Annotated in this window: 51 protein-coding genes and 7 pseudogenes (2 of these 58 only partly in view); 26 read left to right on the top strand and 32 right to left on the bottom strand. The window is 63.5% G+C overall.

Features of this window, described 5'->3' with window-relative positions:
• A protein-coding gene (locus tag Sa4125_RS24045) for an IS66 family transposase (RefSeq protein WP_224008407.1) crosses the window boundary here: on the bottom strand, positions 1-720 show its 5' portion. It extends 564 nt beyond the left edge of the window; only the first 720 of its 1,284 coding nucleotides appear in the window; it begins with the start codon at positions 718-720; its stop codon lies off the left edge, out of view.
• 349 nt (positions 721-1,069) lie between these two features.
• Between Sa4125_RS24045 and Sa4125_RS24040 the strand changes: the two genes are divergently transcribed.
• Complete coding sequence (locus Sa4125_RS24040) at positions 1,070-1,309, top strand: WGR domain-containing protein (RefSeq protein ID WP_224008405.1); 240 nt, start codon at positions 1,070-1,072, stop codon at positions 1,307-1,309.
• 74 nt (positions 1,310-1,383) lie between these two features.
• Here the strand turns inward: Sa4125_RS24040 and Sa4125_RS24035 are convergent, their stop codons facing one another.
• The 3 genes from Sa4125_RS24035 to Sa4125_RS24025 all read right to left on the bottom strand — a co-directional run bounded on the left by Sa4125_RS24035 (position 1,384) and on the right by Sa4125_RS24025 (position 3,686).
• The gene (locus Sa4125_RS24035) at positions 1,384-1,521 is read right to left on the bottom strand and encodes a hypothetical protein (protein WP_224008403.1); all 138 of its coding nucleotides are present in this window, start codon (positions 1,519-1,521) and stop codon (positions 1,384-1,386) included.
• Between the two features lie 375 nt (positions 1,522-1,896).
• Positions 1,897-2,208 (bottom strand): DUF736 domain-containing protein, encoded by a 312-nt coding sequence (locus tag Sa4125_RS24030; protein ID WP_224008401.1) that lies wholly within the window; start codon positions 2,206-2,208, stop codon positions 1,897-1,899.
• A gap of 551 nt (positions 2,209-2,759) precedes the next feature.
• Positions 2,760-3,686, bottom strand: a complete 927-nt coding sequence (locus Sa4125_RS24025) for a zincin-like metallopeptidase domain-containing protein (protein WP_224008399.1) — start codon at positions 3,684-3,686, stop codon at positions 2,760-2,762.
• A 318-nt stretch (positions 3,687-4,004) separates the two neighbouring features.
• On the opposite strand from Sa4125_RS24025, the gene Sa4125_RS24020 reads away from it, so the two are divergent.
• Both Sa4125_RS24020 and Sa4125_RS24015 read left to right on the top strand, forming a co-directional pair.
• On the top strand, positions 4,005-4,262 hold the full coding sequence (locus tag Sa4125_RS24020) for an antitoxin (protein ID WP_224008395.1): 258 nt from the start codon (positions 4,005-4,007) through the stop codon (positions 4,260-4,262).
• Positions 4,259-4,585 carry a type II toxin-antitoxin system PemK/MazF family toxin gene (locus tag Sa4125_RS24015; RefSeq protein WP_224008392.1) on the top strand — a complete coding sequence of 109 codons (327 nt, stop codon included), beginning with the start codon at positions 4,259-4,261 and terminating at the stop codon, positions 4,583-4,585. Before Sa4125_RS24020 ends, Sa4125_RS24015 begins: the two co-directional genes overlap by 4 nt.
• 216 nt (positions 4,586-4,801) lie before the next feature.
• Here the strand turns inward: Sa4125_RS24015 and Sa4125_RS24010 are convergent, their stop codons facing one another.
• The 3 genes and pseudogenes from Sa4125_RS24010 to Sa4125_RS24000 form a co-directional block, all read right to left on the bottom strand.
• Positions 4,802-5,059, bottom strand: a complete 258-nt coding sequence (locus Sa4125_RS24010; RefSeq protein WP_224008389.1) for a type II toxin-antitoxin system VapC family toxin — start codon at positions 5,057-5,059, stop codon at positions 4,802-4,804.
• Positions 5,059-5,304 carry a type II toxin-antitoxin system VapB family antitoxin gene (locus Sa4125_RS24005; RefSeq protein ID WP_224008386.1) on the bottom strand — a complete coding sequence of 82 codons (246 nt, stop codon included), beginning with the start codon at positions 5,302-5,304 and terminating at the stop codon, positions 5,059-5,061. Before Sa4125_RS24005 ends, Sa4125_RS24010 begins: the two co-directional genes overlap by 1 nt.
• A gap of 141 nt (positions 5,305-5,445) precedes the next feature.
• A pseudogene (locus tag Sa4125_RS24000) lies at positions 5,446-5,868 on the bottom strand (hypothetical protein); the annotation flags it as partial.
• A 492-nt stretch (positions 5,869-6,360) separates the two neighbouring features.
• On the opposite strand from Sa4125_RS24000, the gene Sa4125_RS23995 reads away from it, so the two are divergent.
• Complete coding sequence (locus Sa4125_RS23995) at positions 6,361-6,711, top strand: antitoxin Xre/MbcA/ParS toxin-binding domain-containing protein (protein ID WP_224008383.1); 351 nt, start codon at positions 6,361-6,363, stop codon at positions 6,709-6,711.
• Positions 6,712-6,792: 81 nt separating this feature from the next.
• Here Sa4125_RS23995 and Sa4125_RS23990 read toward each other — a convergent pair whose 3' ends face one another.
• Complete coding sequence (locus Sa4125_RS23990) at positions 6,793-7,245, bottom strand: nuclear transport factor 2 family protein (protein WP_224008590.1); 453 nt, start codon at positions 7,243-7,245, stop codon at positions 6,793-6,795.
• Positions 7,246-7,895: 650 nt separating this feature from the next.
• Here Sa4125_RS23990 and Sa4125_RS23985 point away from each other — a divergent pair.
• Complete coding sequence (locus Sa4125_RS23985; protein ID WP_224008381.1) at positions 7,896-9,824, top strand: methyl-accepting chemotaxis protein; 1,929 nt, start codon at positions 7,896-7,898, stop codon at positions 9,822-9,824.
• Here the strand turns inward: Sa4125_RS23985 and Sa4125_RS23980 are convergent.
• A pseudogene (locus Sa4125_RS23980) lies at positions 9,821-9,976 on the bottom strand (IS630 family transposase); the annotation flags it as partial. The gene Sa4125_RS23985 and the pseudogene Sa4125_RS23980 overlap by 4 nt on opposite strands.
• A gap of 92 nt (positions 9,977-10,068) precedes the next feature.
• Here Sa4125_RS23980 and Sa4125_RS23975 point away from each other — a divergent pair.
• On the top strand, positions 10,069-10,875 hold the full coding sequence (locus Sa4125_RS23975; RefSeq protein WP_224008377.1) for a GAF domain-containing protein: 807 nt from the start codon (positions 10,069-10,071) through the stop codon (positions 10,873-10,875).
• Here Sa4125_RS23975 and Sa4125_RS23970 read toward each other — a convergent pair.
• Positions 10,866-11,926, bottom strand: a protein-coding gene (locus tag Sa4125_RS23970) for an IS630 family transposase (protein ID WP_224008374.1) whose coding sequence is annotated in 2 segments (ribosomal slippage) — positions 10,866-11,446 and positions 11,446-11,926 — 1,062 coding nt in all. Because the reading frame shifts where the segments join, the coding sequence is not laid out codon by codon here. The two genes, Sa4125_RS23975 and Sa4125_RS23970, sit on opposite strands and share 10 nt — an antisense overlap.
• Positions 11,927-11,947: 21 nt before the next feature.
• Between Sa4125_RS23970 and Sa4125_RS23965 the strand changes: the two genes are divergently transcribed.
• The gene (locus tag Sa4125_RS23965; protein WP_224008371.1) at positions 11,948-12,289 is read left to right on the top strand and encodes a PAS domain S-box protein; all 342 of its coding nucleotides are present in this window, start codon (positions 11,948-11,950) and stop codon (positions 12,287-12,289) included.
• Between the two features lie 32 nt (positions 12,290-12,321).
• Here the strand turns inward: Sa4125_RS23965 and Sa4125_RS23960 are convergent, their stop codons facing one another.
• The 3 genes from Sa4125_RS23960 to Sa4125_RS23950 are packed head-to-tail and all read right to left on the bottom strand — an operon-like array spanning position 12,322 to position 14,699.
• Positions 12,322-13,854, bottom strand: a complete 1,533-nt coding sequence (locus Sa4125_RS23960; RefSeq protein WP_224000747.1) for an IS66 family transposase — start codon at positions 13,852-13,854, stop codon at positions 12,322-12,324.
• Between the two features lie 57 nt (positions 13,855-13,911).
• On the bottom strand, positions 13,912-14,268 hold the full coding sequence (gene tnpB / locus Sa4125_RS23955) for an IS66 family insertion sequence element accessory protein TnpB (protein WP_224000737.1): 357 nt from the start codon (positions 14,266-14,268) through the stop codon (positions 13,912-13,914).
• Positions 14,265-14,699: a transposase gene (locus tag Sa4125_RS23950; protein WP_224000735.1), complete on the bottom strand. Its 435-nt coding sequence runs from the start codon at positions 14,697-14,699 to the stop codon at positions 14,265-14,267. Before Sa4125_RS23950 ends, tnpB begins: the two co-directional genes overlap by 4 nt.
• Between Sa4125_RS23950 and Sa4125_RS23945 the strand changes: the two genes are divergently transcribed.
• The 7 genes and pseudogenes from Sa4125_RS23945 (at position 14,683) to Sa4125_RS23915 (ending at position 23,457) form a co-directional block, all read left to right on the top strand.
• On the top strand, positions 14,683-16,146 hold the full coding sequence (locus Sa4125_RS23945; RefSeq protein WP_224008368.1) for a GGDEF domain-containing phosphodiesterase: 1,464 nt from the start codon (positions 14,683-14,685) through the stop codon (positions 16,144-16,146). The genes Sa4125_RS23950 and Sa4125_RS23945 overlap by 17 nt on opposite strands.
• A gap of 15 nt (positions 16,147-16,161) precedes the next feature.
• A protein-coding gene (locus Sa4125_RS23940; RefSeq protein ID WP_223999062.1) for an IS3 family transposase occupies positions 16,162-17,315 on the top strand; the annotation gives its coding sequence in 2 pieces (ribosomal slippage) (positions 16,162-16,426 and positions 16,426-17,315; 1,155 coding nt in all).
• Between the two features lie 34 nt (positions 17,316-17,349).
• Positions 17,350-17,949 (top strand): annotated as a pseudogene (locus tag Sa4125_RS23935) (EAL domain-containing protein); the annotation flags it as partial.
• A 91-nt stretch (positions 17,950-18,040) separates the two neighbouring features.
• Positions 18,041-20,149 carry a diguanylate cyclase gene (locus tag Sa4125_RS23930; RefSeq protein WP_224008364.1) on the top strand — a complete coding sequence of 703 codons (2,109 nt, stop codon included), beginning with the start codon at positions 18,041-18,043 and terminating at the stop codon, positions 20,147-20,149.
• Between the two features lie 271 nt (positions 20,150-20,420).
• Positions 20,421-20,531 (top strand): annotated as a pseudogene (locus Sa4125_RS23925) (type II toxin-antitoxin system MqsR family toxin); the annotation flags it as partial.
• Positions 20,532-20,805: 274 nt separating this feature from the next.
• Positions 20,806-21,941 (top strand): IS3 family transposase gene (locus tag Sa4125_RS23920; RefSeq protein ID WP_223998800.1). Its coding sequence is split into 2 segments (ribosomal slippage): positions 20,806-21,073 and positions 21,073-21,941, totalling 1,137 coding nucleotides; the frame shifts between segments, so codons are not numbered across the junction.
• A gap of 177 nt (positions 21,942-22,118) precedes the next feature.
• A pseudogene (locus Sa4125_RS23915) lies at positions 22,119-23,457 on the top strand (IS1380 family transposase).
• 328 nt (positions 23,458-23,785) lie between these two features.
• On the opposite strand, the gene Sa4125_RS23910 reads toward Sa4125_RS23915, so the two are convergent.
• Entirely contained in the window at positions 23,786-24,712 is a 927-nt protein-coding gene (locus Sa4125_RS23910; protein ID WP_224008361.1) for a zincin-like metallopeptidase domain-containing protein, read from the bottom strand.
• A gap of 337 nt (positions 24,713-25,049) precedes the next feature.
• Here Sa4125_RS23910 and Sa4125_RS23905 point away from each other — a divergent pair, with 337 nt between their 5' ends.
• The 3 genes from Sa4125_RS23905 to Sa4125_RS23895 are packed head-to-tail and all read left to right on the top strand — an operon-like array spanning position 25,050 to position 26,057.
• A complete protein-coding gene (locus Sa4125_RS23905) occupies positions 25,050-25,373 on the top strand; it encodes a type II toxin-antitoxin system RelE/ParE family toxin (protein ID WP_224008358.1) in 324 nt (107 codons plus the stop codon).
• Between the two features lie 13 nt (positions 25,374-25,386).
• A complete protein-coding gene (locus Sa4125_RS23900) occupies positions 25,387-25,698 on the top strand; it encodes an addiction module antidote protein (RefSeq protein ID WP_224008355.1) in 312 nt (103 codons plus the stop codon).
• On the top strand, positions 25,698-26,057 hold the full coding sequence (locus Sa4125_RS23895; protein WP_224008352.1) for a type II toxin-antitoxin system PemK/MazF family toxin: 360 nt from the start codon (positions 25,698-25,700) through the stop codon (positions 26,055-26,057). The genes Sa4125_RS23900 and Sa4125_RS23895 overlap by 1 nt, the downstream gene beginning before the upstream one ends.
• A gap of 160 nt (positions 26,058-26,217) precedes the next feature.
• On the opposite strand, the gene Sa4125_RS23890 is transcribed toward Sa4125_RS23895, so the two are convergent.
• From Sa4125_RS23890 to Sa4125_RS23885, 3 genes are all read right to left on the bottom strand, one after another.
• Entirely contained in the window at positions 26,218-26,805 is a 588-nt protein-coding gene (locus Sa4125_RS23890; protein WP_224008350.1) for a hypothetical protein, read from the bottom strand.
• Between the two features lie 435 nt (positions 26,806-27,240).
• Positions 27,241-27,363 (bottom strand): hypothetical protein, encoded by a 123-nt coding sequence (locus Sa4125_RS24275; protein WP_267461384.1) that lies wholly within the window; start codon positions 27,361-27,363, stop codon positions 27,241-27,243.
• 133 nt (positions 27,364-27,496) lie between these two features.
• A complete protein-coding gene (locus Sa4125_RS23885; protein ID WP_224008348.1) occupies positions 27,497-28,066 on the bottom strand; it encodes a recombinase family protein in 570 nt (189 codons plus the stop codon).
• A gap of 201 nt (positions 28,067-28,267) precedes the next feature.
• Here Sa4125_RS23885 and Sa4125_RS23880 point away from each other — a divergent pair, with 201 nt between their 5' ends.
• Entirely contained in the window at positions 28,268-31,234 is a 2,967-nt protein-coding gene (locus tag Sa4125_RS23880; RefSeq protein WP_224008345.1) for a Tn3 family transposase, read from the top strand.
• Between the two features lie 416 nt (positions 31,235-31,650).
• On the opposite strand, the gene Sa4125_RS23875 is transcribed toward Sa4125_RS23880, so the two are convergent.
• From Sa4125_RS23875 to Sa4125_RS23865, 3 genes are all read right to left on the bottom strand, one after another.
• Positions 31,651-32,121, bottom strand: coding sequence for a hypothetical protein (locus Sa4125_RS23875; protein ID WP_224008342.1), 471 nt, complete (start codon positions 32,119-32,121; stop codon positions 31,651-31,653).
• On the bottom strand, positions 32,118-32,594 hold the full coding sequence (locus Sa4125_RS23870; protein ID WP_224008339.1) for a hypothetical protein: 477 nt from the start codon (positions 32,592-32,594) through the stop codon (positions 32,118-32,120). Before Sa4125_RS23870 ends, Sa4125_RS23875 begins: the two co-directional genes overlap by 4 nt.
• 92 nt (positions 32,595-32,686) lie before the next feature.
• The gene (locus tag Sa4125_RS23865; RefSeq protein ID WP_224008336.1) at positions 32,687-34,459 is read right to left on the bottom strand and encodes a ParB/RepB/Spo0J family partition protein; all 1,773 of its coding nucleotides are present in this window, start codon (positions 34,457-34,459) and stop codon (positions 32,687-32,689) included.
• Between the two features lie 301 nt (positions 34,460-34,760).
• Between Sa4125_RS23865 and Sa4125_RS23860 the strand changes: the two genes are divergently transcribed.
• Positions 34,761-35,066 carry a type II toxin-antitoxin system MqsR family toxin gene (locus Sa4125_RS23860; RefSeq protein ID WP_224008588.1) on the top strand — a complete coding sequence of 102 codons (306 nt, stop codon included), beginning with the start codon at positions 34,761-34,763 and terminating at the stop codon, positions 35,064-35,066.
• Between the two features lie 2 nt (positions 35,067-35,068).
• Complete coding sequence (locus Sa4125_RS23855) at positions 35,069-35,488, top strand: type II toxin-antitoxin system MqsA family antitoxin (RefSeq protein WP_224008333.1); 420 nt, start codon at positions 35,069-35,071, stop codon at positions 35,486-35,488.
• Positions 35,489-35,513: 25 nt separating this feature from the next.
• Here the strand turns inward: Sa4125_RS23855 and Sa4125_RS23850 are convergent, their stop codons facing one another.
• The 5 genes and pseudogenes from Sa4125_RS23850 to Sa4125_RS23830 all read right to left on the bottom strand — a co-directional run bounded on the left by Sa4125_RS23850 (position 35,514) and on the right by Sa4125_RS23830 (position 43,026).
• Positions 35,514-40,640: a DEAD/DEAH box helicase family protein gene (locus Sa4125_RS23850; RefSeq protein ID WP_224008330.1), complete on the bottom strand. Its 5,127-nt coding sequence runs from the start codon at positions 40,638-40,640 to the stop codon at positions 35,514-35,516.
• Between the two features lie 164 nt (positions 40,641-40,804).
• A pseudogene (locus Sa4125_RS23845) lies at positions 40,805-41,128 on the bottom strand (hypothetical protein); the annotation flags it as partial.
• A gap of 34 nt (positions 41,129-41,162) precedes the next feature.
• Positions 41,163-42,316 (bottom strand): IS3 family transposase gene (locus Sa4125_RS23840; protein WP_223999062.1). Its coding sequence is split into 2 segments (ribosomal slippage): positions 41,163-42,052 and positions 42,052-42,316, totalling 1,155 coding nucleotides; the frame shifts between segments, so codons are not numbered across the junction.
• A gap of 48 nt (positions 42,317-42,364) precedes the next feature.
• Positions 42,365-42,652: pseudogene (locus Sa4125_RS23835) on the bottom strand (DUF1419 domain-containing protein); the annotation flags it as partial.
• A 62-nt stretch (positions 42,653-42,714) separates the two neighbouring features.
• Positions 42,715-43,026: a toprim domain-containing protein gene (locus Sa4125_RS23830; protein ID WP_224008327.1), complete on the bottom strand. Its 312-nt coding sequence runs from the start codon at positions 43,024-43,026 to the stop codon at positions 42,715-42,717.
• A gap of 79 nt (positions 43,027-43,105) precedes the next feature.
• On the opposite strand from Sa4125_RS23830, the gene Sa4125_RS23825 reads away from it, so the two are divergent.
• Entirely contained in the window at positions 43,106-44,314 is a 1,209-nt protein-coding gene (locus Sa4125_RS23825; protein WP_223998301.1) for an IS256 family transposase, read from the top strand.
• Here the strand turns inward: Sa4125_RS23825 and Sa4125_RS23820 are convergent.
• The 7 genes from Sa4125_RS23820 to repA form a co-directional block, all read right to left on the bottom strand.
• Complete coding sequence (locus tag Sa4125_RS23820) at positions 44,230-45,147, bottom strand: DUF3991 and TOPRIM domain-containing protein (protein WP_224008324.1); 918 nt, start codon at positions 45,145-45,147, stop codon at positions 44,230-44,232. The two genes, Sa4125_RS23825 and Sa4125_RS23820, sit on opposite strands and share 85 nt — an antisense overlap.
• A gap of 220 nt (positions 45,148-45,367) precedes the next feature.
• A complete protein-coding gene (locus Sa4125_RS23815; RefSeq protein ID WP_224008321.1) occupies positions 45,368-45,550 on the bottom strand; it encodes a hypothetical protein in 183 nt (60 codons plus the stop codon).
• A 273-nt stretch (positions 45,551-45,823) separates the two neighbouring features.
• On the bottom strand, positions 45,824-47,059 hold the full coding sequence (locus Sa4125_RS23810) for a HipA domain-containing protein (protein WP_224008317.1): 1,236 nt from the start codon (positions 47,057-47,059) through the stop codon (positions 45,824-45,826).
• A 34-nt stretch (positions 47,060-47,093) separates the two neighbouring features.
• Positions 47,094-47,432, bottom strand: a complete 339-nt coding sequence (locus Sa4125_RS23805; RefSeq protein WP_224008570.1) for a helix-turn-helix transcriptional regulator — start codon at positions 47,430-47,432, stop codon at positions 47,094-47,096.
• 142 nt (positions 47,433-47,574) lie between these two features.
• Positions 47,575-48,813 carry a plasmid replication protein RepC gene (repC, locus tag Sa4125_RS23800; RefSeq protein ID WP_224008567.1) on the bottom strand — a complete coding sequence of 413 codons (1,239 nt, stop codon included), beginning with the start codon at positions 48,811-48,813 and terminating at the stop codon, positions 47,575-47,577.
• Between the two features lie 150 nt (positions 48,814-48,963).
• Positions 48,964-49,959 (bottom strand): plasmid partitioning protein RepB, encoded by a 996-nt coding sequence (gene repB, locus Sa4125_RS23795; RefSeq protein ID WP_224008564.1) that lies wholly within the window; start codon positions 49,957-49,959, stop codon positions 48,964-48,966.
• Between the two features lie 67 nt (positions 49,960-50,026).
• Positions 50,027-51,214, bottom strand: coding sequence for a plasmid partitioning protein RepA (repA, locus tag Sa4125_RS23790; protein WP_224008585.1), 1,188 nt, complete (start codon positions 51,212-51,214; stop codon positions 50,027-50,029).
• A 395-nt stretch (positions 51,215-51,609) separates the two neighbouring features.
• Between repA and traI the strand changes: the two genes are divergently transcribed.
• The 5 genes in view from traI to Sa4125_RS23765 are tightly spaced (at most 19 nt apart) and all read left to right on the top strand, a layout consistent with a single transcriptional unit that may run on beyond the window.
• A complete protein-coding gene (gene traI, locus Sa4125_RS23785; protein ID WP_224008561.1) occupies positions 51,610-52,233 on the top strand; it encodes an acyl-homoserine-lactone synthase TraI in 624 nt (207 codons plus the stop codon).
• A 19-nt stretch (positions 52,234-52,252) separates the two neighbouring features.
• Positions 52,253-53,221, top strand: coding sequence for a P-type conjugative transfer ATPase TrbB (trbB, locus tag Sa4125_RS23780; protein ID WP_224008558.1), 969 nt, complete (start codon positions 52,253-52,255; stop codon positions 53,219-53,221).
• Positions 53,222-53,240: 19 nt separating this feature from the next.
• Positions 53,241-53,582 carry a TrbC/VirB2 family protein gene (locus tag Sa4125_RS23775; protein WP_267461386.1) on the top strand — a complete coding sequence of 114 codons (342 nt, stop codon included), beginning with the start codon at positions 53,241-53,243 and terminating at the stop codon, positions 53,580-53,582.
• Entirely contained in the window at positions 53,575-53,874 is a 300-nt protein-coding gene (locus Sa4125_RS23770) for a conjugal transfer protein TrbD (protein WP_224008551.1), read from the top strand. The genes Sa4125_RS23775 and Sa4125_RS23770 overlap by 8 nt, the downstream gene beginning before the upstream one ends.
• Before the next feature lie 10 nt (positions 53,875-53,884).
• Positions 53,885-56,196, top strand: the 5' portion of a protein-coding gene (locus tag Sa4125_RS23765; RefSeq protein WP_224008548.1) for a conjugal transfer protein TrbE. 154 nt of this gene lie beyond the right edge of the window; the window shows 2,312 of its 2,466 coding nt (coding positions 1-2,312); it begins with the start codon at positions 53,885-53,887; its stop codon lies beyond the right edge, outside the window.

The following is a 56,196-nucleotide window of genomic DNA, read 5'->3' as shown; positions in this document are numbered from 1 at the left end:
CGCCCCGCGTGTCGTGGCGGCTTGGTGGACGACGGCCTCGTCGCAGCGGAACACCCACTGATAGGAATTGCTGCCCTCGATCCGCACCCCGGTTTCGTCGGACGCCACGACCCTGGCCCGGCGAAGGGCGGCGATGGCGCTGTCGCGCTCCGGCACAAAAGCGCCTTGCGCCCGGCGCAGCATATTCATCAAGCCGCCCTGGCTGATGGTGAGACCGAAGAGGTCGGCAAAGGCGCTCTGAAGCCGCTCGTAGGACAGGGCTTGGAAGGTCTTGAGATAGGTCGCCACCGCATGAAGGCGCGGTCCGAAAGGCGTGCCCCTGGCCGCATCCGGCACCGGCGCGGCATTGACCATGCCGCAGGACGGACAGGTGACGGCCAGCCGCCGATGCCGCTCGACCATGGGCTTGATGTCGGGCAATTCGATCGCCTCGTGCTCGCTGACGAGCGCCGCGGCAAGATCGCTCGCCAAGACCGTTCCGCAGCAGGAACATTGGCCGGGACGATGATCAACGACGCGGTCAAAATTCTCGGCCATCGCCCGGCTATGCCCTTCATGGCCAGGCTTGGCGCCGCCGGGCTTCGATCGCTCGCGCTGCGCCTTGCGGTCCGTCGACGGAGGCTTCGAGGACGTACGCGACGTCTTCTCCGGACGCTGAATCTTCAGCACCAGTTCGATCAGCTCTTCCTTCGTCAGACGCTGCAAATCACCCCGTTCCATACCGACATGGATTCAGCCTTTGCATGCTCTGACAAGGGGGTGGGTAATTGCGAACCGGCGGTCTATCGCAGTGTCGATCATATGCCCAACGTGGATTTTCGAAGTAGTGGTCGCTGGAAGAGTTGCAGCTGTCGCACATTCCTGCCTCAAATCTGCCCGCCTTCTTTCAGCCCGTGGCGGCGGATCTGCTTCAATCCCAGTATAGCGGCGGTTCCGTCTGCGACATGGTGAATTGCTCTTTTGGGGCATGATTTCGGCGGTTGTTTCATAACCACGCTGAATCGATCGGGGCGGATCGATTCACCAAAATCATTGGATCTGTAGCGAGCACAAAGCGAGACTCGTCCCCATGACCGAGGACGACGACACGCCGCTGCACCTGACCCGCATCGATCCCGCTCGCAACATGGCGCGGTTCTATGTGCTCGCGCTTCAGCCGACGCTGTTCGGCGGCGTTTCCGTCATTCGAAACTGGGGCCGGATCGGCACGAATGGGCGAGAGAAGGTCGAAACCTATGACGATGTCGACGACGCAGGCGCCGCCTGTCGCCGCCTCGAGCGAACCAAACGCAGGCGCGGATACCGCTGACCGGCATCTTCACGGCGGCATCGCCGCAGGCCGGAAACGCGGAAGCATCGGTCCCGACAAAGGAAGTGGGAGGCTTACGCCTCCGCCTCCTTCGCCTGCTCGATGAGGAACGCGAGGCGCTTATGCGTCGCGGCACGCTCACGCTTCGTCAGATAGCATGCAGCCAGCTCAGCGCGCATCTCGGCGATGTCGAGAAAGATGTCGTAGGTCATGGGAAGCTCCTTCGTTGATAAGGAGGTCCGGCGACGGGTGAGAAGGAAGCGGGTCAAGGATCGCGGCACGCGACCGGCGGAGCCGGCGCATGGGGGAGCCGAAATGCGCCAGCATTTTGGGGGGACCGTTGCGTCCTTGAGGCGTAACGCCGAGCCGTACACTGCCGCTCTATCAGGGGGGGGGGAAAGGTCCAGCCTGGCACCCGTTGGCACCCCCGCGACGCATCGCGGCGCCACAATGAACGGACACCGAGATTGGGCAAGACGACGCGACGCTTCCCGCCGTGCATCCATTGGCCAAGAGGACTGACACGGCCGACAGTCTCTTCGTGCTGGGTCGGCCCCACGGTTTCCCGCGGGGCTGATGGTCTGGCCTCAGTCCCGGGCGGGCCGGGACCAGATGAGCTGGAGTTCGCTCTCGCCCTCGACCTCGATGAGGTTGGCGTAGATCGGAGCGGGGAAGCTCGGGTCGTCCAGTTTGACCGAGAGGTATTCGCGGCCCGTTTCTTGCGCCACCTTCTTCCAGGCCGCACCGAGCTCGATTCCAGCTGCGACGATGCGGAAGTGTGGTCCCCTGTCGGAGGGGTTCTCGACCGGGGTGAATGTCGCCTTGATCTTGAGCGCGAGGGTGCGGACCGTGCCGGTGTAGCCGTTGCCGTTTGCGATAAAGGTGCCGATGGTTGCCATTGTCGTGATCCTCTGCGGTGTTCCGAGCCGCGCCCATCGCGGCCTCGATGGCAATCGAAAGACCAGAGGCGATCGACCCGCACCTCGGAGAGGCCGGAACAGCGTGGAGGGCGGCCGGGAGCGGCTTTGTTGCTTCGCGAGGAATGGGCGCCAAGCGCACAGGGGAAGAAAGTCGCGATGGCCGTTGCGGGGACAAGATCGAGACGATGCGAAGCGGCGGCGGCCTTTGGTCAGACATGCGCATCGAGGACGAAGTGGGAACGGCTGTGTGAGCGACCCGCCGCATCACGACAATGGCGACCATCACCCCCAAGCTCGATGGCAACTTGCCCCGGCACAATGTCGCCGGGGTCGCAGGTGAATGATGCCGAAATCGCTGGTCGACCGCCCCCCGCCGACAGTTTGCTAGAGCTCCCGCCCTCGCCGGTCGAAACTCAAGGTGGCGTTGGCGCATCGGGACATGGACCGCCCTCTCCACTCGTGCCAGCTATCGACCATCGGCAACGGCGCGGCGCAGTCCCATCGCGATGGTGAGATCGACGGTTGTGGCATCATGCGGCCTCCCGTTTCTCAACCGCGGCCGGTTGCAGGCTGTGCAGGAAAGCGACGGCCCGCTGCGCATGGGCGGCGGCCGCGAAGATCGCTCGTCTGTCGCCTGACAGCACCTTTAGCCAGGAGTCGAGATAGCTCGCATGATCCTCGCGCGGCTCGAGCTCCGGCACGATGCCGAGATCGGCGCAGAGGAAGCAGCTGCCGAGCTCGGCGACGAGTTCCTCGCGGGCGCGCTCGCTGCGGTCCCTGTGGTAGCGGGAGAGATCGCGCCCGACACGGTGGGACGGCGCCGTCCAGTGGGTTGCCTCGTGGCTGAGAACGGCGACATGGGAGGCCGCGTCGCGGAACGCCTCGAAGGGCGGCATCTGGATATGATCCGAGGCCGGCACATAGAACGCTTTCGTTCCCCCATGCCGAATGACCGCCCCAGTGTTGGCGAAGAACCGGTCAGCCTCGACGATGCGAGCGACGGGATCGAGGACCGGCATGGCGGGCGCGCGATAGCGCTCTGGCAGCCCGTCGATCTGGTCGACGTTAAAGACAGTGTAGGCGCGCATGAACGAGATGTCCCGTTCCACTTCGCCGCCGGCGCCGTCGCCCTTGGTCTTTTTGAAGCGGCTGGCGAAGACGACGGTCGAGCCGCTTTCGCCCTTGCGGACATGGGCGCCGAGCTCGGCCGCCTGCTTGAAGGTCATCCACGTCGGCGAGGCAAAGCCTCGCGCGACGGACTCGGACCAGAGAAGCAAGACGTTCATGCCGGAATAGGGCTCACCGTTGTGGCGGAGCGGCCGGGTGATGCGGCCAGATGCGTTCGCCGCGCTCCACGGCTGCATCCAGGGTTTCACGCCTTTTTCGAGATCCGCGACGATCCGGTCGGTGATCCGTGTGTAGATGTCGACGCGCGACTTTTCCTGTTTGCTGCTCATTTCCTGAACCTCCGTCTGGAGGCCGCGCCGATCGCGGCCCCGTCACGGAGGTCCGTCAGCCGGGGCGTTCAGGGAGACGGCGCACCCGCGCGCGGACGAGCGAAGCGACAGACGCGAAGGGCCGGAACGAAGAGGAGGACGGCGAAGCCGTTGCGCCAGCGCCCGACCCCGGCAGGACCGCCCGCCGGGACAGGGCCGCAGATCGCGCCTTGCCTTTCTCGGCTCAGCCATCAATTCCGGCGCAATCCATCTGCGTTGAAGACAAGATCCCGATGTGTTATACTCCCGTATAACTCTCAGGGCGTATTGGAGACGCAGATGCACACCACAAACCTTCGCAAGGTCGGCGGTTCGATCATGCTGGCCGTCCCGCCCGCACTGCTTGACGTTCTGCACCTGTCCGCCGGCGCGAAGGTCGGGCTTGCCATCGATAACGGCCGTCTCGTGGTCGAGCCGCAGGCGCGGCCGCGCTATACGATGGCGGAGCTTCTGGCCGCGTCCGATTATCCCCAGCCGCAGCCTGCCGAAGAACGCGAATGGGTGGACGCACCAGCCGTGGGCAACGAACTCCTATGAAGCGCGGCGACGTTTACATCGTCGATCTGGAACCGACCCACGGCCGTGAACAGCGCGGGCATCGCCCAGTCGTGATTGTCTCCCCCGACGATTTCAACCAGGCCACCAACCTGCCGGTCATCGCGCCGATCACGAACGGCGGCGACTTCGCTCACCGCATCGGCTTTGCCGTCCCGCTCGACGGGACCCAAACTACCGGGGTGGTGCGCTGCGATCAGCCCCGCGTTCTCGACATCAAAGCCCGCAACGGCCGCAAAGTGGAAACCCTTCCGGCGGCGATCATGGACGAGGTCTTGGCCAGGATTGCGACCATCTTCTACTGAGGCGTGCGCCTCATAGAAGGATGACTACGTCGCAAACTCAGAGATCGCTAGGCTGCGTGTCGAAAGCCGTCAAGTCACAACATCCAGATCGGTCTGCCGAAACTCGTCTGCCGTCGCGAGGATTGGAACGCGATAGTATTTGGCACAGGCGTAGTGCAGGCAGGCGCCGAGGTTGAGCCCGTGGTGCCCGGCGCGGTAGCGGTGTGCGGCCGAAAGCTAGAGGACCACGGTGCGCTTTGCCGGCGGCAGATCGGGGACCTCGATGCCGCGCTCATCAAGGAACTCGAGAACGATGGGCTCCACAACCTCGACGCTCAGGCCAAACTTGTCCGGCCGCGCGAGACCGGGAGCGGCTTCGAGAATGGCGACCGGCGAGGTGATCTGCTTCGTCGCGTCGGCGAGAGCGTCCGAGACCCGTTCCGCCTCAGGCTCGTCGGAAAGGAGGGCGATGATCGCAGAGGCGTCGACGAACATCAGTGGTCCTCCCACATCTCGTGGAAGGCTTGGGCGGGGAGCAGCTCGCGCGCCTCGTCGGCAAGGGCGATGCCATGCTTCTCGCGAAGCCGAGCCGCCGTCTGCCGAGGCGTTTCGCTGTTGCGCCGATGCTCGATCGCCTCTTTCATGGCGATGACGATCGCATCGGTGATGCTGAGGCCTGCCATTGCAGCGAACTTGCGCGTGAGGGCATCGGCCTCGGGATTGTTGACGTTTATCGGCATGGCGGCCTCAGTGTAGATGGGTTTTGAATGTAATGTAGATGGCGCATTCTACATTGCCAATAGCTTTAGAGTGTATGCGCAGCGCTCTCGCGTGAGCGCCTGCGGAAGACAGGCGGGGCCGAAGCCCCGCCATCCGGCGCCTCAGCCGAGTGCCGCCATCTGCATGTCGGCCGCCTTGCGGTCGACGGTGGCACCGGGGTTCTCAACCTGGCGTTCGAAGGGCTTCCAGCGCTCTCCGACGATTTGCTCGTAGGCCGTAACCGCCCCTTCGGCGGCCATGCGCAACGCGTGGGACTGAAGACCCATGTCGGCGGCGAATTCGCGCTTGCGCTGCGCGGAACTCTGGAAGCCGACCGGCCCGTCGAGGTCCTCGTCGCGAATGTCATTGGCGAGCTTAGCCGTGAGATCGCGTGCCTCGGTTACCGCTCTGGAGTAGAACTGTCCGGCGCCGTGGGCCGAGCCGACATAGGCGCCAACGATGCGCTGGAGGTGGATCTGCATCGCCCGGTCGCTGATGCCCTCCTTCATCGCGTCGGCGGTTTCGATCAGCAGGCGCTCGTGGAGTGCTGGTCTCCGGCGCGATCAGCGGCGGCTGTACGATACCGACGGCCTTGATCGTCGCCAGCATCAGCGCATCGGCCTGGGGGTTGGATTTCGTCTGGCGAGCACGGTCGGGGTTTTCCTTGAGCGCGCGCAGATCGACTGTCATGAGACGCATCGGATGCTCCTGTTCGGGTTTTCAGACACGGCCCTGCGCCGGTCCTTTTCCGTCTTCTTCCCGAAGACATCCCCCGCAGCGCGGAGCGGCACGAGCCGGCGCAACTCGAGGCCGAGCATCCCTGCCGGGCAGACCAAGCGAGGCCAAAGCCCTGCGAAGGACGACGGTCCGGGATCGCGAGGACGACGGTTGAGCGTCAGCGGCGACGGCGAAGCCGGTCTGCGAGGAGGTTGCCCCTCCCTCTCTTCCTCGAATTCACTACGCCATAGATGCCGCTTGAAATGCCGCTGAAACCCGTCAAGATTCACGCCAAATGAGATGACCGAGAAAGCCGGCTGATGAGCATGATGCGATACTCTAAGAACGGCTTCTTCGCGCCCGCCAAGATCGCCAATGCCTTTCGCACGACCAGCGAGGAAGTCGCGCGCACGGCGGGACTCGGAAAGGATGCCGTTCAACGCAAAGACCGCGTGAGGTCGGGTCGGACGCAACGGCGGCTGCGTGAGGTCGTGGAAATCATCAACAAGGTCGAGCCGCGTTTCGGCTCCGCCCTGATCTCATACGCCTGGTATCGCTCCGAGCCGCTGCCGGGTTTCTCCGGCCAGACGGCCATGCAGCTCGTGCGCGGCGGCCGAGCCGAGGACGTTCTCGACTACATCGACGCGGTGGACGCCGCCGTCCACGCCTGACGATGCCGATCCCCTATCGCGGCGCGCTCTATCGTGCCTCAATCACGACAACTGCACCACACTACCAGCCCCGAAAACGCTCTAGTCCGCGTTGGTGCCTTCGAACATCGTATTGCCGTTTGGCGCTGGTTCGGCGGGCACGGCCTGCATCACGTCCCAATGCTCGACGATCTTGCCGTTGTGCACGCGGAATATGTCGACAATCGCATTTCCGGGAACGTCCGGGCTGATGCGGGAATGCGAATGCAGTACGACCAGATCGCCTTCGGCAATGACCCGTTTGATTTCGTTCGATGCCGTCGGGTTTTCTTTAAAATAACCTTCAAAGAAACCGTAAAATGGCTCCGGACCATTTGGAACTTGCGGATTATGCTGAATGTAGACGTCGCCGATATAGGTATCTGCAGCCTCTTTAGGTTTATGATCCCGGAAAGCCATCGTATAAAAATCTACGACGATCTTCTTGTTGGCGTCCTCGAGCGGTCCAGCAAAAACTCCATTCGAGAGCCCAGCAAAAATTGTTGCCGCGATCATCAGTCTTGATGCAACTTTATGTTTAAGTGCAGTTGCTTGCATTCACCTGTCTCCGCTGGATCTTCGTTGTCTCTGGCCTGCCCCTCTTGGGTGGTCCAGGTTCAGTCTTAGTGTATGACCGGCTTGGCGCCAAGGCTGGCGTGGCCGGTGAAGCCGGTCCGGATGGCGGCGCCCGGTTTTAATCACGACGCGGGCCTCGGCGAGACTTGTAAAAGATCTTGCCGTTGAGGAGCTTGGAATTGGAGCTCTCCTAATAGCCGTTCGCCAAGGGCTGCTAGACTCGATGTAGGCGGTTTTCGCACTAACCGCGCCTCGAAGCCTGCGACCAGACGGTGCTGGAACCCGGCGAAGCGGTGATCGTGACGACGCCGACGCCAGGCGGTTTTGGTAGTGCCTAAGCTTTCGGCCGACTGTTTAGATGGGGCGAGAATCTTTCGTTGACGGGTTGCTCCCGAATTCTGGTCGGTACGAATTGACGAAAATCTTAAGTGTTGTTGGGTCATAACGGTAGCGTCGAGTATCCGCCCGCCATGCGTCCGGCTCCCACAGGGCCAGTGCATGCCGACTGGAGGATCGTCGGCTAGGGCCTTTCGGGCCGTGCGACGTTCGGAATCCGCCGGCGTGCTGCGGCTACGATGGAGAAATGATTGATGCTCCGCAATGTTTCGCTATCGGCCAAGGTCTCCGCGATGGCCGTCGCAGGAATTGCCGCATTGACCGTCCTTTTCGGACTGGCCGGCGATTTCATGCTTCGGCAAGAGGCCGGGCTTCGCGCTTCCGAGCGGCAGGAAAGCAACATGCGAGTTGCCTGGGATGTGCTCGGCCGTCTGGGCGTCGAATTCCGCGCCGAGGGAGACAAGCTCTACGCCGGAACGACGCTCCTCAACGATTTCTATGCACCGGTTGACCGCGTGAAGGAACTCGTCGGTGGCACCGCAACGGTCTTCATGGGCGACACGCGGATCGCAACCAACGTCAAAAAGCCCGACGGCAGCCGCGCCGTCGGCACCAAGCTGGCGCCGGGCCCGGTGTTCGACGCGGTCATTGGAGCCGGCAAGCCCTATCGCGGCGAGGCGGAGATCCTCGGAACACCCTTCTTCACAGCCTATGATCCGATTAAGGACGCCGCCGGAAAGACGATCGGCATTCTCTATGTCGGCATTCCGAAGGCGGAATTCTTCGCCTCGATCCAGACATTGCAGTATCGCCTCGGCGCGATCTCGGTGGTCGCCGCGATCGCCATCGGGCTGATCGTCCTGTGGTTCTCCGGGCGCATGTTCGCACCGTTGCGCAACCTTGCCCGCACGGTCGCCGAGGTCGCGGACGGCCAGACCGACCGCGAGGTCGTCGGCATGGACCGCGGCGACGAGATCGGCCGCATGGCGAAATCCGCTGAGCATCTGCGCCACGTCACGATCGAGCAGAAGCGCCTCAAGGCTGAAGCCGCCGCCGCTGTCGAGAGGGCGGAGATCGATCGTATCGAAGGCGAGAAGATGGGCGAGGGCTATCTGAAGGCGCACGCGTTCTTCATGGCCGAGGTCACGACCGGTTTCGAGCGCCTGTCGAACGGCGATCTCACCACACGGCTTTCCAACGAATTCTCTTCCGATTACGAGGCGATGCGCGGCCTGTTCAACGCCAGCGTCGCCAAGCTCGAGGAGGCACTGACGAGCGTCGTCGGCTCGATCGGCTCGATCCGCACCGGCCTGTCGGAAATCTCCGTCGCCTCGAACGATCTCGCCCAGCGCACCGAGCAGCAAGCGGCCTCGCTCGAGGAGACCGTCGCCGCCCTCTCCAAGGTGACGGGCGCGGTCAACGAGACCGCATCCGGTGCTGGCCGGGCACAGGATGTCGCGCTGACCGCGCAGAAGAATGCGGAGAGCGGCGGCGAGATCGTTTCGCGCGCGGTTTCCGCCATGTCGGAGATCGAGCAGTCCTCGGACAAGATCGGCAAGATCATCGGGGTGATCGACGAGATTGCCTTCCAGACGAACTTGCTGGCGCTGAATGCCGGCGTCGAGGCGGCGCGGGCGGGCGAAGCGGGCCGCGGGTTTGCGGTGGTCGCGCAGGAAGTGCGAGGCCTTGCGCAGCGTTCGGCGGAAGCGGCCAAGGAGATCAAGACGCTGATCTCGACGTCGCGCGGCCAGGTCGAGCGGGGCGTCCAGCTCGTGACCGCCTCGGGCCAGTCGCTCGGCGAGATCGTCGCACAGGTCGCCGAAATGTCGACCGTCGTCACCGAGATCGCCAAGAGTGCTCGCGAGCAGGCGATCTCGCTGCGAGAGGTGTCGACCGCGGCCGACCGGATGGACAAGGTGACCCAGCAGAACGCGGCGATGGTCGAGGAGACGACGGCGGCGGCCCAGACGCTGACCAACGAGACCGAGGAGTTGGCCGACATGGCCGGACGATTCAGGCTGTCCTCAGCCCCTGCATGTCATGGCTCCACATTGCGCGGAAGGGACCCTGCGCGGAACGCTCCTCGTGTGCGCGCCGAGCCGGTCGCGCAGATGCGCACAGCGGGAAGCGGCGGTGCCGCGCCGAAGAGCGGTGCCGAGGAAGACAGCTGGGAGGAGTTCTAGTGGATTGACTGCAACTTCTGGAACCCTCGGTTCCTAGCGGCAATGATGGCGTCGGGGTCGGCGCGCCAAACGAAGGGTCCCGGGCTATGGTTGTGCTCGGCGAGGAAGCGGTTGATGGCGGTTTGCAGATCGACGACGGATCGGAACACGCCGTTCGTACGGCTGCATCTGAGTAAAGCACGATCTAGCCTGTCATCAGCTTGTTTTGGCATCTGTTACGAGTGGTAGGCAAGGATCCGACTGCATGACGAAACCACTCGGGCAACTGACGGCAGTTGGATGCTTGAGCTCCAAATCGGCCTCCGAGGCTGAGCGCCTGCAAGCACTTTACAACTTGGAAATTCTCGGCACCGATCCTTCGCCCGAGTTCGACCGCCTATGCCAAATGGCGCAGACTGTGTTCGGCGTGCCGATCTCGCTCATCAGCCTCCTTGACCACGACCTCCAGTGGTTCAAGGCCAAGTGTGGTCTTGATATCGACGGTACGACGCGTGACGTCGCCTTCTGCAACAAGACAATCCTAAGCGACGCGGTGCTGGTCGTTCCGGACGCACTTGAAGACGAGCGCTTCGCCGGCAATCCGCTGGTGACGGGTGAGCCATTCATCCGCTTCTATGCGGGCGCACCCTTGATCCTCAGTCCTGGCGTCCGTCTCGGTTCGGTCTGCGTCATCGACAGCAAGCCCCGATCCATCACTCGCCGGGAAGCGGAGGTCCTCAAACAGCTTGCTGCTGCCGTTGTCGGTGAACTTCGACGGCACCGTTCCGATCTCGAACTTCGTTCGGAGCAGGCTGCTCGGGAAAGCGAACTCTCGACTCAACGGCAACTCCTATCGCAGGTAGAGAACGGGAGCGCATCGGGGAGTTGGGAATACGATCGCCTCACGGGAATCGGCCGTTGGTCCGTCGGTCTATATCGCCTGCTTGGCTACGAGCCCGACGAAATTACACCGCATTACGAGCTGTTCCGACGGCACGTCCATCGCGACGACACTCACGTCCACGACCGCGCGATGTCGGCGGTGATACCAACGAGCGCTGATCAGAACTGATGCGCCCAATCGCGCATGCCGATGGAGATGATTTTCCAAGGTTGATCGACGAGCTTGTTCCAGGCGTCACAGCAGTGGGCGACGATGTCGTCGTAGTCGGTGAAGATGCGGTTGGAGAGCCAGTTGTCGCGCAGAAACTGCCAGACGTTCTCGACCGGGTTCAGCTCAGGGGCGCGAGGTGGCAGGAAGAGCAGCGTGATGTTGGCGGGCAGGACGAGCTTGGGCGTCATGTGCCAGCCAGCGCGGTCCAGGATCAGCACGGCATGAGCGCCGGGATCGACGGCACGTGAGATCTCCGCCAAGTGCTGGTTCATCGCGCCGGTGTCGCAATAGGGCAGGACAAGGCCGGCGCCCTTGCCCTTCTTCGGGCAGACGGCGCCGAAGATGTAGGCCCACATCGTGCGCTGGTCGTGCGGGGCGGAGGGCCTCGTGCCGCGTCTGGCCCAGCGGCGGGTGATCTTGTTCTTCTGACCTATCCGAGCCTCGTCAGCCCACCAGAGCTCGATTTCGGTGCCCTGCGGGAGTTGGGCCTGGATGGTCGCCAGCTCGGCTGGGAAGCTTTTTTGAAAGCCTCCACCTCGAACTCGTTCTGCGCATAATGGCGCGGACGGGCCGACAGCTTGGCAAAGCCGAGCGCCCTCAACTCGCGTCCGACCGTGGACTCATCCAGCGAGATGCGGAATTCCTCGAAGATCCACCGCACGAGGTCCTTGCGCCGCCAGCGAACGACGCCGTGGATTGCCGGGATTGGACCGCTGTCCACGATCTGCGCCAGCGCCTGGCGCTGCGCATCGTTCAGCTTGGAGGGACTGCCCGGCGCCTTGACGTTGACGAGCCCTGCCGGACCACGTTCGTTGAACCGTACGACCCAATCGCGCACGATCTGCACGGTGACGCTGCCGATCCGGGCCGCATCGGTGCGTGAGCCGCCCTCGTAGATCGCAGCCAACGCCAGAAGACGGCGAGCCTGGTTGGCGTCCTTGGTCTCCCGCGCAAGCCAGCGCAGGCCGAGACCGTCGAAATCGGCACGAAGGGGAATGGGCGTCGTCATGGCAAACCTCCGTTTGCCACCATGATTCAGATCGGGACAGGATTGGGAATCCCATACGAGTCAGAACCGTCACTCGTTGGTATGACAAGCGAAAGTGCCTTCGACGTCGAATTTAGGATCGTCGATACGCAAGGCATCACGCGATGGGTGTCCAGCCGCGGCGAGCCTCTTCACGAAGCGGACGGCACGACCCGGCGGATGATCGGCGTGCTCAGGGATATCACCACGGCGAAGAGGGCCGACGAGGCGCTGCGCGAGAGCGAGGACCGCTATCGTCATGTGGTGGAACTGAACCCGCGCATACCGTGGAGCGCCGATCCCGATGGCGCGATCGTAGACGTGAGCAGCCGATGGGTGCAGTGACAGGAATGTCTCGTCAGGAGTAAGCGTCGTCCTCAAGCCACGTCGGCGAGCGCGTCCGTGGGCCTAAACTGCCATGGCATGAGATCATCGATGCCGCTGTTGGGATGGCCCTTTACGATCAGCGTGATGACGGCGGTCATGTAGGCCTGTGGATCGACGCCGTTGAGCTTGCAGGTTTCGATCAGCGAAGCGATGACGGCCCAGTGGCCGGCCCCGCCGTCGGAGCCTGCGAACAGGGCGTTCTTACGGGTCAGGGCCAGCGGGCGGATCGAGCGCTCGACGGTGTTGTTGTCGATTTCCACACGGCCGTCGCCTGTAAAGAGGCAAAGGCCTTCCCAACGTGAGAGCGTGTAGCGGATCGCCTCGGCGAGCTTGGTCTTCTGGCTGATGAGCGCGAGCTTCTCGCGCAGGAATAGCTCGATCGCGTCGAGGACGGGCCTCGTTCTTTCCTGGCGTGCGTGACGGCGGACCTCGGCCGGTCGTCCCCGGATCTCGGTCTCGATCCGGTAGAGCGCAGCGATGCGCTCCAGCATCTCGGCCGCGATCGGTGCGGGGCCGGCGGCGGCGAGTTCGTAGAACCGTCGGCGGACATGCGCCCAACAGAAGGCGAGCCGGACATCCCCTTTCTCGGCCAGCACCTTGTAGCCGCCATAGCCGTCGACCTGGAGGATGCCGGCAAACCCCTTGAGATGGGCGATGGGCCGCTCGGCCTTGCGGTCGGGCGCATAGACATAGGCAACGGCGGGCGGGTCGCCGCCCTGCCATGGCCGATCGTCCCGGGCATAGGCGAAGAGCTGCCCGGTCTTTGTCCGGCCGCGACCGGGATCGAGCACCGGCGCCGTGGTCTCGTCAGCAAATAATTTCGATGATGCCTTGAGGTGGCCCAACAGCCGCTCGTGGATGGGACGCAGCAGGAAGGCAGCTCGACCGACCCAGTCGGCGAGCGTCGAGCGGTCGAGATGGACGCCCTGGCGGGCGTAAATCTGCGCCTGGCGATAGAGCGGCAGATGGTCGGCAAATTTGGAGACGAGGACGTGGGCGACGGTAGCCTCGGTGGGCATGCCGCCCTCGATCAGCCGTGCCGGCGCCGGCGCCTGGACGACAACGCCCTCGCAGGCCCGGCAGCCATAGCGGGGCCGACGGGTGACGAGCACCCGGAACTGGGCCGGCACGATGTCGAGCCGCTCGGCGACGTCCTCGCCGATGACATGCAGGGCATGGCGGCAGCACGGGCAGGCCTTGTCCTCGATGTCGACGACCATCTCGATCCGAGGCAGGTGGGCAGGCAGCGAGCCTCGATTTGCCCGGCGCTTGGCGGCGCGCTCTGTCCGAACGTCCGGAGCCGCGGCCTCTGCGGCCGCCTCGTCATCGGCTGCGGCCTGCTCGACCTCTTCGAGGCCCAGCAGAAGCTGATCTTCCGGCAGCGTCTCGGCCCGGCGTCCGAAGCGGTGGCGCTGCAATTCCTTGATGATTTGCTCGAGACGTTCAGCCCGCAGACGCTCGGTGATCAGCATCGCCTTGAGCGTGCCGGGATCGTCGGGAAGCGTGTCGGCAGCGGGTGTCATGCCAGAAGTGAATCACCTCCCAACGCCTGCGGCAACAGGCTTTTGTGTCCCCAGAGGTCAGCCTGATGACGACGGGACGCGGCTGGTCTGGACCTCGTGGACTCGGCGCCAGTCGAGGCCTTCGAGCAGCGCCGATAGCTGCGCCGCGGTCAGGTGCATGACGCTGTCCTGGGCCTTCGGCCAGCGGAACTGGCCGTCCTCCAGCCGCTTGGCGACCAGCACCACGCCGGTGCCGTCCCAGAATACCAGCTTGATCCGGTCGGCCCGCTTGGCCCGGAAGACGTAGACCGTGCCCGAGAATGGATCGGCGCCCATCGTCTCGCGCACCAGCGCCGCCAGTCCTTCCGCGCCCTTGCGGAAGTCGACGGGCTTGGTTGCCACCATCACCCGGACCGCGCCCGTCGGCCCGATCACGAACCACACTTCAGCGCCGAGATCACCGCCGCTATCGTCGTTGGGCTCGCGTCGGGGCCAATGCGAACAACGACGCCACAGAGCTCCAGTTCGATCCCGCCGCCGCTTCGAGCCGCAGCCCGCTTGCGGCGCGGCGGCTTCGGCGAATTGTGCGGCACGACACTCGAGGGCGGTTCGACGATGACGGGCACGAAAGCCGGCGAGGCCGCCGAGCCCGCATCGAACACACGGCGTGCCTCACGCCGCCACCCAAAAATCTGCTGCGGCAATAGCCCGTGCCGACGGGCCACTTCCGAAACCGCCGCGCCTGACACCAAGGTCTCCTCCAGGATCCGTGCCTTGTCGTCCGCCGACCAGCGACGCCGTCCCCCAGCCCCGTTGATCACCTCGACCCGGCGCATCGGCTTAAGCGTAATGTCAAATCCAGACACAGAACGATCCTCTTCAAGATCGTCAGACTCGCCTGTCAGGCCACAGCGCGAAAGGTGGAGCCGGGATGACGCTTACCGTCAGGAAGCGCTCGGCCACGGATGGCTAGATGCGCTGCATCCCGACGACCTTGAACCCACGGCACGGATTTGGCATGCATGCCTGGAGAGCGGCGCGCCTGTGACAGTGGATTATCGCATCTGTCAGCGCGACGGCAGCTATCGCTGGTTTCGTGCAGAAGGGGCGCCGAAGCGCTCTCCAGACGGGTCGATAGCGCGCTGGTACGGCACCTGCGAGGACATCCACGAACGCATGCTCGCCATTGAGGCACTTCGACAGAGCGAAGCGTTCTCCCGGAGCGTTCTCGAAAGCAGCTCGGACTGCATCACCGTGCTCGACATCGCCGGAAACATCCAGTTCATGAATCATCATGCGCTGCGGGCTGCTGGCATCGATACGCATGCCAAGGTCATCGGCAGACACTGGTCGAATCTCTGGCCACGTGAGTACGCACCCCACATCGCCGACGCCGTTCTTGTCGCATCGCAGGGCTGCGGATGCCGCTTCTCCTTACCCTACGCTCCTGCCGACGGACCACCGCGATGGTGGGACGTGCATCTGGGGCCAATCCGGGAAGCCGACGGCAAGCCCGGCCGCCTCCTGGCAGCGGCGCGTGACGTTACGGAGCAGAAACGCGCCCAGGAGAACATCACCCATGTCGCCCATCACGACTTCCTGACGGGACTACCCAACCGCATGAAGTTCAACGAAACGCTGAAGGAGACGCTCTCTCGCAGCGATGGCGCCGAGGTCGCGGTCCTTGTCCTGGACCTCGACGACTTCAAGGAGATCAACGACACCCGCGGCCACGCCGTTGGTGACGCACTTCTCCAACAAGTCGCGGAGCGCTTGACGAAGGTCACGGAAAAAGCCGGGCCGCTCGCTCGGCTGGGTGGAGACGAGTTCGCGGTCATCCACGCCGTATCGGCCAGCGGCGTGGCACCGCTTGAACTCGCCGAAAGCGTCGTTGGGACGATGAAAGAGCCGTTCGAGATTGGCGGCGATCACCTCCAGGCGGGTGTCAGCGTCGGAGTCGCCGTCACACGCCGTTCCGGCCAGCAAGTAGAGGAGCTGTTCAAGGAAGCCGACATCGCACTCTACCAAGCTAAGGCGGACGGCGGCAGCACGGCCCGACTCTACGAGGCGGCCATGCAGGAAGCAATCCACACGCGGCAAGCGCTGAAGCACGACCTGTTGTCGGCGCTGGAGCGCGGCGAGTTGAGCCTGGCCTACCAACCCCTCATGGATCTCTCGAGCGGACGCGTTCGATGCTTCGAGGCGCTGCTGCGTTGGCAGCATCCGGTTCGTGGCGTCGTCTCGCCAGTTGAGTTCATCCCGCTCGCCGAGGCAACCTGGACTTGCCCCGGAAAAGTGGAGAGTTCTCAATGAGGCATGAGGAACTCCATGGCGAAGACACAGCGACGATTTACGAAGGAATTCGAGGAGGAAGCCGTCCGTCTGGTTGAGACGAGCGGCCGGACGCAGCGCGAGATCGCGGAGGACCTTGGCGTTGGGCTATCGACACTGCGGCGCTGGATCGACAAGCGGCGCGACGCCTTGATAGAAAGCCCGCCTCCCGACCGCGTCGAGGACATGGCTGCGGAGATGAAGCGGCTGCGGCGGGAGAATGAGATCCTTCGTCAGGAGCGTGGCATCCTGAAGAAGGCGATGGCTTTTTTCGCCCGGGAGGGAAGTCGGTGAGGTTCGAACTCATCGATGCGGCGAAAGAAGAATTCCCCGTCCAGCGTCTCTGCAAGGTCCTCGGCGTCAGCTCGAGCGGCTATTTTGCATGGAAGGATCGACCGGCCTGCCGCCGGCAGCAGCGCGACATGGTGCTTCTGGCGCATGTCCGCTCGGCGTTTCGGTTGTCGAACGGCACCTATGGGAGTCCTCGCATGCGGCATGAACTCCAGGCCGAGGGGATCGCTATCGGGCGCCGTCGGACAGCGCGCCTGATGCGCGAGAACGGCCTCAAGGCCCGGCAGAAGCGGCGGTTCAAGCGAACGACGGACAGCCTGCACGCCTTCCCGATCGCGCCGAACCTCCTTGATCAGGACTTCGCGACCGAACGCCGGGACGAGAAGTGGGGAGCCGACATCTCCTATGTTTGGACGCGAGAGGGCTGGCTGTATCTCGCCGTCGTCATCGACCTGTTCGCCCGGCGCGTCGTCGGCTGGGCCGTCAGCGATCGTCTACACAAGGAGTTGGCTCTCGAGGCGCTCCGCAAGGCCCTCGTCCTGCGCCGCCCGAAAACCGGCCTGATCCATCATTCTGACCGCGGCAGCCAATATTGCTCGATCGACTATCAGGCCGAGCTACGCAGGTACGACGTGCTGATCTCGATGTCCGGCAAGGGCAACTGCTATGATAATGCGATGGTCGAGACCTTCTTCAAGACGTTGAAATCCGAGCTGGTCTGGCGCACCGTCTTCCAGACCAGGACCGAGGCGAAGGCGGCCATCGGCCGCTACATCGACAGCTTCTACAACCCCGTCCGGCGCCATTCCGCGCTCGACTTCATCAGCCCCGTCCAGTTCGAACGACTGGCCGCCGCGTAATCAAAACGCTCTCCACTAAAAGGGGGCAAGTCCAACCGGACTGATCCTGCCGATCGGCGAGTGGGTACTGGCTCAGGCATGCCGACAAGCCTCGACACTGCCGCAGGACGTCAGCGTCGCCGTGAACGTCTCGCCTGTTCAGTTCAGGAGCGGGAGCCTGCCACTTCGCGTCGCGGCCGTTCTGGCAGCATCCGGACTTCCGCCTTGCCGCCTTGAGCTGGAAATTACCGAGTCCGTACTCCTCAACGACAGCGAGACCAATCTCGAGCTTCTCCATGCACTGAAGGAGCTCGGTGTCCGCATCGCGCTGGATGATTTCGGCACGGGATACTCGTCACTGGGCTACCTCCGCACCTTCCCCTTCGACAAGATCAAGCTGGACCGTTCCTTTGTCGGCGACATCGGTATCTCGGATCAATCGGAGGCGATCATCGAAGCCGTCGGCAGCCTCGGTCGCTCACTTTCGATGACAACGACGGCCGAAGGTGTCGAAACCGAAGCGCAACTGGAGTGGCTCACCGCTCGCGGGTGGATGCAGGCGCAGGGCTACCTCATCGGCAGGCCGTCGAGACCGGATCAGATCGACCGCTTTATCGGAGTCAGCCCAAAACGCATTCTGGAACAAGGGGGTTGATCTCCGGCAAACAACAGCGTGAGCGTCTCTTTCCTCCCTTTGAAGTTGCCCGCTTGGCGTACCGTCTGCGGTCTTATTAGAAAGCTCCCGCATGGACCATGGCGAAGTTGCCGGGACGGCCGCTTCCGGAAATAATTCCGCGATCGATGCCGCGAACGCGCAGACAGGCGAAGTGCGGTCAGTTTTTGGCTGTATCGGAATCCGCCTGAGGCTTGTCGCCCTCATCGCTGTCGCGATCCTTCCGCTGACGCTGCTGATGGTCAATGATATCCGATCGGATTTCCGCAACGAGATCGCGTCGACCCAGGCGAGGGTGCAAGCCGCCGCGGAGCTCGCTGCCAGCCGTCACACCAGATCTTTCCTCGAAGCCCGGATCTTCCTGGAAGCGTTGAAGAATGCACCCGCCACTTTGCTGGCTGGCGGCGAGGAGTGCTCCGCCACGCTGGTGCGCTTTCGCGAAAACAATCCGCAGTTTAACAGCATCGGCGTCGTCGACCGCAACGAGACGCTGGTCTGCCACAGCTCGCTGTCGACGCCGCGGCGATATGCAAACTCGGTTGTCTTCGGTCGGGTCGCATCATCGGCAGACGACGCGTTCGTCGTCGGCGACTTCATTTTTGGTCGTGCGACGGGACGCCCGACGCTCAGCATGGCCATGGCCGCAGGCGAAGCAGGCAGCTCGGGAATGGTGTTCGTTGGCTACGACTTGGAGAACCTGCTCCTGTCTGCCGAGCCGGGCGGCTTGGAGACCGGCACCGTTGTATCGATGCTGGATCGCAGGAGCGGCCGCTTTATCACCGGCGACGGCAACGGCGGTGTGCGCCTGACGGATCCGATGCCCGACCATCCGCTTACGGTCGCGATCGGCAACGGAAGACGAGGAGTGACAGAAGTCGCTGGTCTCGACGGCGTGGACAGGATCTATGGGTATGCGCCCTTGGCCGTGACCGAGGCCGCGGGCTTTGTCATCACCGTCGGCGTCGCGCGTACGCAAGCGCTTGCTCACGTCTACGACGACTCACTTCGCGCGATGGCAACGGTTCTCGGCGTCACCTTGCTCACCTGTCTGGCGACATGGTGGCTCGGAGCGTGGACGCATCTTCGTCCGCTCGGCAAGCTCGGCGAAATGGCAAAACGACTCGGCGGGGGCGATCTGGACGCGCGGGTAGCCATCGATAGTTGGCAGGCACCGGAGTTCCGCAGCCTCGCGCGCAAGCTCAACAGGATGGCCGAAAGGCTCGACGAATCTCGTCGGGCTGAGCAAGCCTCGGCCGAACGTGACGCGATCTACAAGCTGCTTGCCGACAACACCGTAGATGTCGTCGCGCGCCTCGACACGGTAGGCATGCTCACGTTCGTGTCCCCCGCCGCTCTCGATGTGCTTGGGCATCGCCCTGAGGACCTGGTCGGGAGCGCAGCGGAGGCGATCAGCGTCGTTGAGGACCACGGGATCGTCGAGTCGCTTATTGCCAACCTCCAGTCGGGAGAGGCGATGTCCGACATTCGCTTCCGGGCACGGCGGCCCAAGGGATCCGAGGTCTGGATAGAAGTCAGCGCGCGACCGCTAGAGGGCGGCGGCGGCGTTCTCGTAATGAGGGACATCACCAGACGCAAGATCATCGAGGAGGAGCTGAAGGAGGCAAACGCCCGCCTGGAGATCCTGGCCTTCAACGACGCCTTGACCGGCCTCACCAACCGTGGCGCCTTCGACGAGCGCTTCGAGGCTGAGTTCGGCAGGGCTGTCAGGGAGAAGACGGACCTTGGCTTGATCCTCTTCGACATCGATCGCTTCAAGAACTACAACGACACATATGGACATCCGGCCGGGGACGAATGCCTCCGCCTCGTCGCCGACGTCTTGAAGCAGTGCCTGCGGCGTCCCGGGGACGTCGGCGCACGCTACGGCGGCGAGGAGTTCATCGCCATCCTCCCGAACACGTCGGCTGAGGGCGTTCTGGATCGGGCCGAATCCATTAGGCAAGCGATACGGTCGATGGGTTTGCGCCATACCGGGTCCGAGTTTGGGATCGTGACCGCGAGCCTCGGCGTCGCGACGATCCCGGCTGGAGCGGGATACCGGAACGCCACCGACATGCTCAAAGCTGTCGATCGCGCCCTTTATGGAGCAAAATCCGCAGGGCGGGATGCCGTTCGGGCTGCGAGCGATGACCCGTCACCAGCCGCGTCCCATTGCGTCTAGGAGCCTGATCAACGTCACCTCCGACGGCTTGCCGAGCCGCAACGCGAATCCCGGCAAGATGCACGTGCTGTTACTGACGGAGAGCGCCAGGACAGGCAAGCGGTCCCGGCGACGGTTTGACGCGATAGGCGTGCCTGCTTAGTGGCAAGGATTCGCAAGGGTGGAAAGATACCGCCCCGACCGATCGATGCGACTAGGCGGCTCGCAGGAAGGCTTCTAAGGCCTTCTGCGACCCGTCGGATCCGTCGGATCGCATCTGACACCACCGAAACGCGTCTGGCAGGACGTCTATCATGTCCCGGCGCGGGGCATGGTTTTGTATGTGAAGTTTCAGGCGGACGTCATCACCGAGTTCACGGTCATGTCTTTCAAGGAGAAATGAACATGGTGGCTTCGAAACAGGCTTTGCCGGAGACGATGGTTTCCCCGGAAACTGGGGAAACATTGCGCCGTGAGGTGCGGTCCTTCGTCGTTGCCTACAAGGGGGAGGCCATCACCGTGGCGCTGCCCGGCTATTATCCCGCAGAGGGCGATGATGGCGTCCATATCGGCGACGACATGGCGGTTGTCGACGCGGCCCTGCGCTCCCAGAGGTGGTCCCGGAAAACCGGACCAGCATTTAGGGTGGATCGCCTGATGAGAAGGACGATCCGAGCATGTCGAAGAGGGCGCGGTATTCCGCGGAATTCAAAGCCAAGGTCGCGCTGGATGCGATCCGAGGCGAGCTGACGCTGGCCGAATTGGCGAAGAAGCACGGGGTGCATCCGAATGTAGTCGGCCAGTGGAAGCGCCTGGCCATCGAGAACATGGCGACAGCGTTCGGGGGCGGCGTTGCCGAGACGGCCCAAGATCGCGATGCGGAATTCGAGAAGCTCCACGCCAAGATCGGGCAACTCGTTGTGGAACGGGATTTTTTGCAGAAGGCCTTCGGTCGATGAGCCGGGATCGAAGGCAGGCAGGCATCGAGAAGGACCATCCTCGTCTCAGCGTCCGGCGCCAATGCCGTCTTTTGTCGTTGACGCGCTCGACGCTGTACGCCACGCCCGCGGGCGAGAGCGCCGAGAACCTCGCTTTGATGCGACGGATCGACGAGCAGTTCCTGGAGACGCCATGGTATGGCTCTCGGCAGATGGCGCGCTGGCTGCGTCGGCAGGGTTATCTCGTCGGGCGTCATCGCGTTCGGCGGCTGATGCGCAAGATGGGCCTGTCGCCGATCTACCAGGCGCCGCGAACCAGCCAGCCGCACCCGCAGCACCGGATCTATCCCTATCTCCTGCGGGAACTGACGATCGAGCGGCCGAACCACGTCTGGTGCACAGACATCACCTACATCCCGATGCGGCGAGGCTTTCTGTATCTCGTGGCGATTATGGACTGGGCGACAAGGAAGGTGCTGGCCTGGCGGCTGTCGAATACGATGGACGTCGGCTTCTGCATCGAGGCGCTGGAGGAGGCCATGGCCCGCTTCGGCAGACCGGAGATCTTCAACTCCGACCAAGGCTCGCAGTTTACCAGCGCCGACTTCACCGACAAGCTGAAGGCGGCCGGGATCAGGATCTCGATGGATGGCAGAGGTCGCTGGATCGACAATCGGTTCATCGAGAGGCTCTGGCGGTCGTTGAAATACGAATGCGTCTACCTGAATGCGTTCGAGACGGGCTCCGAAGCCCGGCATGGGATCGGCTCGTGGATCAGCTACTATAATGCCGAGAGGCCGCATTCGAGCCTACATGACGCGACACCGAACGAAGCCTATGCGATGAGCTGGGCCGATGAGAAACTGGCGGCATAACCACAACCGCGTTCCACTCTAAATCCGCCGCTGGATGGTCTGAAAACCGGGACCACCTCTAGTTTGCTAGCCCGGATAATTCACCGGCGGTAGGCGGATGTAGCGCAAGCTTTTGAAACGTCGTATGAATTGGGTGTCGAGACCAAACAGCGCCATTTCCGCGAGACCACATCCGCCATGCGCGATCTTAACCCGATGCTGCCCGGCCTGTCACCGGTCTCCGGCAAGACCGTTGTGGCCAAATTCGATGGTGGGTGCCTGTCGTCCGATGGCGGATTGCTGCTGCTGCGCGAGGCCGAACAGCGCCTGAAGGTGGCCGATCGACTGGCTTTGTGTGTGTGCGATCCGCGCGATCCCACATTGATCACGCACAGCCTCGCCGACATCATCCGTTTTCGCATGCTGATGATCGCAGCGGGATACGAGGACGGCAACGACGCATCGGCCCTTTGAAGCGATCCGATGTTCAAGATGGCGCTCGATCTTGCCCCCTCCGATCGGGAACTCTGCTCGCAATCGACCATCTCCCGGCTGGAGAACCTGCCCGATCCGCGGGCCTTGCTGCGGATGGGACGAGCCATGATCGACCTGTATTGCGCGTCCTTCAAACAGGTGCCGAAACGGATCGTGCTCGATATCGACGACACCTTCGATGCCGTTCACGGCGGCCAGCAATTGCGTCTCTTCAACGCCCATCACGACGAATACGGGTTCCAGCCCATCGTCGTCTTCGACGGCGAGGGCCGCTTCGTAACAGCCGTTCTGCGTCCGGCCAAACGCCCGAGCGGCCGCGAGATCAAGCCGTTTCTGCGCCGCCTGCTCCGCTGTATCCGGGCCAACTGGCCGAGAACCGAAATCCTGCTGCGCGCCGATAGTCATTATTGCTGCCCCGAGGTTCTCGACTGGTGCCGCGCCAACGGCATCGACTACATCCTCGGCGTCGCTCCGACCACGACCTTGCGCCGCCATATCCTCGACCTCGAAGCTCGCACCGCACAAGCTCTTCGAGGCGGCGCCGGCTTGCGAGAAACTGCGGCGCTTCACGTCCTTTCATGACGGCGCCAAAAGTTGGAGCCGGGTCGAGCGCATCATCGCCCGCGTCGAAGTCGGCCCCCAGGGACCCGACACACGCTTCGTCGTCACCAGCCTCGAGGGCAAGCCCCGAGCTCTCTATCAGGACAATTATTGCCGGCGCGGTCAGGCCGAGAACCACATCAAATCCTGGAAAACGCATCTCGCCGCCGACCGCACCTCCTGCACCAAAGCCACAGCCAACCAATTGCGTCTCTTCCTCCACGCCGGAGCCTACTGGATCCTCTGGGGCTTGCGCGTCTCCATGCCGAAGCGGTCGAGTTGGCGTGCCTTGCAGTTCGACACGCTGCGTCTGCGTCTCATCAAAATCGCCGCCCGCATCGTCGAACTGAAGACGATAATCAGGATTCACCTGCCGACGTCATACCCGGCACAGGCAATCATTCCGGTTGCCCTAGCGCGCATTCCCCGTCTGGTCACATGAGCGGCGGGGCGACGACGGCCCCCTGACCTCAATCCCTCCCGGCAACCCGCAAACCGCTCCACCCTGCAATCCAGCAACCCGCCGGACCGATGACGCGCGTCGAGGCCGTCGAAAAATCGGAAAAGCCGGGAGAATGGCCGCAGAAAATCCGCCCCGATCCAAATAGGCGTGCATAATGCGGGCTAGAGATCCCGCCCTCGCCGGTCGAACCTCAAGGCGGCGTTGGCGCATCGGCACATGTACCGCCCTCTCCACTCGTGCCAGCTATCGACCATCGGCCACGGCGCGGCGCAGTCCCCTCGCGATGGTGAGATCGACGGTTGTGGCATCATGCGGCCTCCCGTTTCTCAACCGCAGCCGGTTGCAGGCTGTGCAGGAAAGCGACGGCCCGCTGCGCATGGGCGGCTGCCGCGAAGATCGCACGTCTGTCGCCGGACAGTACCTTCAGCCAGGCGTTGAGGTAACTCGCATGATCCTCGCGCGGCTCGAGCTCCGGCACGATGCCGAGATCGGCGCAGAGGAAGCAGCTCCCGAGCTCGGCGACGAGTTCCTCGCGGGCGCGATCGCTGCGGTCCTTGTGGTAGCGGGAGAGATCGCGGCCGACACGGTGGGACGGCGCCGTCCAGTGGGTTGCCTCATGGCCGAGAACGGCAACATGGGAGGCCGCGTCGCGGAACGCCTCGAAGGGCGGCATCTGGATATGATCTGAGGCCGGCGCATAGAACGCCTTCGTACCGCCATGCCGAATGACTGCCCCGGTGTTGGCGAAGAACCGGTCCGACTCGGCGATGCGTGCGACAGGATCGGGGACGGGCAAGGTGGGCGCGTGATAGCACTCCGGCAGCCCGTCGATCTGGTCGACGTTGAAGACGGTGTAGGCGCGCACGAAGGGGATGTCGCGCTCCACCTCGCCGCCAGCGCCGTCGCCCTCGGTCTTGGTAAAGCGGCTGGCGAAGACAACGGTCGAGCCGCTCTCGCCCTTTCGGACATGAGCGCCGAGCTCGGTCGCTTGCTTGAACGTCATCCAGGTCGGCGAGGCAAAGCCTCGGGCGACGGCCTCCGACCAGAGCAGCAGGACGTTCATGCCGGAATAGGGCTCGCCGTTGTGGCGCAGCGGCCGGGTGATGCGGCCCGAAGCGTTGGCCGCACTCCACGGCTGCATCCAGGGTTTCACGCCTTTTTCCAGATCCGCGATGATCCGGTCTGTGATCTGTGCGTAGATGTCGGTGCGCGTCTTTTCTTGCTTCCTGCTCATTTCCCTGAACCTCCGTCTGGAGGCCGCGCCGATCGCGGCCCCGTCACGGAGGTCCGTCAGCCGGGGCGTTCAGGGAGACGGCGCACCCGCGCGCGGCCGAGCGCAGCGAGGGGTGTGAAGGGCAAGAACGAAGAGGAGGACGGCAAAGCCGTTGCGCCGGAACCCGACCCCGGCAAGGCCGCCCGCCGGGACGGGCTGCGATGGGCGCTACAAGGCATCAGCGTCGTTGCGATGTTCCAATGCCAAGCGCCGGAACACTCTGCAAGTCCCGCAACATCATCTTCAAAGGCGAAAATACGGCTTGCAAGCTATTCGTTTATAAACGAATATGGGTAGTATGTTCGATGTTCGGCATTACTTGACCCAAGACGGCGACGACCTGATTGCCGGCTGGCTGCGCAAGCTCCGCAACGTGCAGGCCAAGGCCGCGATCATTCGACGCCTGAACCGACTCGAAGACGGCAACTTCGGCGATTTCAAACCGCTTCGCGATGGTGTGCATGAACTGCGCATTGATGTCGGCCCAGGATACAGGATCTATTACGCCCGATCGGGCAAGACGGTCATGCTGCTCCTGTGCGGCGGCACCAAGCGGACACAGGCCGCCGACATAGGCCGGGCGTGTGACTATTGGCGCGACTGGCAAAGCCGTGTCGATTGAAGGAGCAATGACGATGAAAGACCGCAGTCATGACGACGCAATGGCCGATCTGTTCCGGGACGATCCGGCGATGGCTGCCGCCACGCTCAATGCGATCCTGATGGATGGCGACCAAGGCGAACTGCTGGTGACAATCAGGCAAATGACCAAAGCGTTCGGGGGTTTGCCGGCAGTTGCCAAAGCGGCCGAGCTAAACGCGACGCAACTCTACCGCACCCTTTCGGAGAAGGGGAACCCCGAGCTGCGTAGCCTGAACGCTGTTCTTCGTGCGATGGGCTTGCGCCTGGCAGTCCAGCCGCTTTCTGAACCAGCGCCGCACGTCTGATGTCGGCGGCACGAGTTGCCGCAAATTCCACGGATTGTCGATGTCGATCGGCATGGCGGCATCTGGAACCAACTCGAAGCAGTGAACAGCGCAAGCGTCGCCCGGTCGTCATTGTCTCCCCCGACGATTTCAACCAAGCCACCAACCTGCCGGTCATCGCGCCGATCACGAACAGCGGCGACTTTGCGCGTCGCCTCGGAATTGCCGTGCTACTCGACGGGATCCAGACCACCGGGGTGGTGCGCTGCGATCAGCCCCGCGTCCTCGACCTCAACGCACGCAACGGCCGCAGAGTGGAAAGCCTACCATCGGCGATCATGGACGAGGTCTTTGCCAAGGTCGCGACCATCTTCTACTGAAGCGCGCGACGTTGATTGGCATGGCGACCTCGGTGTAGATAAGTTTTGATACCGGTGTAGATGGCACACTCTACATTACTACAGCTCCGAAAAATGCGCAGCGCCGTTGCCTAAGCGTTCGTGGGAGAGAAGCGGGGCCAAAGCCCCGCCATTTGGCGCCTCAGCCGAGCGCTGCCATCTGAAGGTCGGCCGCCTTCCGGTCGACGGTGGCGCCGGGGTTCTCAACCTGGCGTTCGAAGGGCTTCCAGCGCTCTCCGACGATTTGCTCGTAGGCCGTAACCGCCCCTTCGGCGGCCATGCGCAACGCGTGGGACTGAAGACCCATGTCGGCGGCGAATTCGCGCTTGCGCTGCGCGGAACTCTGGAAGCCGACCGGCCCGTCGAGGTCCTCGTCGCGAATGTCATTGGCGAGCTTAGCCGTGAGATCGCGTGCCTCGGTTACCGCTCTGGAGTAGAACTGTCCGGCGCCGTGGGCCGAGCCGACATAGGCGCCAACGATGCGCTGGAGGTGGATCTGCATCGCCCGGTCGCTGATGCCCTCCTTCATCGCGTCGGCGGTTTCGATCAGCAAGCGCTCGTGGAGATCGCGAATGCCGTCGCTGTCGAGGAGCGGCAGGCCGAAGCTTTCGGAGATGAGGCCGGCCTGATGGGCATCTGGGCAGGCGAGCCGGACCATTTCGAGGGTCGTACCCTTGCGCAATTGGACGACGCGAGCGGCGGAAGCGGTGGAGCGGGTAGCCTTGGCCATGGTGTGATCCTTTCTTGATCGTCCCGAAGCGGTTCCGGCCCTTGCCGGTCTGTCCTTCGGTGCGGTCAAAAGGAACCGGCGGAAGACGGGCGCTTCAGGGTCCGGGACCTGCCAGGCGAGCGGAGCGGGCTTGCGGCCAAGCAGGGCTCTTGGCCCTTGCGTGGGACGCGGACCCGCTTTGCGAGATCGGCGGGAACCGGCCGCCCCGCGGCGCGGCACGCGGCCTTGAAGCGCACGGCCGCCGGTTCAGACCGCAGCAAACCGAAGGACAGGCCGGCAGGGGCGATGAACCGCCGGACGAGGTTCCGACAGGGAGCGCATCGTGGCCAGAGCTGCTTCCTCCTTCGAACCGCTCGCACGTTGATCGGGCAACTCCAAGCTTCCGACCTCTCGAAGGCACCGGATCGCCCCGATACCGCAGCCGACCTGTGGGAGTTATCTCGGCTTGCCATCTCGGATCGCACTGGCATTCGTTGCCGTCCAGCGTCGATGATGCACCGCCAGCACCATGAAGGAGGGCACCAGAAACCGCGCGAGCCCTCCCGTGGCGGATGTCATGGCAGTGTTCGCCCCTGCCAGCCGACGAAGCTGGACTGGCCGTCATAGTGGGCATGCCGCGCCTCGTCGATGACGAAGGGGTCACTGCAAGAAAGTGACCTCCGTGTACGCTAGATGCGAACGGACCATGAACTCACTTTTTTGATCCACCCGCTGTGCCGCTGATCGCTTCATAAAGGGCAGTTTTGCCTACCTTCACCCTTGCCGCAGCCTCGCGCACAGTCAGCCCGGCGGCGAGATGCGCGCGGGCCCGGGTCAGCTTATCGGGCGTGACGACCGGCTTTCTGCCGCCCTTCCTGCCGCGCGCTTCAGCTGCCTTGAGCCCGGCATTCGTGCGTTCGCGGATCAGGTCGCGCTCGAATTGCGCGAGCGCCCCGAAGATGTGGAAGACGAGCGTGCCGCCGGGCGTCGTGGTGTCGACGCCCTCGGTCAAGGAGCGGAAGCCGATACCCTTGATCTCGAGCCGACGAACCGTGTCGATGAGATGCGCCATCGAGCGGCCCAGCCGGTCGAGCTTCCACACAATCAGCGCGTCGCCGCGGCGCAGATGCACGAGCGCATCGGCGAGGCCCGGCCGCTCGGCCTTGGCGCCCGAAGCATGATCCTCGAACACGGTTTCGCAGCCAGCGCCGGCGAGCGCGTCGCGCTGCAGGGCGAGGTTCTGCTCGGCGGTCGACACTCGCGCATAACCGATCAGCGCCACATGTCTTGCCTTTCGTCCGTTTTCCTGTCCGTCAATCATCGCGTCCGCTTTGCCGTTGTCAACATACGTTGCCGGACAACTTGGAGGCTGGCCGGAAGACGGAGGTTTGACGGACCGTTGCAGGCCGCTGGTTCGCGCCCTTCGACTCCATTCCTCGGTGAGTTGGCGTAAGCTGCTCGCCCTGGGCGGGGGAGAAAGCCGATGGCAAGGCGACGGCTGCTGAGCGATGATCTATGGGCACGCCACCTGGAGCCGCCCACCGACGAGCGCGAGATCGCCCGCCACTACACGCTGGGAGGCGAGGATCTGACGCAGGTCGCCGCCAAGCGCGGCGATGCCAACCGGCTCGGCTACGCGCTCGTGCTCCTTTACCTGCGCTTTCCCGGGCGCGTGCTCGAAGCCGGCGAGACCCCGCCAGATGCCGTGCTCGCCTACGTCGCACGCCAGCTCGGGGTACTGGCGTCGGCGTTCGGCGAATACGCGCATCGCACCGCCACCCGGCGGGTCCACCTCGGCGAGATCATGCGGGCGGGTGGCTACTCGTCGTTCGATCGCGCGGCCGCGCACGCGGCGGTTTCGTTCCTGACGGCCGCCGCTCAGACCATCATCCGTCCCGGCCAGCTTGCCGGCATTCTCGTCGAGGAGCTTCGCCGCAAACGCGTGTCCCTTCCGTCGCTGCTCGTGCTCGAGGCGGTGATCCGGGGCGCGCGGCAGCGCGCCGAGCGCTTGGGCCACGAGGTGCTGACCACCGGCCTCGACGAAGCGACGCTCGGGCGCATGGACGCTCTGCTGGACCCGCGTACAACGGGCAGGCTCACCTGGCTCGGGTGGCTAAGGAACGCGCCGCAGTCGCCGGCGCCGAAGAACGTGCCCAGGCTCATCGAGCGTCTGCACCACGTACGCGCCCTCGGGATCGATCGCATGCGCGCAGGCGCGTTGCCGCCTCCGGTGTTCGAACGATTGGCGGACGAGGCGGTCCGGATCGCAGCACAACACCTTGCCGGCCTGAACCCACTCAGGCGCCACGCCATGCTTGCGGCCGCCGCGATCGCGCTCGAAGAGGCGCTGACCGACGCTACGCTCACCATGTTCGAGAAGCTCATGGCCTCGCTCGGACGCGCGGCGGAGCGCAAGGCCGACGAGCGCGCGGCGCGGTCGATGCGCGAGGTGCAAAGTGACCTGCGCGTGTTTGCGCTCTCGGGTCGAGCGATGATCGAGGCGCGCCGGCGGGAAGAGGATCTCGACGTTGCCGTCGCCGCCAAGGTGGGATGGGCTCGCTTCGAAGTCGCCGTTGCGCACGCCGAGGCGCTGTCCGGACCGGAGCTTATAGACCCCACCGCTGAGCTCGTTGTGCGCCACAAGAGCGTCAGGGTGTTTGGACCTCGGCTTCTCGAGACATTCGCGTTCGAGGGTTCGGCCGCGGTCAAGGACCTTATGGCCGCGCTCGAACTCATCCGCGCCACCTATGCCGCCGGCAAGCGCAAACTGCCGGCCTCGCCGCCGCTCAGGTTTGTGTCGCGGCGCTGGCGCCCGTTCGTCGTTAGCCAAGGCGCCGTCGATCGAGCGGCTTACGAGCTGTGCGCCTTCTCGGAACTGCGAGAGCGACTGCGCGCCGGCGACATCTGGGTTGCCCACTCGCGCCGCTACCGCGCCTTCGATGACTACCTGCTGCCGAAACCGACATTTGAGGCGCTGAAGGCGGCGGGTCCGCTGCCGCTCGCAGTCGCGCCCAGGTTCGAAGACCACCTGGCCGAGCGCCGCGCCCGGCTCGAGGAGGCGGCCGCGGCGGTGGCAGTGCGCACCCGGGCTGGCGAGCTGCCCGATGTTCGCCTGGACGAAACGGGGCTGACGATCGCGCCGTTGCGCGCCACGACGCCACCCGCAGTCAAATCCGTCAGACAGGCCCTTTACGACCGGCTACCGCGAGCGCGGATCACCGATGTACTGCTCGACGTCGACGGTTGGACCGGCTTCTCCGACTGCTTCACCCACAGGCGGACTGGGCGGGCCTGCGATGATCGCGCCGCGCTCCTTACCTGCGTGCTCGCCGACGGCATCAATCTAGGGCTCACCCGCATGTCGGAGACCTGCCGGGGCGCGAGCCTGCGACAGCTCGCCCTGATCCACGACTGGCACGTCAGCGAGGCGGCTTATGCGGAAGCGCTTGCGCGCCTCATCGACGCGCACCGCTCGCTGCCGCTCGCTCAAGTTTGGGGCGACGGCACCAAGGCGAGCTCCGACGGGCAGCACTTCTTCGCCGGCGGCCCAGGCGAGGCCATCGCCGACGTCAACGCGCGCCACGGCAATGAGCCAGGCGTGTCGTTCTACACCCACGTCTCCGACCAATACGGGCCGTTCCACACCAAGGTGATCGCTGCGACCGCCGGCGAGGCGCCGCACGTGCTCGACGGGCTTCTCTACCACCAGTCCGGGCTGACGATCGAGGAACACGCGGTCGATACCGGCGGCGCCTCCGATCACGTATTCGGCCTCATGCCCTTCTTTGGGTACCGCTTCGCGCCGCGCCTGCGCGATCTCAAGGACCGACGGCTGCATCTACCGCCCGGAATGAACATCGATCCGCTGCTCGCACCGATGGTCGACGCCGGCGGCCCGATCGACATTGCGCACGCCGCCCAGCACTGGGACGAGTTGCTGCGCGTGGCAACCTCGATCCGCTCGGGGACGGTGACCGCGTCGGCCATGCTCAGGAAACTGTCCGCCTACCCGCGCCAGAACGGGCTGGCGGTGGCATTGCGCGAGGTGGGCCGGCTCGAGCGCTCGATCTTCATGCTGAACTGGCTGCGCGACCTCGATCTGCGCCGGCGCGCGCAGGGCGGCTTGAACAAGGGCGAGGCTCGGAACGCGCTCGCGCGAGGCATCTTCTTCTGCCAGCTCGGTGAGCTGCGCGACCGCACCTTCGAGAACCAGGCCTATCGCGCCTCCGGACTGAACCTCATCGTCGCGGCGGTGATCTTGTGGAACACGCGTTATCTCGGACTCGCGGCGGCCGACCTCGGCGTGGGACCTGACACGATGCGTCACGTCGCGCCGCTCGGGTGGGAGCACCTGTCGTTCACCGGCGATTACGCCTGGGATGCCGACAACCAGCCGGCGCCGGGCGAGTTGCGGCCGCTTAGAACCAAGCCGTCGATCCTCGCGGCATGAACGAAACAGCGTTCATGCTCCGTTCGAATCTAGCGTACACGGAGGTCACTTTCTTGCAGTGACCCCACGAAGCCGAAACGGCCACCGCTGCCGCCATACTCCTGCGACGGCACGAGGAAGCGTCGCTCCGGATTGCCAGCGCTTCGCTTCCCGCCGCGCGTCGCGATCACCTCCGTCATGCCTGCCTCATGGTCGGATCGGATGGCAGAGACCGCGATCCAGGCACCGGCATGCTCACGCTCGAAGGCTCGGCGGTCCTTCACGGTGGACTCGCCGGGCGCGAGGGCTCGGCCGAACAAGGCCTGCCACTCGTCCGGCCAGCAGTGGCGGACCGTCTCTTCGGCGCATCGGCGCTCATAGGCCGTGAAGTGCTCGGGGAAGGACAGCGCGACGATCGCCCATTCGCAGTCTTCCTCTTACCAGCCATCATTGCGGCGGAGGCTCGGGATTACGTCGGCGTTTCGCTCAGGCGTCAGATAGAACCCGCCATGGCCGGTCGTGGTGTGTCGGACGATGCCTTCGGCGTGGACGGTCGCGCCCTCGGAAGTGCCCCAGTGCGTGCTGTCCCTTGATGCGATCGTCTGCCGATTCAGCCGTTTCAGCTCGCGCCGGTGCTCGGCCTGCTCCTCGACCCGCGCACGAAACGCCGTCTCGTCGGAAACCGCGCCGAAGCGGACGTAGAAGTCGGATCGCTTCCACTCGTCTATCGGGCGACGAAGACGCCATGCGGAAAAAACGGAGTATTTGCCGGAACACGGCACCATGGCGAAGGCGTCATCCTCCCCGATCCTGGCGGCGAGGAGCCTGTCCGCTGTTCTGCCGTAGACGGCGTCCGGACCATCGCCGGGTCGGACCACAGATGTCTCGTTCGAGGGCAGGGAGTTCATGCGACGGCCCTCCCCTCGACGAATTCTACGGCAAGCTCGTCGGCCGCCACCGCTTCGAGCACCGCTTGGCGATAACCGCTGAGCTCGCGCCACCGCTCGGCGGCTGCGGGATCCTCGGCGAGATTGAGGAGCTCCCGATCGTCACCCTCGCCGGAGAGGACGCGCACCGAGCCGATCAGCGCCTGTTCGACAACCGTGAAGGTGAGGCGGCTTCGGACGTCGAACGTCCGAAGCACCTTGACGACGATGATTCCGCACGTTGCGATATCGCCGGTACGAAGGGTGAAGGTCGCTAGAAATCCCTCGACGCCGCCCCGCCTGCCCTGCTGCTTGCGGATCAAACACCCGGCATTGTTGGTGGTTTCCCAAACCGCGCGCTTTCGCGTGTGGCGAGCCGGCGGCTGTGGCGTGCCGTCGCTATAGCGGACGATCGAGCCGAGAGGGGCAAAGTCGTATATGTGCTGTGCGGACATGGTGTTTTCCTTGGGAGTGGCTGGAAACAGAATCGCCGCCGGCAGGGGTGCCGGCGGCGGTAATCCTTTGGAACGAGAAGAGTGAGTGCGCCCTACTCGGCGGCTTCGCGGAAGGGCTCGATGTCGTCCTCGGTCGGGGGTGCATGGTCCTCCTCGGCATCCTCTCCGGCGACATCGGCGATGTCATCCACCGGGTCGTCGCTGCCCAGCTCGGCCGGATTGGAGACTCCGCCAACCTTCTCGGTGCTGTCATGCTCTTCGGCCAAAACCCTGTTCCGCGCCATCCATTCGGCCAGCGCTTCGGCGCCGGGCGCGAACTGCGCCGCCGGGTGAACGAACCGCCCCTCCTTGAAATGCTCGACCAGCGCTGAGCGCGTTTCCTGGACTCGAGCCCGCGGGAGGACCGGCGTGTCCCGGCATGACGCCTCGAGCGCCGAACGCGACAGGCACGATAGAAAGTCCTCCGTTCCCATGTTCGGCAGGAAGCTGTCGGCGCCGATCGCATCGCCGGCGACGCGCGCGACGATGCCGCTGTCGGAGCGGTTTTCGCGGGCCGAGAACACGTCGATCAGCACGCTGCGCACGACCTGGCTCAGCGTCTCACGGTCGAAGGAGAGTTTGCCGTCCTCGCCAATCAAGCGGACCCCGTGCCGCTCCAGGCGGGCATGGCCGTAGGGATTGTCGCAAGCCCCGGACGCGATAGAGACGTTCGACCCGGCGAAGGCCAGCACGAGCAGCGCCATCAGCGTGTCGTCCTCGATAGGAGCTCGGGCGAGCGCCTCGTGCAACGCGTCGGTGCGGAAGTCGCCGATCATTGCACGGCCGTTCTGCGTCACGTCCGGGCGCGGCTTTGTCGTCACGACAGCGTCTGCGGTCGCCGCTTCGTCGGTCGTGGTGTCGCCCGCAGCGCTACCTGTCTTGCCCTTCGGCTTCTTCTGCTCCGGCATGCGGTAGGCGACCGACTGGACCTTGCCTTCTCGGTCGAGATACCAGGCCGAGTGATCAGCCTTGCCCGGCTTGCCGTAGATGCGTTCGGCCTTTGGCGGCAGCTTGACCTCGCCCCACTGCGTCGTCTCGGCGAGAACGCCGCGCTTCGGTAGGTTGTTCGCCATCCATTCGTTCTGCGCGCCGAGGAAGGCCTCGGTGTCGGTCGTGTAGCGGCTGTCTTCATCGGCGGGCGCGAACAGATCCTCCTGCCAGACGATGCCGTAGGCCTTTGCGAGCTCGTCGTCGAAGCTCGCATCCTTCGCCAGCATGCGCGTCTTCGTCAGTGCTTGCGCGACGCTCCACCATGAGACCTGGGGATCGGCCTTCTTCGGTTTGTGCTTCTTCCAGACCTCCGCCTGTTCGTCAGGAGAAGCGGCAGCGATGGTGCGCAGTTGCCGCTCGTCGGGCATATCGCCTTTGGCCATCTGGTCGAGCATGACCGGCAGTACGTTGGCGAGCAGCCGAAGCTTCCTGATCTGGCGCACCGGGAAGCCGAGCGCGACGCCGATCGCCTCCTCCGTCCAGCCGAGCGCGACGAGCCTCTCGATGGCGCGCCATTGGTCGACCGGATTCAGCGGCTCGCGGGCGATGTCCTCGACCATCGAGCGCATGGCGCCGTTGTCGTTCGCCGCTTCCGCGACGAGCACTTCGATCTCCTCGAGCCCGGCGGCGATAGCCAGCCTGACGCGGCGATGGCCGGCATCGATGATGTAGCCGTTGCCACCGCCGGTCTCCGGCGCGATCAGCGGCGGCTGCACGATGCCGACGGCCTTGATCGTCGCCAGCATCAGCGCGTCGGCTTGGGGATTGGATTTCGTCTGGCGGGCGCGGTCGGGGTTTTCCTTCAGCGCGCGCGGATCGACTTTTATGAGATGCATGGAATGCTCCTGTTCGGGTCGCCGGACACGGCCATTTCGCCGGTCCTTTTCCGTCTTCTTCCCGAAGACATCCCCCGCACCGCGGAGCGGCACGAGCCGGCGCAACCTGAAGGCCGAGCATCCCTGCCGGGCAGACCAAGCGGGGCGAAAGCCCTGCAAAGGACGACGGGTCGGGATCGCGAGGGCGACGGTTGAGCGTCAGCGGCGGCGGCGAAGCCGGTCAGCGAAATGGTCTTCTTCCCTCCTTTTCCCCACCCCCGAACTCCTTGCTTTGCCCCCTTTATGGTGGCATTATGCGATGATGGAGAAACAACGTCCGACCTATGATCTCGATGCGATCAAACTGGCGCTCGGATCGGTCGGGTCGCTGGCGATGACAACGTCGGCCTTGCGGGACGCGCTGGCCTTGGGATTCGACCGCGGCGGGGTCGTCGAGACTATCGCGGGCATGGACCGAGGGATGTTCTACAAGTCGATGACGACGTTTGCCGATCATCGCGTCTGGCAGGACGTCTATCATGTCCCGGCGCGGGGCATGGTTTTGTATGTGAAGTTTCAGGCGGACGTTATCACCGAGTTCACGGTCATGTCGTTCAAGGAGAAATGATCATGGTGGTTTCGAAACATGCTTTGCCGGAGACGATGGTTTCCCCGGAAACCGGGGAAACATTGCGCCGTGAGGTGCGGTCCTTCGTCGTTGCCTACAAGGGCGAGGCCATCACCGTGGCGCTGCCCGGCTATTATCCGGCGGACGGCGGCGACGGCGTCCATATCGGCGACGACATGGCGGTTGTCGACGCGGCCCTGCGCTCCATGAAGGAAAGGATCGAGGGCCTTCCCTCGCCGGCGACGATCCGGCGAGTGCGCGCGAAACTGAAGCTGTCGCAGCGGGAAGCCGGCTATCTGCTGAAGGTCGGAGAGAATGCCTTCGACAAATACGAGCGGGGACTGGTCGAGCCGAGCGGCCCGACCAGCCAGTTAATACGTCTCCTCGACCGGCATCCGGAGCTGATCGAGGAATTGCGCTGAGCTGTTGGAATAACGCCGCTGCGGCTTACGCGGCGAGCGAGTTTCTCTCGGCCGCTCCCGCGGAATCCGCGGCAAGCGCCTTCTCGATCTCGGCCAGTTGATCGCGTTTCATCGTCAGTTCCGCAGAGAAGGCGAATTTCTCGCCAACACGCGACCGGTAGGACGCAAGGCGGCGCTCAGCGTCGCGCAGCCGAACCTGATGACCATCACGCTCGCCTTCGAAGTTTGCCAGCGCATGTTCCAACCGCGAGACGGCGCCGAGCGGCGTGACCGTCATGTCGAGATCGACTTCGTGCTCGTCGCCGGTACGAAGTAGCATGGTGGCGTAGCGATAACCGTCGCGCCCGAACCGCTCGCCGGAGAATGCGAGGTCGAAACCGCCGATAGCGGCGATGGCGGTGTCGCCCTCTTGGCTGAGCTGAACGAGCGTCAGGATTTCCTTCATCAACGCGCGACCGGCGAGCTTGCGTTCGGTGAAGCACTTGTCGGTGACCGTCATCGCGAAGGCCTCGCCCGAGGTCGGGATCAGCCGCTCGAGGTCACGGCCAATCTCGGCGATACGGCGGGTCGAGACCTCGATGTCGCGTTCCGCATCCCGGATCTGACGGCGGATGGCGAATTGATCGTCGTCATGCGCGGCGCGCAGCCGGTCGAGACGGGCGATCTCGGCCTCCAGCCCGGCCTTCTGCATCAGCCGTTCGTCGCCGGACGCGATGGCCTTGGCCATGGCGAACTGGCTGGCCTGCCCCTCGCCCATGTCCTCCAGCCGGCGGATCGACGTGTCGCCGGAGAGGGCGGCGGTGATGAAGCGAGCCTTGCGCTCGTTGTTCTGCCACATCTGCGAATCCATCGATCCGAGCGTCGCGTAGGCGAAGATATCGACTTCCTGGTGCTGATTGCCCTGGCGGATGATGCGGCCCTCGCGCTGCTCGATCTGCGAGGGAAGCCAGGGCACGTCGAGATGGTGCAGCGCCTTCAGCCGGAGTTGCGCGTTGACGCCGGTGCCCATGGTTTCCGACGATCCGATCAGGATGCGCACCTTGCCGGCCCTGACGTCGCCGAACAGCCGCTGCTTGGCCTCGGACTTCTTGTAGTCCTGCATGAAGGCGATCTCGGCGGCCGGGATGCCAGAGCGAACGAGTTCGTCGCGGATCCAGCGGTAGGCCGAGAAGCCCCGGCTTTTCTCGACGCCGATCGTGCCGAGATCGGAGAAGATCATCTGCGCGGCGCCGGGCAGCTCGTAGGGCTTGCCATCGGACCGGACATAAGCGTTCTCGGCCGTCTCCTGCCAGATGCGAAAGGTGTTGGCGATCAGCAGATTGAGCTTGTTGCCCGCCTCGTTGTCCATCTCCGGATCGACGAGCCGAAGATCGATGGCCGCATGCCGCCCGTCGGTGATGACCGAGAGCAGGATATCGTCGCCCGGCTGCGGCGGCCGGTCCCTCATTTCGATCGCGGTGATGCGGGCATCGAGCAGGCGCTGGTAGCCTCGGAATGCCGGCGTCGCCTCGGCTGTGACGATCCGGCGCCTGCCCGTCGAGACCGCCGGCACCTTGACGTATTGGCGCAGGTCTTCGGGCATCACCACATCGGCGAAGGACCGGAACATGGCGATCAGCTCGGGAACGTTGACGAACTGGCTGAACCTTGTGACCGGCTTGTATTTGCCCGATGGCTGAAGCTCGAGTTCGGTCGAGGTATCGCCGAACGTGCTCGCCCAGGCGTCGAACTCGTGCAGGCCGCGCGCGACGAGTGCAGGACGATCCATCAGCCGCTGCGCGGTAAACATCTCGCCGAGCGTATTGGTGATCGGCGTGCCGGAGGCGAGCACCAGCGCCCGGCCCGGATTCTTCGTCTCAATGAAGCGCGACTTCACGAACAGGTCCCAGGCCCGCTGCGAGCCGTTGGGATCGACGCCCTTCAGCGTCGACATGTTGGTCGCGAAGGAGAGTTTCCGAAACTCCTGCGCCTCGTCGACGATGATCTGGTCAACGCCGATCTCGCCGATGGTCAGAAGATCGTCCTTACGCGTGGCGAGATCGACGAGACGTTCCCTCAGGCCCTCCTTCAACCTCTCGAGTCGCTTGCGCGAGACGCGGTCCTCGCTGTCGACCTTCGCCATCAGGCTCTCGTAGAGCGCCAGCTGGTCGTCGATCATCTGGCTTTCGAAGGCGGCAGGAACGGAGATGAAGCGGAAGGCCGAATGGGTGATGATAACAGCATCCCAGGTGGCGGTTGCCGCGCGCGACAGGAAGCGCTGGCGCTTGTCCTTGGTGAAGTTCGTCTCGTCGGCGACGAAGATGCGGGCGTTCGGATAGAGTGCGAGGAATTCGCGCGCGGCCTGCGCCAGGCAATGGCCGGGAACGACCAGCATGGCCTTGGCGATGAGGCCGAGCCTTCGCTGCTCCATGATGGCGGCCGCCATCGTCATCGTCTTGCCGGCGCCGACGGCATGGGCGAGATAGGTCGATCCTGCCGCGACGATCCGCCAGATGCCGCGCTTCTGGTGCCCATAAAGAGAAAAGGCGCCAGACGCGCCGGGCAGTTGCAGGTGGGAGCCGTCAAAGGCGCGCGGCGCGATATTGTTGAAGCGGTCGTTGTAGACCCGCGCCAGCCGGTCGGTTCGGTCGGGATCGGACCAGACCCAGGACTGGAAGGCGGTCTTGATCTTCTGCAGCTTCTCCTTCGCCGCTTCCGTGTCGACGACGTTCAACACCCGCTTTTCGCTTTCGCCTTCTCTCAAGATGTCGAAGATTTGCGGCACTGACGAGTTCAACGCATCGGAAAGAAGCTGGCCGGCATGGCGGCGATCGGTGCCCCATACCGACGTGCCGGCGGCACTATAGCCGAGTTGCTGCGCCTCGACTGTCCAGGTCACGAGTTCCGGCATATGGTGGATTCGGATCTCGGCGCCCATCATCTCCACGACGAAGGCGACGACATCGCTCACCGGGATCCACGGCGCTCCGAGGCGCGCGGTGATGTCGGAGGGACGCAAATCCGCCGGCTGCACGGCCTGCAAAGCCGTGACGTTGCGCGCGAAGGCCGCATCGAGCGCCGCGGCACTCTCCGCCGCCTTCAGCCTGTCGCGCACCGGTCCGGAGAGATAGGCGTCCGCCGTCTGCCAGGAGCCGCCCGCCGGATCGCGGAAGATCGCATTGCCCAATTCGGCAATGACATCCTCGACGTCCCGATGCAGCAGTTCGGCGATATGATCGGGATCGACAGACCCAATTTCATTCAGAACCACGGCGAGCGCGTCGGCAGCCGAGGTGATGACCGGCGGCGCCGGCGGGGCGATCACCCGTTCGGTGAAGATCGGACCGGGCTTCGCGGTATCGGTGTCGAGATCGTAGTCCTCGATCGAGGCGACGAGCCAGCAATCGGGATCGTCGCGGAAGGGCGCAAGGTTCGGCTGGCGGTGCGTCTCGCGCACCTCGCCCGTCTCGGCATCCTCGCTGACGGAGACGGTGGTGTGATTTATCGGCCCGAAGGTCCGGACGAAGGCGCTCCAGGCGATGCGGAGTTTCACCTGCGCTTCGCGCCAGGGCTGGTCGCATTCCTGGGCCTTCAGCACGGCGCGGATCGCGTCACGGACCGGAATCAGCTTCTGGATGATCCGGACGTGCTTCTCCGGCAAACCATCGACAGCACCATTGGTACCTCGGCCCTTGCGGACCGTGATAGTGATGGGCGCGCCATCGACGATCTGCATCAGCCCATGACGGTTGTCGACGAAATAGCTGCCGACGCGCACATGCGTCTCGGCAGCAGGCCCGCCTGCGATATCGCCCAGTTCCTCCTCTAAATCGGAATCGATCGCGTCGGGCTCGCCGTCGTAGAGGGCCTCCGGAAGCGAGAGGATCGCGGCATCGAGCGCAGCCTCCAGCTCCTCGCCGGCGCGTGGCAGACAGGTATAGCGCTCGCCGAAGGGGCCCGAAGCCAGCGCGTGATTCCCGAGCACCTGATCGGGATGCCGCGCGAACCAGCGGTTGACGCGGATTGCGCCCTCGTCGCCGGTCGCGGGACGAACCTCTTCGAGTTCGAGCCAGGAGAGATCGCGTTTCGGTTCGCCGATCTTGCGTTTGCGGAAGAACAGGATGTCCACCACGACGTCGGTGCCGGCATCGGCGCGAAAGCTGCCCTCGGGCAGGCGGATCGCACCGACGAGGTCAGCCGTCTTCGCGATATGCTCGCGGGCGCTGGCATCGGCCTTGTCCATCGTGCCGCTCGATGTGACGAAGGCGGCGAGCGCGCCGGGCTTCAGCCGGTCGATGGCCTTCGCGATAAAGAAGTCGTGCAGCCGGAAGCCATGGCTGCGATAGGCTGAGTCGCTGCGCACCGTCCGGTCGGAGAACGGTGGATTGCCTATGGCGAGGTCGAAGCTCGCCGGCAGCTCGGTGCGCGCGAAATCGCCCTGGATGATCCGGGCTCGCGGCTGCAAGAGCCCGGCAATGCGTGCAGTTACCGGATCGAGCTCGATGCCGGTGACGAAGGAGACGTCGCGCAGGCTCTCAGGCATCAGCGCCGGGAACAGGCCGGTTCCGATTCCGGGCTCCAGCACGCGCCCTCCCCGCCAGCCGAGGCGCCGGAGACCGGCCCACATCGCCCGGACGATGAATTCCGGCGTGAAGTGGGCATATTGGGTACACCGGGCGAGCGAGGCGTAATCCGACGTCGAAACAGCATCCTGCAGCTCGACACCGAGTTCGTCCCAGTCTTTCCGGAAACCGCCCTCCCCCGGCCGCCGGAACATGCCGTTCGCCAGATCCGACGCGCCGAAGCCGGTGAAGCGGATCAATTGCTCCTGTTCGGTACGGTTTGCGGGTCTCTGCTGGCGCTCGATGTCGCCGGCGAGCCGGATCGCAGCGACGTTGGCACGGGCCCGCTCCTTCCAACCCCTGGCAAGCTCGCGGTCGGCGGTGAGATGGAAGTTGGTACCGCGGCCCTTCGGCGTGACCGGCTCGGGACGTTGGGCCGCGCCAACCGGCATTGCCGGTGCGGCCGCCGGTGGACTTGGTGAGGGATCGTCGTCATTGGCTACGCCAGCTCGGGCATCGACGCTGGAAAAGGCCGTGAGGCCGAGATCGAGCCCTGACGACAGCGAGGAGCCGCCGAAAAGGTCGATGGTGAAGGGGGCGTTGTCCGCCATGAGGAAATCTCCTTGTCGTGAAGGCGCGCGGCATCGGTCCGCCGGCAGGGGTCGGCGGTTGGCGATGGCACGAGGTTGAAAAGGGGTCGATCCGGGCGGTACACGCGCCGGAATCGGCAGGCTCGCCGGCAGCGCATCGAGCATGCGGGTGGTCGTGCGATCGCTCACGCCGCCATGGCATCGCTCCGATCGCGCAGATGCACCGGCAGCTTGGCGGCGATCTCAACGTCAGTCAGATCGTCGAGGCGCTTGAAGAATGTCCCTTCACCGCCCCCGTAGAGCAGCACAGTGCGGGTGCCGCGCAGCACCTGCGGCCATCGCTCGCCGGCATAGCCGCGATAATCGTCGTGTGTGATGCTCCAGATATGCTCGAGCTTCTCGGCCCGCGTCATCGTCTGGATGGGGGGCCATTCCCGCTCGGTGATTGCTGCCCGCATGCGCGCCGGCGAGCCGCTGTCGGAGAGATCGCAATAGGCATGGAAGAACCGTGGACTTGCCCCCTTTTAGTGGAGAGCGTTTTGATTACGCGGCGGCCAGTCGTTCGAACTGGACGGGGCTGATGAAGTCGAGCGCGGAATGGCGCCGGACGGGGTTGTAGAAGCTGTCGATGTAGCGGCCGATGGCCGCCTTCGCCTCGGTCCTGGTCTGGAAGACGGTGCGCCAGACCAGCTCGGATTTCAACGTCTTGAAGAAGGTCTCGACCATCGCATTATCATAGCAGTTGCCCTTGCCGGACATCGAGATCAGCACGTCGTACCTGCGTAGCTCGGCCTGATAGTCGATCGAGCAATATTGGCTGCCGCGGTCAGAATGATGGATCAGGCCGGTTTTCGGGCGGCGCAGGACGAGGGCCTTGCGGAGCGCCTCGAGAGCCAACTCCTTGTGTAGACGATCGCTGACGGCCCAGCCGACGACGCGCCGGGCGAACAGGTCGATGACGACGGCGAGATACAGCCAGCCCTCTCGCGTCCAAACATAGGAGATGTCGGCTCCCCACTTCTCGTCCCGGCGTTCGGTCGCGAAGTCCTGATCAAGGAGGTTCGGCGCGATCGGGAAGGCGTGCAGGCTGTCCGTCGTTCGCTTGAACCGCCGCTTCTGCCGGGCCTTGAGGCCGTTCTCGCGCATCAGGCGCGCTGTCCGACGGCGCCCGATAGCGATCCCCTCGGCCTGGAGTTCATGCCGCATGCGAGGACTCCCATAGGTGCCGTTCGACAACCGAAACGCCGAGCGGACATGCGCCAGAAGCACCATGTCGCGCTGCTGCCGGCGGCAGGCCGGTCGATCCTTCCATGCAAAATAGCCGCTCGAGCTGACGCCGAGGACCTTGCAGAGACGCTGGACGGGGAATTCTTCTTTCGCCGCATCGATGAGTTCGAACCTCACCGACTTCCCTCCCGGGCGAAAAAAGCCATCGCCTTCTTCAGGATGCCACGCTCCTGACGAAGGATCTCATTCTCCCGCCGCAGCCGCTTCATCTCCGCAGCCATGTCCTCGACGCGGTCGGGAGGCGGGCTTTCTATCAAGGCGTCGCGCCGCTTGTCGATCCAGCGCCGCAGTGTCGATAGCCCAACGCCAAGGTCCTCCGCGATCTCGCGCTGCGTCCGGCCGCTCGTCTCAACCAGACGGACGGCTTCCTCCTCGAATTCCTTCGTAAATCGTCGCTGTGTCTTCGCCATGGAGTTCCTCATGCCTCATTGAGAACTCTCCACTTTTCCGGGGCAAGTCCACCGTGTGCGGCCGTCGATCCGCAGCGTGAAGAAGACGCTGGTGACAGTACCGACGAGAAACTCACGCATCGCGAACATGTCGCCGCGCATCCAGAGCGGCGGCAAAATCTCCAACATATAGTCGTGCTCGGCCTCGTCGATTTCGAACCACTCGCCGGCATGAAGCGCGCCGGTGCGCCGACGCTCGATCTCCGGATCCGGCGCATGGCGGTCGAACATCTGGAACATCTCCCGGCGGGTGGCGACGCCCTGGAAGACTTTGCGGATTGGAGAGAGGGTCTGCATGGGATGGCTCCTCGGCCTGTCCGGGCTCGAAGCGCGCGCGATCCACCTGACCGCTCATCCCTTCAGCCCTTCCGGACCCCTCCTGTGCGGCCGCCATTCCGTCCGGCAGGGTCAAGGGCCGGCAGAGCCGGGCGAAGCGTCACCCTTGATGCGGACGGCGGCCATGCGGCAGTCGGGTTTCCTTTCCTTCTTGTTCTCCGCTTCTCCATCACCCTCGTCCTCAGCACCTCGTTCCAATCCTCAGCCGAGGGCTTGAGCCGCAGCCAATCGCAATCCGCAGCTTCCGCGATGGCCCGCAGTCTGAAGGCAAAGGCCTCGCCTTGGGTGTTGGCATCAGTCGGTAGTGTCCGCGCTCGTGGTGGAAATTCCGACATTGAAAGGTGTGGCTGAGGCGGTCACCGGATAGGGCGGCTAAGGTGGAGTTGCGAGACTTCAACCTGACCGGAGAACCCGATGACCGAGGACAGACTACCGCTTGCCGAGCTTTTTGCGAAAGCCGGGGACGGCGATTTCCTGAGAACGATAGCCGAGAGCGTGATGCAGCTCCTTATGGAGGTCGACGTTGAAGGCATGATCGGCGCCGGGCGCCACGAACGGACGCAGGAACGGGCGACTTATCGCAATGGCTACCGCGACCGCTCGCTCGACACGCGGCTCGGCTCGTTGCAGCTTCGGATACCCAAGCTTCGGCAGGGCAGCTACTTCCCGCCGTTCCTGGAGCCGAGAAAGCTCTCGGAGAAGGCCTTGGTTGCCGTCATTCAGGAAGCTTGGATCAGCGGCGTTTCCACCCGGCGGGTCGACGATCTGGTACAGGCCATGGGGCTGTCGGGGATCGGCAAGAGCACCGTATCGAAGCTGTGCAAAGACATCGACGAACGCGTCGGCGGCTTCCTCGACCGTCCTCTCACTGGCGACTGGCCCTACCTCTGGCTGGATGCGACCTACCTGAAGCAGCGCGAGGGTGGACGCATCGTTTCGGTCGCCGCCATAATCGCCGTGGCCGTGAACACGGACGGCAAGCGCGAGATCGTCGGCCTTCACATCGGCCCCTCGGAAGCGGAGACGTTTTGGTCGAGCTTCCTCAAGAGCCTCGTGCGCCGCGGCCTGTCCGGCGTGAAGCTCGTGATCTCGGATGCTCACGAAGGGCTGAAAGCCGCCATTCGCCGGGTGTTCAGCGCCTCCTGGCAGCGCTGCCGGGTGCATTGGATGCGCAACGCCCTGTCGTATGTCCCGAAGGCGCAGCAGAGCATGGCGGCGGCCGCGCTGCGCCAAGCCTTCGCCCAGCCCGATCGTGCTAGCGCCAGCCAGGCGCTGCGCCACGTCGCCGACCAGCTTCGGGGAAAGTGTCCAAAGCTCGGGGCCTTCATCGACAACAGCGAGACCGACGTGCTGGCGCACATGGATTTTCCCAGTCAGCACCGGACCCGGATCCATTCGACGAATTCCCTGGAGCGCCTGAACAAGGAGGTGAAGCGGCGTGCCGACGTCGTCGGAATCTTCCCGAACGAGGGATCCATCATCCGGCTCATCGGCGCCGTCCTTCTCGAGGCCAACGACGAATGGCAGATCCAGAACCGCTACATGCAGACCGAACCCATGGCCGACCTCATGGCCATGGGCAACACTGCAAAACCCGAACAGATTTCCACCGAAGTCGCCTGAAACGGAGCCGCTTCAGCTACACTCAATTTCCACCACGTTGACGGACACGACCCATCAGTCGCCGCAACGAGCTGCGCGCGGGGACGCGGAACGGGACATGCGACGAGCGCCCGAATTGCGTCCGCTGCCGCCGGAGACCAGCCTCCGCCCGTGCTGAGATAGAGCGTATCCTCGCGCATGCGCTCGATCGCGGCGAGGCTCATGGCGTCGATCGCGGCCTCCGTGACGCAGAAGCGGAAGGCGTCGATAGCTCCGAAACGAAAGAGAGTTTTCGCGCCACCGGCGGAAAAGCCGCGCCAGTCGGGGCCACGCTCTTCCCAGCCGGTCACGGCATCGCCCTCACCGGTATGTGCGGCCCACATCGAGCCCTTCGGCCCTTCGCGAAGGAGATTCTGGGCGAGCGCGGCGCGAAGAATATCCTCGGGGAGGAAGCGCACTTCCGACAGATACCGCCAGGTTGCCGAGCTGCGCGACGGTCGCGCTCGCGCGCGCCAGCGTTCTGATATGGATGCTTTCGGCTTGCCCCTGCCCAGCTGTCCTCGCCAGGCGGGCTCACTTGGCAAGAATCCGACGAGATCGGCGATCCGCGTCAGCGCCTCCGGGAAATCGACGCTCACGAGATGCATCACCAGCGAGAAGATGTCGCCCTTGGCGTCGGACAGAGGATCGAACCAGCCGCGCCCCTCATGGATGACGATGACGATCTCGGCGGCGCGCCGGTGTTTCACCGCGCGGCGCGTACTCTCCTTCACATCGATCGCAAAACCGGCCCTTTCCAGAACCGCCGCGCAGGGTACACGGCCGCGCAAATCCTCGATGTCCCATTTTTCCATGTCTGTTTACCCGCCCTTTCCGAGGACCGGTCCTTTCTTGATAGGTTTTGTGTTCCCAAGGATCACGGAAGCAGCCCATCCCCCGCCGCCGAGACCGGACGGGAGCAAGGGCGCGGAAAGAGCCAGGATCGCGGGGAACCCGCCTTGCCTGGCCCGCGGCGAAGCCTCCCTTGCTGCCGCCCGGACGCCGGTGGCAGCCGACCGCAAGGGCGATCCCGGCTCAATGAGCCGGGCCGAACTCGAAGGGATCGTATTCGACGAGCGTTTCGACATCGGCGCCGCCCAGCTCGTCAGTCGGCAGGACGGCGAATTCGCCGTCGACCCGGAAGAGCGTGACCGGCACCATCAGCGTGCGGGAGAGTGCGAAAGCGTGTGATTGTGCGAGGGAAAGATCGTGCGACATCTGAGGGCTCCACCTGGGAGCGAGGCCGATCCCCGCTCGATGGCTCCGTCAGTGTCCTCACCCGGCCGCGATCACCGCGAAGGCGAAGCCAAGTGGCCGCACGCTAGCGTAGCGGACCCCTTGCGGGTTGATCGTGGAAGGCCGGGTGTGGACCAGGAAAGCCATCCCCAAAGAGCGGGGTCGGACTCGGTCCAAGGTGGTCGGCATCCACCAGCACGTCTTTCGCATATTCAGTCATCAGCGCCAAATCAGCTATCGGGCGTTCGCATCGCGCTATGTGACAAGATCTGCGATCTGCGCGGGCGCATTTTCGAAAATGACCGGATTGAGAAATTGCCGGCGCCACATCACGTTGCGATCGACCACGCTCAAACCGGCATCGTCACAAACCGTGGTCCAGCGGTCGACAATCGTGAGAATCTGTTTTTCGATCAGGTGCAATGCCTCATCCGCGCGAAGCCGAAACATCGGGGCCGCGGCAAGACATGTGCTTAGCCGGCTTCGCCGATCCTGCCCCATGATCAGCATGGCCTGGCTCGCCTCGTTCCCCGCACGACCCTGCGGACATATGTCGTAGGCGGGCGTCAGGCTGAGCGACTTGCCGTTCCAGAAAGCCGCGTGATTGCGGGCATGGTCATCGGTATTGCCGCAGAGAATGTTGAAGACTAGGCGCGCATAGAGCTCGCGAAGGGTTTTTGTCGGCTCGGGGAAACGACGGCGGATGATTTCGGCAAAGTCTTCGTAGCTGGCATAACGGGCCATCATCTCATCAAGGCCGAACAGCGTCAGTGCCGACACCATGGCCTTTCGCCGCCATCCTTCGGAAGAGACCTCCCGGTCGAAGCGTTCGACGAGAAGGACGTCCTTGCCGGCGGCCGAGACGAGACGCACAGCGGCAACGTCGAGGCCGCACGCCGCGGCAAGCCGCATTGCGACGAACTCACCTTTCACGACGTTGAACACGTCGGTCCGGGAAGAGAATTTGGCGATCGACTTGGACGTTCTCTCCTCGATCATCGCCTTCGGGCGCGCGCCGCCGAGGGAACTCCCGTGGAACAACGCCAGATCGAGTTCGGGAGTGATCGGCTGACCGGATTCGACGCGTTCCGCAGAGGTCAGGAGTTCCTCGAGTGACGCGGCCCTCGTCTCTCGCGGCACGTAGTCTGTCGCCGATCTCTGAAAATCCAAAGCGCCGATCCGGTCGGAACCGGAGTCGAGGAGGTAGGTGAGTTCGTCGAGCTGCCCGATATCGATGTCGCCGCGTTTTGAGCCGAACCGCCGGTTGACGATGACGCGGCGTCCCCAGGCATCCGAGGCGGCATCCCGGATCGCGCTCGGCATCGAGAGGCCAGCCGGCAGCGGCAGCTCACCCGGCTCCAGCGGAAGCTCCGGCAGATAGAGGGGCACTGCATCGGCTCGCGCGAGATAACCGCGGCCATAGTTGAAGACGAGGCGCACTCCGTACCGGGCAAGCCGGCCCGCGACGACGGGCTTGATCGCTCCCGGCATCCAGAACCAGACATAGGCCTCATCGTAGCCCATGTCAGAAGTCGTCCTTCACGGGCCGCTGCACCGGTCGCGCGGTCTTGGGAAGCAGCGTCAGGATATGGGCATTCGCGGCCAGACGATCCGTCAGTCCACGGTGATCGATACCGAAAAGCGGAATGCCAAGGACAGCCGCCGCCTCGAACACGGCGCCTATCGCGCAACCGAGATCGCCGCGCTCGATCCGTTGAAGAAGCCCACGCGATATGCCGACGCGTTCGGCAAGATCGTCGGCCGTCATTCTCTGCTCGAGGCGCGCCATGCGAATCTGCTGGCCCAAAAGAGCCGCGGCCTCCTGGGTGACCTTGGAGTAGGCCCGTTCTGCAGGCTTTGCCATCGACCCATTCCTCCCACTCTCCAAATGAACGAGGTTCAGATACCAGATTGGTCTATAAATAGCGCATAAAGTTGAATCCCGTCAAATTTGTAGATCGCAAACGTGAGCTGGCGATTTGAGCAAACCCGCTTCCATTGGCAATTCAAGCACTGCGCAGACTGCCAGGGTCGGCCTTGCGCTTTCGAAGAAGCGCCATCAACACCGGGCCGAGCGAGAATTCGCCGGCCCGCACCCTCCCCGTCAGGCTGCGCAGATAGCCACCCGCCGAACTGATGCTCTCACCACGCTGGAGAATGGCCGCGAGCACGATCGCCGCCTCCACCTCGCCCATGACGGTGCAGGCATCCTCCCAGGCGCTGGCGCTAATCCCCAGCATCGGGCGGACGACGGCAACGGTCGCCACCAGATCGCGCCAGTTGCCGATCCCGCCCTTGGCGTAATCCGATATGTCGGGGCAGGCCTGCAGCACCATGGCCAGCGGAAAGGTCTTTTCCGGCATCAGCTGCGTTTGTGGGTCTGGCTCGGCTTTTGCCCCGTCGCTTATTCGAGAGCGAGGTTCAACTTCAATAAATGGTTCTGGATTTGAATTCTGTTTGTGCCGCCCGGAATGGGACTCATTGGCGCCCGGATTCTGAGCTTTAACGTGCATTTCCAGAATGTTGAGCACTTCATCGGCGAGGAGTGAGAGTTCCTGGGCCGCGCGTTCGACCTGATAGCGGGTCGCGTTGCGCGGAATGCCGTTGATGATGGCTCTGAACATGAGGTGGACCTCTTGCCAGTCAGCAGGCCCCTGCCCGTCCCTACGCGTCGGGACGTCTTCTTCGAGACCTGTCTCGATCATTTTGGCGATGTCTCGCCGACAGATGCTGACGCGCTCGCGGGCAAGTTTCAGCGCGCGATCCTCGGCGAGGATCTCTTCAGCAAGGCGTTCGAACTCTTCGGCGCGGGCGACGATCGGAGCTAGGTCGAAGCCGAAGGCCAACTCGATGTCCCCTCCCCTCCCCTTTCGGGCGTAGCGCTTGCCGTTCGGACTGTCGCGCCGGACGATGACGCCGGCGTCCACCAGGACCGCCAAATGCCGGCGAAGCGTCGACGGCGCCATGCCGTGAGCGCGAAGCGAAAGCTGGTCGTTCGACGGGAAGACGACGAGGTTGTCGCCCGACAGGACGGTTTCGGGGAAGAACGTCAGTAGGGCGTTCAGGACGGACAGAGCCCGTTCGGTGACGCCGATCCTATCTTTCGCGGTACAGATCGACCGGAAGATCTGCCACTTGTGCGTCGAGGCTTCCGGCTCTCGTTCCTTTGCAGACATCTGCGCTGCCACATGGGCAAGCGATAGCGTTCGCCGCCCAAAGGGCGTCGTTGACATGTGCGGTTCCATTCTCTCTCACCTATCGTTAGGCAAAAGAAACCTGCTCGCCGAAAGAGCGCCAAAAATTCTTGACTGTTGATTCGGGAAATGCGATTCTCTGGCTGTCACACGTCGAGAAGGGCTTCCGGAATTTTTTCGGGGGCCTTTTTCTTTTGCGGCTCAATCTCCGTCGTTTGTTGACTTGTCCTGTCTGAAGGCCTCGTAAAGCTGGCCGAGGTGATCAGTCAGGTATTGACCGAACGCAGTCGCGTCCGTTCCCTTAGCCTTGAGTGCTAAAGTGAACCTTTTTCCATCTGCTACGATTTCGGCTGCCAATCGACCATCGCTAGCCGACCACTTGTCTTTCCTCGGCAGCGACTTTGCGCGCGAATGCGCCTTCGCCTCTTTGACTCGAGATAGAAGAATACTGAATCGCTCGTCACTCGAATGAGACGAAAAATGCGGGTCGTTGACGGCAGTCAACGCTGACTCGAGATTTGCTGGTTGCTCCAGCAAAAGCTTCAACTCGTACCATCGATCTCTGCCGATTGCTTTTGCTGGACCAATAGCAGTTAGAACTTCAGCAGGGAGAGACGCTACGGAGAGCATCTTCGAAAGCGTCGCGCGATCAATCGACAGCGCCGCTAACACAAGACCATTATCTTCATCGTATCTTAGCCGAGCAAGGTTTCCGGCAAAGAAAGCCTTTTCGATGAAAGAGAGATTGGCACGCGCGGAGTTCTCCTGCCCCTGCGCAACAACATGCTCGGTATCTTTCATTTCCTTTACGACCGCACGAACTTGCCGTCCAAGAGCTTTTGCTGCGAGCAGTCGACGGTGGCCGAAAACGACCATATATCGACCGCCCTTCGACGGATGTGGTCGCACCAAAATGGGTGAATCTTGACCACGCTCACGGATGGCGTCGACCAAATCGTTGAATTCTTGCTCGTCAGCAACAAGCCGATCTTTGACAAAGGAGGGGTCGACCACGTCCGGGTTGAGGTCAATGATCGTCTCCCCCTGAATTAATTTGTCTGCTCGAGTCGCCATTTCGTCGATAGAGCTGAGGAGCGATCGCGAGGCTCCCTTCATGGCATAGTCCAAGGCAGGTTGTGCCACCTCAGGTCTCTGTCCCTCATCAAGGAGAGTGGCAAATGGATTCTTGCGGGCCACTATATGTGTTCCTATGGGTAGTGCTTTGAAACGAATACGATTTTAGCAATTTTGACGGCCGTCAACATCACTGCCTACCCCATGCTTGATGAATGAGCGCCTGTATCTCGAAGTTTACGGCGTCCATACACTCGATCGCCCGATCGTATGTGTCGCGATTAAAGTTCGCCCGCTCCACCTCGTAAAGCGTCTGCTTCGTCAGTCCCGCGTCTGAAATCGCTGTCGACTTGACCATTGGGCTCTTTAGAATCTCCTCAGCTAAGATCGATTGCATAAAGCCAAGCATCTGAGCCTGAGGTATGTCCATTGGCTCGTACCGAGTTATCAGATATCTAAGCCAGTCCATATTGACGTTGGCACCAACCTTTTTGATCGTCCGAGTAATGTTGCCAAGCATGAGTAAAAACTGGCTCATGGACATCAGATCCAGCATTTGAGGGTGGACGGTGATCAGGACAGAAGTTGCCGCCGTCAGCGCGGTAAGCGTCAAATAACCAAGCTGCGGTGGACAGTCGATAATGACGACGTCATACGTATCATCGACTTCGGCGAGCGAAGTTCCTAACCGCGTGAAAAAGCGCTTTCCCTCCTGCGAGGTCTGCATTGCTAGCGGAGTGTCGTATTCATACTCCTGAAGTTCTAGATTCGCTGGCACAATGTCGAGCAGCGGAAAATTGGTCGGCAGGATAATATCCCTGATCGGCTTTCTCTCGTCGTCGTACCTAAGAGCATCATACAGCGATGAATTCTGATCAATCTCTGGCTGAAAACCATGAAGAGCAGAAAGAGAAGCCTGTGGATCAAGATCCACTGCCAGCACGCGGTGCCCGGTCAGTGCCAGATGCTGTCCAAGATGAGCTGTCGTTGTTGTTTTCCCTGAACCGCCCTTAAAATTGACGACCGCTATGACCTGAAGTTTCTCACTGCCTTTTCGCTGTGGGACATATTTCTTCGCATCGGATCGACCATTTTTGTCGAGATAATGCCTAAGCTCGATCATCTGCTTGGCATCGTAGAATCGCCTACCACCACTGACAACCAGGGGCTCGGGTCCTTTGCCTTCGAGATGAAGCCTCTTCAAATTATTAGGACTGACGCCCAGGTAATGAGCCACCTCCGCCATAGCGAATCGGCGAAGCGTTTTCTTGGCATCCGGCGGAAACTTCTCCTGCCGCAGTTGATCAAGCTTCCGGGAAATCTCGGCTCCCTGCGCCAAAATCTTATCGTCAAATTCGAAGGATGGAAGCGAGACCATGATTGAGATGTTCACCACATAATAGCGCCAGAATGGCCCTATTGGCCCGTCTGGCGCTATTATGTCTGATTTCCGATTACCCGCAAGGAGATTAGGGTTAACAAGTCCTTAAGACACGCGAGGTTCAGCCCACTGAGCGAAATTCGAAAGGAGTGTCTTTCTCGTTTTATTTCAATTGCTTACTCGGTGTTCTGCCAGTATTTTTTACGTTCAAACGACCCCGCTAATTAACGAGGTCATGCAAGGCTGCTCGGTGCGAGTTTTATCGGATCCCCGAGGTAATCAAGCCGGTATAGCCCGACTCACTCGTTGACCCCCCGTTAATTCGACAGTCCACGCCCCGATTCCATCCGTGCTCATTCCGCTCCGACGACAAACCGACGGAGCTTTCACGAATGCAGGCACTTGCCATTCACGCCACAGAACGGGACGCCCACTGCGCGGTCATTGATGAGACACATCGACTTCGGGCGCGCGTCTTCGCCGATCGCCTCGGCTGGGACATTACGACGAGAAGCGGCTGCGAGAAGGATCGTTTCGACGAGTTGGACGTGACCACCATCGTCGCCCTGACGGACGACGGCGTCGTTGCCGGCTGCGCCCGTCTCCTGCCGGCAACCGGCCCGACCATGGTCGCCGATGTCTTCCCGCAGCTGCTCGACGGCAAAAACCTCGAAGCCCATGACGGTATGATCGAGAGCTCGCGATTCTGCGTCGATACCAGCCTCGCGACGACGCGAGGGAAGTCGCTGCACGAAGCGACGCTCACGATGTTAGCCGGCATTATCGAGTGGTCGATTGCGAACCACTACTCGGAGATTGTGACCGTCACGGATACGAGGTTCGAACGGATACTCAGCCGCGCGTCCTGGCCGTTGCAGCGTATCGGCCAGCCTCGCATGATCGGCGAGGTGATGAGCGTCGCTGGCACGCTGCCCGTCGACCGGGCGAGCTTCCTCCGCGTTCGGTCGCCTCGCTACCGATCCGAGATCGCCGGCCTCCAAAAGATCGCAGCCTGACGGACGGATGGAGGATCCCATGGTTCAACTCCGTTCGCATCCGCGGCTCGTCCGCAAACTGCAGGAAGCGCTGGGCGACCAGCTCTGCGCCGCGCTCGACGACCCGACGGTCGTCGAGGTGATGCTCAACCCGGATGGCCGGCTGTTCATCGAACGGCTGGGGCAGGGGATCGGCGCCGCCGGCAGCATGAGCACCGGGACAGCCGAGATCGTCATCGGCAGCGTTGCTCACGCGCTTCGATCCGAGGTAGACGAGGAAAGGCCGATCGTTTCCGGCGAGCTGCCGATCGGCGGCCATCGTTTCGAGGGCCTGTTGCCGCCCATCGTCGGATCCCCGACCTTCACCATCCGAAAGCGGGCCTCGCGGCTGATTTCTCTCGATGCCTATGTGGTCGCTCGGATCATGACGGAAGAGCATGCCGCCGTCATTCGCAACGCGATAGCATCGCGCCTCAACATCGTCATCTCCGGCGGCACCGGATCGGGCAAGACGACGCTCGCCAACGCGGTGATCGCGGAGATCGTCGCGTCCGCTCCGGAGCACCGGCTGGTGATCCTCGAGGACACGACGGAGATCCAGTGTTCGGCCGAGAACGCCGTGTCGCTGCACACCAGCGATACGATCGACATGGGACGGTTGCTCAAATCGACCATGCGCCTTCGGCCCGACAGGATCATCGTTGGCGAGGTCCGCGACGGCGCGGCGCTAACGCTGCTGAAGGCGTGGAACACCGGCCATCCCGGCGGCATCACCACGATCCACGCTAACAGCGCGATCTCAGCGCTTCGCCGGCTTGAGCAGCTGACGGCGGAAGCGAGCCAGCAGCCGATGCGTGAAGTCATCGGCGAGGCGGTCGATCTCATCGTCTCGATCGAGCGGACAGCCCGCGGCCGGGAAGTGCGCGACATCCTCCACGTCGAGAGCTTCGCCGGCGGCCAGTATAGAACCGAGACCTATCCCCGAAAGGACGAGCGCCATGTCGCGTAAGCGGACGATTATCCCCGTCATGGGCGCGCTTGCGCTCGGGCTCCTTACGCTCGAGCCGGCGCTGGCAGCCGGCGGCGGCGGCGGACTTCCGTGGGAAGGACCACTGCAGCAGATCCAGGAATCGATCACCGGGCCCGTCGCGGGTTTCATCGCGCTCGCGGCCGTCGCGGTCGCCGGCGGCATGCTGATCTTCGGCGGCGAGCTCAACGATTTCGCGCGGCGGCTGATGTATGTCGTGCTCGTTGCCGGCATCCTTCTCGGCGCCACCCAGATCGTCGCACTGTTCGGCGCGTCGGGTGCCTCGATTGCATCTCTCGGGGAGAGCCTTGCCGACAGGGCAGGGGAGTTGGCTCTTGGCTGACGCCGGCTCCAACCTGCGGCGCAACCGTATCCACCGTGCATTGTCGCGGCCGAACCTCCTGATGGGGGCGGACCGCGAGCTGGTGCTCGTGACCGGTTTGGCGGCCGCGATTCTGATCTTCGTGGTGCTGACGGTCTATTCGGCCCTTTTCGGGATAGCGGTCTGGATCGTGGTCGTCGCCGCGCTGCGCATGATGGCGAAGGCCGATCCAATGATGCGTCGGATCTATGCCCGCCACATCACCTATCGGCCGCACTACAGGGCGACCTCGACGCCCTGGCGCCGGTACTGAGGCGGACACGATGGTCGCTCTTCGTGCCTTTCGCCATCTGGGACCGTCCTTCTCGGACCTCGTGCCGTATGCCGGCCTCGTCGCCAATGGCGTCATCCTCAACAAAGACGGCTCGCTGATGGCCGGCTGGTATTTTGCCGGGCCGGACTCGGAGAGCTCCACCGACAACGAGCGCAACGAGGTGTCGCGGCAGATCAACACGATCCTGTCGCGCCTCGGCTCGGGCTGGATGATCCAGGTCGAGGCCGTCCGCATGCCGACAATCGACTACGCCACTGCCAGCGACAGCCACTTTCCCGATCCCGTGACGCGGGCAATCGACGCGGAGCGCCGCGGGCATTTCGAGCGGGAGAGCGGACATTTCGAAAGCCGTCATGCTCTCATTCTCACCTATCGGCCGCCGGAGCGGCGGAAGTCGGGCTTGGCCCGCTATGTCTATTCGGACCCCGAAAGCCGCTCGGCGAGTTTCGCCGACACGGCACTCGAGACCTTCGAGACTTCGGTCCGCGAGGTCGAGCAATATCTCGGCAACGTTCTGTCGATCCGCCGCATGATGACGCGAGAGGTCGAAGAGCGGGGCGGCTTCCGGATCGCCCGGTATGACGAGCTCTTCCAGTTCATCCGCTTCTGCATCTCGGGCGAGAACCATCCCGTTCGCCTGCCGGAGATCCCGATGTATCTCGATTGGCTGGCGACAGCCGAGTTCCATCATGGTCTGACGCCGATGGTGGAGAACCGCTTTCTCGGCGTCGTCGCGATCGACGGTTTTCCGGCCGAGAGCTGGCCCGGCATTCTCAACTCCCTCGACCTGATGCCGCTGACCTATCGCTGGTCGAGCCGCTTCCTGTTCCTCGACGATCAGGAGGCCCGGCAGAAGCTGGAGCGCACACGGAAGAAGTGGCAGCAGAAGGTGCGTCCCTTCTTCGACCAGCTCTTTCAGACCAACAGCCGCTCGATCGACCAGGACGCGGCGCTGATGGTAGCGGAGACTGAGGACGCGATCGCCGAGGCGTCGTCGCAGCTCGTCGTCTATGGCTACTACACGCCCGTCATCGTCCTCTTCGACGGGTCGGAGGCACGTCTGCGCGAGAAGGCGGAAGGCGTCCGGCGCCTCATCCAGGCCGAAGGGTTCGGCGCGCGGATCGAGACCTTGAACGCGACCGAGGCTTTCCTCGGCAGTCTGCCGGGGAACAGCCATGCCAACATCCGCGAGCCGCTGATCAGCTCCCGCAATCTCGCCGACCTCATACCGCTGAATTCGGTCTGGTCGGGAAGTCCAGCGGCACCGTGTCCGTTCTATCCGCCGGCGTCGCCGCCGCTGATGCAAGTGGCGAGCGGCACGACGCCGTTCCGGCTGAACCTTCACGTCGACGATGTCGGCCATACGCTGGTCTTCGGTCCGACCGGCTCGGGCAAGTCGACGCTGCTGGCGCTGATCGCCGCGCAGTTCCGGCGATATGCCAGCGCGCAGATCTTCGCCTTCGACAAGGGCCGCTCGATGCTGCCGCTGACGCTCGCCGCGGGCGGCGACCATTACGACGTCGGGGCAGGGGAGGGGGATCGCGCGCGCAACGGCGCCGCGCTGTCTTTCTGTCCGCTTGCGGAACTCCACTCGGATGGCGACCGAGCCTTCGCAGTCGAATGGATCGAGACGCTTGTGGCGCTTCAAGGCGTCACGGTGACGCCCGACCATCGCAATGCGATCTCGAAGCAGGTCGAGCTGATGGTGGTGGCCAGGGGACGCTCGCTTTCCGACTTTGTTTCCGGTGTTCAGATGCGCGAGATCAAGGAAGCGCTCCACGCCTACACCGTCGACGGACCAATGGGTCAGCTTCTCGACGCCGAGACGGACGGGCTGTCGCTCGGCTCCTTCCAGACCTTCGAGATCGAACACCTCATGAACATGGGCGAGCGCAATCTCGTGCCGGTCCTCACCTACCTGTTCCGCCGGATCGAGAAGCGTCTCACCGGCGAACCCAGCCTGATCATTCTCGACGAGGCTTGGCTGATGCTCGGCCATCCCGTCTTCCGCGACAAGATCCGCGAGTGGCTGAAGGTTCTGCGCAAAGCGAACTGCGCCGTGATCCTCGCGACGCAGTCGATCTCCGATGCCGAGCGTTCCGGCATCATCGACGTCCTGAAGGAATCCTGCCCAACGAAGATATGCCTGCCGAACGGCGCGGCACGCGAATCCGGCACGCGGGAGTTCTACGAGCGGATCGGCTTCAACGAGCGGCAGATCGAGATCGTCGCGACTGCTATTCCGAAGCGGGAATACTACGTCGCCTCGCCTGACGGCCGCCGTCTGTTCGACATGGCGCT

The sequence above is a fragment of the Aureimonas sp. SA4125 genome (assembly GCF_019973775.1).
GTDB lineage: Bacteria > Pseudomonadota > Alphaproteobacteria > Rhizobiales > Rhizobiaceae > Plantimonas.
Note: the sequence above shows the minus strand (reverse complement) of the source record. Positions and strands in the feature narration are given on the sequence as shown.

Bases quoted from the DNA above. Each gene is read 5' to 3' on its own strand.
- Sa4125_RS23975 (WP_224008377.1), top strand. From the start codon at position 10,069: ATGACGAAACCACTCGGGCAACTGACGGCAGTTGGATGCTTGAGCTCC.
- Sa4125_RS24275 (WP_267461384.1), bottom strand. From the start codon at position 27,363: ATGACATCCGCCACGGGAGGGCTCGCGCGGTTTCTGGTGCCCTCCTTC.
- Sa4125_RS23855 (WP_224008333.1), top strand. From the start codon at position 35,069: ATGGTGGTTTCGAAACATGCTTTGCCGGAGACGATGGTTTCCCCGGAA.
- Sa4125_RS23985 (WP_224008381.1), top strand. From the start codon at position 7,896: ATGCTCCGCAATGTTTCGCTATCGGCCAAGGTCTCCGCGATGGCCGTC.
- Sa4125_RS23870 (WP_224008339.1), bottom strand. From the start codon at position 32,594: ATGTCCGCACAGCACATATACGACTTTGCCCCTCTCGGCTCGATCGTC.
- Sa4125_RS23880 (WP_224008345.1), top strand. From the start codon at position 28,268: ATGGCAAGGCGACGGCTGCTGAGCGATGATCTATGGGCACGCCACCTG.
- Sa4125_RS23825 (WP_223998301.1), top strand. From the start codon at position 43,106: ATGACCGAGGACAGACTACCGCTTGCCGAGCTTTTTGCGAAAGCCGGG.
- Sa4125_RS23860 (WP_224008588.1), top strand. From the start codon at position 34,761: ATGGAGAAACAACGTCCGACCTATGATCTCGATGCGATCAAACTGGCG.
- Sa4125_RS23995 (WP_224008383.1), top strand. From the start codon at position 6,361: ATGAGCATGATGCGATACTCTAAGAACGGCTTCTTCGCGCCCGCCAAG.
- Sa4125_RS24035 (WP_224008403.1), bottom strand. From the start codon at position 1,521: ATGACCTACGACATCTTTCTCGACATCGCCGAGATGCGCGCTGAGCTG.
- Sa4125_RS23805 (WP_224008570.1), bottom strand. From the start codon at position 47,432: ATGGCAAAGCCTGCAGAACGGGCCTACTCCAAGGTCACCCAGGAGGCC.
- Sa4125_RS24010 (WP_224008389.1), bottom strand. From the start codon at position 5,059: ATGTTCGTCGACGCCTCTGCGATCATCGCCCTCCTTTCCGACGAGCCT.
- Sa4125_RS24005 (WP_224008386.1), bottom strand. From the start codon at position 5,304: ATGCCGATAAACGTCAACAATCCCGAGGCCGATGCCCTCACGCGCAAG.
- Sa4125_RS23830 (WP_224008327.1), bottom strand. From the start codon at position 43,026: ATGTCGGAATTTCCACCACGAGCGCGGACACTACCGACTGATGCCAAC.
- Sa4125_RS23890 (WP_224008350.1), bottom strand. From the start codon at position 26,805: ATGGCCAAGGCTACCCGCTCCACCGCTTCCGCCGCTCGCGTCGTCCAA.
- Sa4125_RS23905 (WP_224008358.1), top strand. From the start codon at position 25,050: ATGTTCGATGTTCGGCATTACTTGACCCAAGACGGCGACGACCTGATT.
- Sa4125_RS24040 (WP_224008405.1), top strand. From the start codon at position 1,070: ATGACCGAGGACGACGACACGCCGCTGCACCTGACCCGCATCGATCCC.
- Sa4125_RS23820 (WP_224008324.1), bottom strand. From the start codon at position 45,147: ATGGAAAAATGGGACATCGAGGATTTGCGCGGCCGTGTACCCTGCGCG.
- Sa4125_RS24025 (WP_224008399.1), bottom strand. From the start codon at position 3,686: ATGAGCAGCAAACAGGAAAAGTCGCGCGTCGACATCTACACACGGATC.
- Sa4125_RS23815 (WP_224008321.1), bottom strand. From the start codon at position 45,550: ATGTCGCACGATCTTTCCCTCGCACAATCACACGCTTTCGCACTCTCC.
- trbB (WP_224008558.1), top strand. From the start codon at position 52,253: ATGGTTCAACTCCGTTCGCATCCGCGGCTCGTCCGCAAACTGCAGGAA.
- Sa4125_RS23865 (WP_224008336.1), bottom strand. From the start codon at position 34,459: ATGCATCTCATAAAAGTCGATCCGCGCGCGCTGAAGGAAAACCCCGAC.
- Sa4125_RS23945 (WP_224008368.1), top strand. From the start codon at position 14,683: ATGTCAAATCCAGACACAGAACGATCCTCTTCAAGATCGTCAGACTCG.
- Sa4125_RS23850 (WP_224008330.1), bottom strand. From the start codon at position 40,640: ATGGCGGACAACGCCCCCTTCACCATCGACCTTTTCGGCGGCTCCTCG.
- repA (WP_224008585.1), bottom strand. From the start codon at position 51,214: ATGGTCTCGCTTCCATCCTTCGAATTTGACGATAAGATTTTGGCGCAG.
- Sa4125_RS23960 (WP_224000747.1), bottom strand. From the start codon at position 13,854: ATGACACCCGCTGCCGACACGCTTCCCGACGATCCCGGCACGCTCAAG.
- repC (WP_224008567.1), bottom strand. From the start codon at position 48,813: ATGGAACCGCACATGTCAACGACGCCCTTTGGGCGGCGAACGCTATCG.
- Sa4125_RS23930 (WP_224008364.1), top strand. From the start codon at position 18,041: ATGGACCATGGCGAAGTTGCCGGGACGGCCGCTTCCGGAAATAATTCC.
- traI (WP_224008561.1), top strand. From the start codon at position 51,610: ATGCAGGCACTTGCCATTCACGCCACAGAACGGGACGCCCACTGCGCG.
- Sa4125_RS23965 (WP_224008371.1), top strand. From the start codon at position 11,948: ATGATTCAGATCGGGACAGGATTGGGAATCCCATACGAGTCAGAACCG.
- Sa4125_RS23990 (WP_224008590.1), bottom strand. From the start codon at position 7,245: ATGATCGCGGCAACAATTTTTGCTGGGCTCTCGAATGGAGTTTTTGCT.
- Sa4125_RS23900 (WP_224008355.1), top strand. From the start codon at position 25,387: ATGAAAGACCGCAGTCATGACGACGCAATGGCCGATCTGTTCCGGGAC.
- Sa4125_RS23910 (WP_224008361.1), bottom strand. From the start codon at position 24,712: ATGAGCAGGAAGCAAGAAAAGACGCGCACCGACATCTACGCACAGATC.
- Sa4125_RS23895 (WP_224008352.1), top strand. From the start codon at position 25,698: ATGTCGGCGGCACGAGTTGCCGCAAATTCCACGGATTGTCGATGTCGA.
- Sa4125_RS24020 (WP_224008395.1), top strand. From the start codon at position 4,005: ATGCACACCACAAACCTTCGCAAGGTCGGCGGTTCGATCATGCTGGCC.
- Sa4125_RS24015 (WP_224008392.1), top strand. From the start codon at position 4,259: ATGAAGCGCGGCGACGTTTACATCGTCGATCTGGAACCGACCCACGGC.
- Sa4125_RS23775 (WP_267461386.1), top strand. From the start codon at position 53,241: ATGGGCGCGCTTGCGCTCGGGCTCCTTACGCTCGAGCCGGCGCTGGCA.
- Sa4125_RS23810 (WP_224008317.1), bottom strand. From the start codon at position 47,059: ATGCCGGGAGCGATCAAGCCCGTCGTCGCGGGCCGGCTTGCCCGGTAC.
- Sa4125_RS24030 (WP_224008401.1), bottom strand. From the start codon at position 2,208: ATGGCAACCATCGGCACCTTTATCGCAAACGGCAACGGCTACACCGGC.
- Sa4125_RS23875 (WP_224008342.1), bottom strand. From the start codon at position 32,121: ATGAACTCCCTGCCCTCGAACGAGACATCTGTGGTCCGACCCGGCGAT.